Annotated in this window: 48 protein-coding genes and 1 pseudogene (2 of these 49 cut by a window edge); 11 read left to right on the top strand and 38 right to left on the bottom strand. The window is 43.7% G+C overall.

Features of this window, described 5'->3' with window-relative positions; translation table 11 throughout:
- The 7 genes from K4I03_RS08940 to K4I03_RS08910 form a co-directional block, all read right to left on the bottom strand.
- Nucleotides 1-698: the 5' portion of an AI-2E family transporter gene (locus tag K4I03_RS08940; protein WP_227964803.1), read on the bottom strand. 481 nt of this gene lie to the left of the window's left edge; 698 of the gene's 1,179 nt are visible here — the first part of the coding sequence; the start codon lies at nt 696-698; its stop codon lies off the left edge, out of view.
- 176 nt (nt 699-874) lie between these two features.
- Entirely contained in the window at nt 875-2,242 is a 1,368-nt protein-coding gene (locus K4I03_RS08935; protein WP_227964801.1) for a HAMP domain-containing sensor histidine kinase, read from the bottom strand.
- The gene (locus K4I03_RS08930) at nt 2,239-2,895 is read right to left on the bottom strand and encodes a response regulator transcription factor (protein ID WP_002897805.1); all 657 of its coding nucleotides are present in this window, start codon (nt 2,893-2,895) and stop codon (nt 2,239-2,241) included. Before K4I03_RS08930 ends, K4I03_RS08935 begins: the two co-directional genes overlap by 4 nt.
- A 21-nt stretch (nt 2,896-2,916) precedes the next feature.
- A complete protein-coding gene (locus K4I03_RS08925; protein ID WP_408643076.1) occupies nt 2,917-4,071 on the bottom strand; it encodes an ABC transporter permease in 1,155 nt (384 codons plus the stop codon).
- 75 nt (nt 4,072-4,146) lie between these two features.
- Entirely contained in the window at nt 4,147-4,821 is a 675-nt protein-coding gene (locus tag K4I03_RS08920; protein ID WP_002895848.1) for an ABC transporter ATP-binding protein, read from the bottom strand.
- Complete coding sequence (locus K4I03_RS08915) at nt 4,808-6,073, bottom strand: efflux RND transporter periplasmic adaptor subunit (RefSeq protein WP_227964795.1); 1,266 nt, start codon at nt 6,071-6,073, stop codon at nt 4,808-4,810. The genes K4I03_RS08920 and K4I03_RS08915 overlap by 14 nt, the downstream gene beginning before the upstream one ends.
- Nucleotides 6,074-6,101: 28 nt before the next feature.
- Nucleotides 6,102-6,374 carry a YgdI/YgdR family lipoprotein gene (locus K4I03_RS08910; RefSeq protein ID WP_002895853.1) on the bottom strand — a complete coding sequence of 91 codons (273 nt, stop codon included), beginning with the start codon at nt 6,372-6,374 and terminating at the stop codon, nt 6,102-6,104.
- A gap of 243 nt (nt 6,375-6,617) precedes the next feature.
- Here K4I03_RS08910 and K4I03_RS08905 point away from each other — a divergent pair, with 243 nt between their 5' ends.
- On the top strand, nt 6,618-7,628 hold the full coding sequence (locus tag K4I03_RS08905) for a lactonase family protein (protein WP_227964792.1): 1,011 nt from the start codon (nt 6,618-6,620) through the stop codon (nt 7,626-7,628).
- A 68-nt stretch (nt 7,629-7,696) separates the two neighbouring features.
- The gene (locus K4I03_RS08900) at nt 7,697-7,888 is read left to right on the top strand and encodes a hypothetical protein (RefSeq protein ID WP_223314544.1); all 192 of its coding nucleotides are present in this window, start codon (nt 7,697-7,699) and stop codon (nt 7,886-7,888) included.
- Nucleotides 7,889-7,937: 49 nt separating this feature from the next.
- Here K4I03_RS08900 and mgtE read toward each other — a convergent pair whose 3' ends face one another.
- The 5 genes and pseudogenes from mgtE to eno form a co-directional block, all read right to left on the bottom strand.
- The gene (mgtE, locus tag K4I03_RS08895) at nt 7,938-9,278 is read right to left on the bottom strand and encodes a magnesium transporter (RefSeq protein WP_227964790.1); all 1,341 of its coding nucleotides are present in this window, start codon (nt 9,276-9,278) and stop codon (nt 7,938-7,940) included.
- Nucleotides 9,279-9,723: 445 nt separating this feature from the next.
- A pseudogene (gene tnpA / locus K4I03_RS08890) lies at nt 9,724-10,185 on the bottom strand (IS200/IS605 family transposase).
- A 262-nt stretch (nt 10,186-10,447) separates the two neighbouring features.
- Nucleotides 10,448-10,852: a PaaI family thioesterase gene (locus tag K4I03_RS08885; RefSeq protein WP_002904243.1), complete on the bottom strand. Its 405-nt coding sequence runs from the start codon at nt 10,850-10,852 to the stop codon at nt 10,448-10,450.
- 97 nt (nt 10,853-10,949) lie between these two features.
- Nucleotides 10,950-11,540 (bottom strand): hypothetical protein, encoded by a 591-nt coding sequence (locus tag K4I03_RS08880; RefSeq protein WP_227964787.1) that lies wholly within the window; start codon nt 11,538-11,540, stop codon nt 10,950-10,952.
- An 80-nt stretch (nt 11,541-11,620) separates the two neighbouring features.
- Nucleotides 11,621-12,925 carry a surface-displayed alpha-enolase gene (eno, locus tag K4I03_RS08875; RefSeq protein ID WP_002897814.1) on the bottom strand — a complete coding sequence of 435 codons (1,305 nt, stop codon included), beginning with the start codon at nt 12,923-12,925 and terminating at the stop codon, nt 11,621-11,623.
- A gap of 208 nt (nt 12,926-13,133) precedes the next feature.
- Here eno and K4I03_RS08870 point away from each other — a divergent pair, with 208 nt between their 5' ends.
- Entirely contained in the window at nt 13,134-13,583 is a 450-nt protein-coding gene (locus K4I03_RS08870; protein WP_002917423.1) for a YueI family protein, read from the top strand.
- A gap of 1 nt (nt 13,584) precedes the next feature.
- The gene (locus tag K4I03_RS08865) at nt 13,585-13,923 is read left to right on the top strand and encodes a nuclear transport factor 2 family protein (RefSeq protein ID WP_227964784.1); all 339 of its coding nucleotides are present in this window, start codon (nt 13,585-13,587) and stop codon (nt 13,921-13,923) included.
- Here the strand turns inward: K4I03_RS08865 and K4I03_RS08860 are convergent.
- The 9 genes from K4I03_RS08860 to K4I03_RS08820 form a co-directional block, all read right to left on the bottom strand.
- Nucleotides 13,920-15,038: a glycerate kinase gene (locus tag K4I03_RS08860; RefSeq protein ID WP_227964782.1), complete on the bottom strand. Its 1,119-nt coding sequence runs from the start codon at nt 15,036-15,038 to the stop codon at nt 13,920-13,922. The two genes, K4I03_RS08865 and K4I03_RS08860, sit on opposite strands and share 4 nt — an antisense overlap.
- 9 nt (nt 15,039-15,047) lie before the next feature.
- Nucleotides 15,048-15,695 (bottom strand): phosphoserine phosphatase SerB, encoded by a 648-nt coding sequence (serB, locus tag K4I03_RS08855; protein ID WP_227964779.1) that lies wholly within the window; start codon nt 15,693-15,695, stop codon nt 15,048-15,050.
- Nucleotides 15,696-15,845: 150 nt separating this feature from the next.
- Nucleotides 15,846-17,570 carry a septation ring formation regulator EzrA gene (ezrA, locus tag K4I03_RS08850; protein ID WP_227964778.1) on the bottom strand — a complete coding sequence of 575 codons (1,725 nt, stop codon included), beginning with the start codon at nt 17,568-17,570 and terminating at the stop codon, nt 15,846-15,848.
- 86 nt (nt 17,571-17,656) lie between these two features.
- On the bottom strand, nt 17,657-19,606 hold the full coding sequence (gyrB, locus tag K4I03_RS08845) for a DNA topoisomerase (ATP-hydrolyzing) subunit B (protein WP_002895870.1): 1,950 nt from the start codon (nt 19,604-19,606) through the stop codon (nt 17,657-17,659).
- 12 nt (nt 19,607-19,618) lie between these two features.
- The gene (locus K4I03_RS08840; protein WP_321573166.1) at nt 19,619-20,185 is read right to left on the bottom strand and encodes an HAD-IA family hydrolase; all 567 of its coding nucleotides are present in this window, start codon (nt 20,183-20,185) and stop codon (nt 19,619-19,621) included.
- Nucleotides 20,186-20,420: 235 nt separating this feature from the next.
- Nucleotides 20,421-20,969, bottom strand: a complete 549-nt coding sequence (locus tag K4I03_RS08835; protein WP_227964773.1) for a DJ-1 family glyoxalase III — start codon at nt 20,967-20,969, stop codon at nt 20,421-20,423.
- A gap of 72 nt (nt 20,970-21,041) precedes the next feature.
- Nucleotides 21,042-22,274 (bottom strand): FtsW/RodA/SpoVE family cell cycle protein, encoded by a 1,233-nt coding sequence (locus K4I03_RS08830; protein WP_002895877.1) that lies wholly within the window; start codon nt 22,272-22,274, stop codon nt 21,042-21,044.
- A gap of 12 nt (nt 22,275-22,286) precedes the next feature.
- Nucleotides 22,287-23,267: a YeiH family protein gene (locus K4I03_RS08825; RefSeq protein ID WP_227964770.1), complete on the bottom strand. Its 981-nt coding sequence runs from the start codon at nt 23,265-23,267 to the stop codon at nt 22,287-22,289.
- A 99-nt stretch (nt 23,268-23,366) separates the two neighbouring features.
- Nucleotides 23,367-25,811 (bottom strand): bifunctional DnaQ family exonuclease/ATP-dependent helicase, encoded by a 2,445-nt coding sequence (locus tag K4I03_RS08820; RefSeq protein ID WP_227964768.1) that lies wholly within the window; start codon nt 25,809-25,811, stop codon nt 23,367-23,369.
- A 135-nt stretch (nt 25,812-25,946) separates the two neighbouring features.
- On the opposite strand from K4I03_RS08820, the gene K4I03_RS08815 reads away from it, so the two are divergent.
- The gene (locus tag K4I03_RS08815; RefSeq protein ID WP_011836765.1) at nt 25,947-26,585 is read left to right on the top strand and encodes an MBL fold metallo-hydrolase; all 639 of its coding nucleotides are present in this window, start codon (nt 25,947-25,949) and stop codon (nt 26,583-26,585) included.
- Nucleotides 26,586-26,654: 69 nt separating this feature from the next.
- On the opposite strand, the gene ftsX is transcribed toward K4I03_RS08815, so the two are convergent.
- From ftsX to prfB, 3 genes are all read right to left on the bottom strand, one after another.
- Entirely contained in the window at nt 26,655-27,581 is a 927-nt protein-coding gene (ftsX, locus tag K4I03_RS08810) for a permease-like cell division protein FtsX (protein ID WP_002895888.1), read from the bottom strand.
- The gene (gene ftsE, locus K4I03_RS08805) at nt 27,574-28,266 is read right to left on the bottom strand and encodes a cell division ATP-binding protein FtsE (protein ID WP_002895890.1); all 693 of its coding nucleotides are present in this window, start codon (nt 28,264-28,266) and stop codon (nt 27,574-27,576) included. Before ftsE ends, ftsX begins: the two co-directional genes overlap by 8 nt.
- Nucleotides 28,267-28,310: 44 nt before the next feature.
- A protein-coding gene (gene prfB, locus K4I03_RS08800; RefSeq protein ID WP_227964765.1) for a peptide chain release factor 2 occupies nt 28,311-29,406 on the bottom strand; the annotation gives its coding sequence in 2 pieces (ribosomal slippage) (nt 28,311-29,333 and nt 29,335-29,406; 1,095 coding nt in all).
- 310 nt (nt 29,407-29,716) lie between these two features.
- Between prfB and K4I03_RS08795 the strand changes: the two genes are divergently transcribed.
- Nucleotides 29,717-30,577 (top strand): metallophosphoesterase, encoded by an 861-nt coding sequence (locus K4I03_RS08795; protein WP_227964762.1) that lies wholly within the window; start codon nt 29,717-29,719, stop codon nt 30,575-30,577.
- A gap of 153 nt (nt 30,578-30,730) precedes the next feature.
- On the opposite strand, the gene K4I03_RS08790 is transcribed toward K4I03_RS08795, so the two are convergent.
- Both K4I03_RS08790 and K4I03_RS08785 read right to left on the bottom strand, forming a co-directional pair.
- Entirely contained in the window at nt 30,731-33,427 is a 2,697-nt protein-coding gene (locus K4I03_RS08790; protein ID WP_227964753.1) for a cation-translocating P-type ATPase, read from the bottom strand.
- 284 nt (nt 33,428-33,711) lie between these two features.
- Nucleotides 33,712-34,098, bottom strand: a complete 387-nt coding sequence (locus K4I03_RS08785) for a YwiB family protein (RefSeq protein ID WP_227964752.1) — start codon at nt 34,096-34,098, stop codon at nt 33,712-33,714.
- 115 nt (nt 34,099-34,213) lie between these two features.
- On the opposite strand from K4I03_RS08785, the gene K4I03_RS08780 reads away from it, so the two are divergent.
- Genes K4I03_RS08780 through K4I03_RS08765 form a run of 4 tightly spaced genes read left to right on the top strand, consistent with a single transcriptional unit; the run spans nt 34,214 to nt 38,790 of the window.
- Nucleotides 34,214-35,515: an HD domain-containing protein gene (locus tag K4I03_RS08780; RefSeq protein WP_227964751.1), complete on the top strand. Its 1,302-nt coding sequence runs from the start codon at nt 34,214-34,216 to the stop codon at nt 35,513-35,515.
- A gap of 1 nt (nt 35,516) precedes the next feature.
- Nucleotides 35,517-36,326: a sugar-phosphatase gene (gene yidA, locus K4I03_RS08775; protein ID WP_227964749.1), complete on the top strand. Its 810-nt coding sequence runs from the start codon at nt 35,517-35,519 to the stop codon at nt 36,324-36,326.
- Entirely contained in the window at nt 36,326-37,540 is a 1,215-nt protein-coding gene (locus K4I03_RS08770) for an aminoacyltransferase (protein WP_227964747.1), read from the top strand. Before yidA ends, K4I03_RS08770 begins: the two co-directional genes overlap by 1 nt.
- A gap of 14 nt (nt 37,541-37,554) precedes the next feature.
- On the top strand, nt 37,555-38,790 hold the full coding sequence (locus tag K4I03_RS08765) for an aminoacyltransferase (protein ID WP_227964745.1): 1,236 nt from the start codon (nt 37,555-37,557) through the stop codon (nt 38,788-38,790).
- Between the two features lie 34 nt (nt 38,791-38,824).
- Here K4I03_RS08765 and K4I03_RS08760 read toward each other — a convergent pair whose 3' ends face one another.
- The 7 genes from K4I03_RS08760 to pcrA all read right to left on the bottom strand — a co-directional run bounded on the left by K4I03_RS08760 (nt 38,825) and on the right by pcrA (nt 50,124).
- The gene (locus K4I03_RS08760) at nt 38,825-43,006 is read right to left on the bottom strand and encodes a GBS Bsp-like repeat-containing protein (RefSeq protein WP_227964742.1); all 4,182 of its coding nucleotides are present in this window, start codon (nt 43,004-43,006) and stop codon (nt 38,825-38,827) included.
- A gap of 64 nt (nt 43,007-43,070) precedes the next feature.
- On the bottom strand, nt 43,071-43,829 hold the full coding sequence (gene tpiA, locus K4I03_RS08755) for a triose-phosphate isomerase (protein WP_002900651.1): 759 nt from the start codon (nt 43,827-43,829) through the stop codon (nt 43,071-43,073).
- 280 nt (nt 43,830-44,109) lie between these two features.
- The gene (gene rfbD, locus K4I03_RS08750; protein ID WP_061602709.1) at nt 44,110-44,964 is read right to left on the bottom strand and encodes a dTDP-4-dehydrorhamnose reductase; all 855 of its coding nucleotides are present in this window, start codon (nt 44,962-44,964) and stop codon (nt 44,110-44,112) included.
- A 72-nt stretch (nt 44,965-45,036) separates the two neighbouring features.
- On the bottom strand, nt 45,037-45,963 hold the full coding sequence (locus tag K4I03_RS08745; RefSeq protein ID WP_227964739.1) for a glycosyltransferase family 2 protein: 927 nt from the start codon (nt 45,961-45,963) through the stop codon (nt 45,037-45,039).
- Between the two features lie 98 nt (nt 45,964-46,061).
- Nucleotides 46,062-47,342, bottom strand: a complete 1,281-nt coding sequence (locus K4I03_RS08740; protein ID WP_227964737.1) for an O-acetylhomoserine aminocarboxypropyltransferase/cysteine synthase family protein — start codon at nt 47,340-47,342, stop codon at nt 46,062-46,064.
- A gap of 98 nt (nt 47,343-47,440) precedes the next feature.
- Entirely contained in the window at nt 47,441-47,839 is a 399-nt protein-coding gene (locus K4I03_RS08735; protein ID WP_227964735.1) for an NUDIX hydrolase, read from the bottom strand.
- A complete protein-coding gene (pcrA, locus tag K4I03_RS08730; RefSeq protein WP_227964733.1) occupies nt 47,836-50,124 on the bottom strand; it encodes a DNA helicase PcrA in 2,289 nt (762 codons plus the stop codon). Before pcrA ends, K4I03_RS08735 begins: the two co-directional genes overlap by 4 nt.
- Before the next feature lie 259 nt (nt 50,125-50,383).
- On the opposite strand from pcrA, the gene K4I03_RS08725 reads away from it, so the two are divergent.
- Nucleotides 50,384-51,580 (top strand): cation diffusion facilitator family transporter, encoded by a 1,197-nt coding sequence (locus K4I03_RS08725; protein ID WP_227964731.1) that lies wholly within the window; start codon nt 50,384-50,386, stop codon nt 51,578-51,580.
- Nucleotides 51,581-51,612: 32 nt separating this feature from the next.
- Here K4I03_RS08725 and K4I03_RS08720 read toward each other — a convergent pair whose 3' ends face one another.
- From K4I03_RS08720 to K4I03_RS08700, 5 genes are all read right to left on the bottom strand, one after another.
- Entirely contained in the window at nt 51,613-52,350 is a 738-nt protein-coding gene (locus K4I03_RS08720; RefSeq protein ID WP_227964727.1) for a hydrolase, read from the bottom strand.
- Between the two features lie 145 nt (nt 52,351-52,495).
- On the bottom strand, nt 52,496-53,053 hold the full coding sequence (gene lepB, locus K4I03_RS08715; RefSeq protein WP_227964725.1) for a signal peptidase I: 558 nt from the start codon (nt 53,051-53,053) through the stop codon (nt 52,496-52,498).
- A gap of 180 nt (nt 53,054-53,233) precedes the next feature.
- Nucleotides 53,234-54,739: a pyruvate kinase gene (gene pyk / locus K4I03_RS08710; protein WP_227964723.1), complete on the bottom strand. Its 1,506-nt coding sequence runs from the start codon at nt 54,737-54,739 to the stop codon at nt 53,234-53,236.
- Nucleotides 54,740-54,795: 56 nt separating this feature from the next.
- A complete protein-coding gene (gene pfkA / locus K4I03_RS08705; RefSeq protein WP_227964721.1) occupies nt 54,796-55,806 on the bottom strand; it encodes a 6-phosphofructokinase in 1,011 nt (336 codons plus the stop codon).
- An 84-nt stretch (nt 55,807-55,890) separates the two neighbouring features.
- Nucleotides 55,891-57,671, bottom strand: the 3' portion of a protein-coding gene (locus K4I03_RS08700; protein WP_321573165.1) for a DNA polymerase III subunit alpha. Its footprint extends 1,330 nt past the window's final position; 1,781 of the gene's 3,111 nt are visible here — the last part of the coding sequence; the start codon falls outside the window, past its right edge; its stop codon occupies nt 55,891-55,893.

Below are 57,671 nucleotides of genomic sequence, written 5' to 3'. Positions count from 1 at the left end.
GCCAGCTGGCTGTTGATATCCGTCATCACTTGACCAAAGGATTCGCGGAATTTAGTCGGCAGAAACTGGGTCACATAGCCTTTCAGATTTTTTCCGTCTCTCAGCAGGTAAAAAAGGATAAACGGCATGATGATAATAGCCACGATAATCTGCGAAGTTGTACTGATTAAGTTCCCCGCCCAATTGACTGCCCTAGATGAAAAATTGCTGGCCCAATCGGTAATCTGGCTAGATAGATTGCTAGTGTATTCTTCAATCTGCGGCTTGAAATCTGCCGAAATATACTTGGTCACAACATCGTCGATGAACTTGTCAGCCTGCTTCAGATAAGCCGGAACATTTCTGACAAAGGCCATGACCTGATGCTGCAAGCTAGGAATAGCAACAGCTAAGCCCCAGATAATCAAAAAAGCAATTAAAACAAAGACAACGGTAATAGCAACCAGTCGATTAATCTTATGCTTTTCCATCCAGTCGACGATAGGATTTAACAGATAATAAAGCAGGCCAGCTAAAATAACCGGCAGCATAATCACTCCCAAAAATTCAATGACTGGACTAAAAATAAAACTGATTTTACTCAGTATAAAAATATTCAGCCCCATCAAAAGGGTTACTAAAAATACTGTAATGGCCTTGTTATCTAAAAACCATTTAAAAAACCAGGATAGGCTAAAATCTTTCTCTTTGTGCTCCATATTCTCCTCCTTTAACTCGTCATTTCATTGTAACATTTTTCGGAGAAAAATTCTCTGCTCAGCTATAGGGAAAAGCAAAAAAAGAGAGGAGTCAGAAGACTTGTATTTTTCGCAAAATACAGCTTCTGACTTCTCTCTTCTGCTCCTGCACAGCCAGCTAGAACGCAAGGCTATTTCTAGACAGCGGGCAGAGAAATGCTAAAGCGCATCTTCTGCCCATCAAGGGCTTCAAACTGATATCGCAGACCATGCTTGTCCAAAATTTGCTGAACGATAAAGAGTCCCAGACCAGTTCCGCCATCCTTGCGATTGCGACTGTAGTCTGGCCGGTAGAAAGGCTGAAAAATCTGCTGAATTTGCTCTTTGTTTAAGACTCGTTCCGCTTCATTTTCGATGACTAGCTTATGCTCTTCCAGCCTAAGTAGAATCTGTCCACCTTCTACTGTATAATGAAAGGCATTGTCCAGAAGATTTTTGATAGCCTTGAGCAGATAGGTGCGGTTCCCCTTGACCTTCGCTTCAGCCAGCTCAACTTGAAAATGGTAGTGTCTGACATCTGCTAAAACTCGATAGGTGCTCAGATTTTCCTCCAAGACCTGCTTGAGTGAAAAGACTTCCTGTTCGGTTTCAGTCTTCATCTCCAGTTTAGAAATGGCTAAGATAGACTGGACTAACTCCGACTGCTCCTCTAGGATTTCTCGGCACTTCTGCAAGTACTTGTCTCGATCCTTGAACTCTCCTACTCCATAAATCATACCATCGACCATCCCCATCATGCTGGTAATGGGCGTCTTGAGCTCATGCGATGTCATCCGCAAAAACTCAGCTTTCTCACGCTCGCTTTCTGCTACTTTTTCATTTTCTAGGCGCAAGGCCTCGATACTGGTCAGCAGATTAGCATAGAGATGATTGATATCTTGGGCCAGTTCGGCAATCTCATCACGCCCCTTGACCTGACAGGTCACATCTGGAGCCAGACTCGTCATTTGACGGGTGCTCTTAGAGATGGCTTTGATACGTTGACTGGAAGTCCGGCTGTAGAGATAGGCAGCCAGACCACCCAGACTCAGAGATACAAGCAAGACAAATGGATAGAGATTAAGCAAAATCCGACTAGCATCAGAAACCGGTTGTAAGGAATATTCCCCTCTCAGGACAACTTCTTTACCATCTGAAGTTCGAAAGCTTTCTGATAAACTCTTGCTCTCATAGTCGCTGTTGGCAATTGTTGGAACGATGGTCAGCTGCAGAGAACTTTCATCGCCAGCTTCGAGTGAAGGATAGAGAATCGTATTGTCTTTCGCCAGCAAGGTAAACCAAATCAGATTGCTCTTTTTACTATAATCACTCAACAGCTCGCCGATTTGCTGACTGGACTTTCCCTTAACCTGCTTGGAAACTTGGTCAAATTCCCGCTGAGCTTCTCCACTCTTAACCTGCTGATAATACACAGGCATGGCAAAGTAAAGACTGGCTAGAACGATAGTCACCACCACGAAAATGATGGACGAGGTCAAGAGAAAGTTCTTTTTGACAATTTTCACTTGTCTTCTCCTCCAAGCTGATAACCCATACCCGTAATGGTTTTCAGCGGCACACCAGGAATCTTTTTGCGGATATTCTTGATATGATTATCCAGTACCCGACTATCCAGCTCGCTGTAGCCCCAAATGGTATTCATCAGCTGATCTCGGGTCACCAAGTGACCCTTCCTCTTAGCCAGAGTCTGCAAGATTTCATATTCTTTCTTGGTCAGAGGCATTTTCTCACCCTGCCAGTAAACCGTGCAGTCATCAATAGAAACCGTCAGGTCGCCAACAGCAATCTCTGAAGCAACCGTATTTCTGCGCAGAATATTCTCAATCCGTTTGACCAAGATTAGCGGTGAAAAAGGCTTGGTTACATAATCACTGATGAGGTGATTAAAGCTGACCAGCTGGGTATACTCGTCATCCAGAGCTGTCAAAATCATGACCGGAATCTGAGAGGTCTTGCGGATTTCCTTCAGTACTTCCAGACCGCTCTTGGTCGGCAGCATCATATCTAAGATGACTAGATCGAAGGGTTCTTCTTCAAAAGCCTGCAAGGCATCGCCTCCGTCAAAGACTGGTCTCACCTCATACTGACTTTCCTTTAAAAACTCGCAAATCACTTGATTAATCGTCGTATCATCTTCCACCACTAGAATCTTGTGCATACTTAGATTTTTCTCCTTTACCTATTCAAATCGCAGGGCTTCGATTGGATCCAGCTTAGATGCTTTTACAGCTGGCAGGAGCCCAAATACTACTCCTATTATACAACAAAAGAGCAAACTTACAAAGACAGAAAAGAGGGATAAAATATATGGATAGGCTAGAGACTGGGTGATGGCAAAGCCAGAGGCGATACCAGCCACCACGCCAATAATTCCTCCCATCAGAGTCAGGATAACTGCTTCAATCAGGAATTGCTTGAGAATAATCTTCCGCCGAGCTCCCAGAGCCTTTTTAATCCCGATTTCACGAGTCCGCTCTGTCACTGAAACCAGCATGATATTCATAACACCGATACCTCCGACTAGAAGGGAGATGCTGGCAATACCTGCTAGCAAGACGAAGTTAGATTTGTTGAGATTATCCAGCTGCCGTTCAAATTCCTGCAGGTTGAGCACACCAAACATATAGTCTGACGGTGGTATTTGCTGATTGAGATAATCACTGACCTTCTTGGCAACCTTCTTCAAATCATCGGCCTTGTGGGTTTGGACAGTCACTTCTGGACTGACATTAATGGTATCAAAAATCCGATGCCACTGCTGCAGGGGAATATAGGCCACCTTTTCCGCACCAGCTGTTAAGCCACTCTGCTCAGTCGACTCAAACACACCAATGACCTTAAAGGGATTTCCCAAGACTTCCACATACTTGCCGATACCATCTCCCTTTGGAAATAGACTGTCATAAAGGGACTTTTCCAGATAGGTCACCTGCTCTTGATTTTTAAAAGCTTCTGAGTCAAACCCTTCACCTTCTAGCAGACGTTGCTGCTTGATGTCAGCGGCTGTCTGCGAAACAGCCTGAATCTTCCCAGATGACTTTTGGCTCAGGTAGTAAATCTTCTCATCTGTACCATAGGTCAGCAGAGCATTCTTGACCCCAGAGATTTCCTTAATCTTGCTCAACACATCCTCTCCCATAAAGGGAATATAAGAAGGTTTCTGAGCTTGAGATTTCTCTGGAATGGTTGGATCGATGGCGCTTTTCTTGTCATAAACGACCTTGATTGTGTTATTGTTGCCACCGATGAGCTGACGCTTGGTATTTTCCGTATTTCCCTCAATGATAGAAAAGATAGCGATGATAGCGCCTATCCCGATGATAATCCCCAACATGGTCAGCATAGAGCGCATTTTATGCGACAAGATTGAATTTAGAGCTACAAAAATATCTTCCATACAGCTTCCTTTCTATCCTATCGCTTTGCTCTCTATATTGCCGTCCCGCAGGATAACCGTCTGCTTGCAGAGTTGGGCTACTTCCGGCTCATGGGTAATGATGACAATAGTCTTGCCCTCATCATTAAACTGCTTGAAAAGATCCATAATCTGCACACTGGTCTTGGTATCCAGGGCTCCCGTTGGTTCGTCACCAAGGATGAAACTGGGATTGGTTACCAAGGCTCGCGCAATGGCTACCCGCTGCTTCTGACCACCGGACAGCTCCATAGGCTTGAAATCACTTCTTTCTTCCAGTCCAACCAACCGCAACATTTCCAGAGCTCGCTCCCGTCTCTCTTTTTTAGGAATTTTCATGTAAGTCAGAGGCAGTTCCACATTTTGGCAGGCCGTCAGCTTGGGCATGAGGTTAAAATTTTGAAAAACGAAGCCAATCTTCTGATTGCGCAGATCGGACAGCTGATTGTCGGACAGCTCAGACACATCGGTCCCTTCAATATGATAAGTCCCTGAACTTGCCTTATCCAGACAGCCGATAATGTTCATCAGAGTGGACTTACCGGATCCAGACGGTCCCATGATAGCTAGAAAATCCCCCTCTTTCACATGCAGATCAATTCCTTTTAAAATTGGAAATTCCTGACTGCCCTGCTGATAAGATTTGTGGATATCCTTAAGCTTTAACATGCTGTCCTACCTCCATCCCTTCTTCCATACCTGCTCTTGGCGTTGAAATGGTATCCTGCATAGTCAGACCTTCTGTAATCTCTACCAAACGGTCAGAAACTTTCTTGGTCTTAACTTCCTGCAATTTCAGAGTCTTGCCTTCTACCTTCCAGACATAGGTCTTGCCATTTTTATTGAAAGTATAAGCCTTATTGACAACTACCTTTCCTGCCTCGGGAGCATTCTCCACGATGTTGACATAGGAATGGGAACCCACCAACGGCATTTCACCACCTTGATCCAGCTCTACGGTATAAGGATACTTACCTTGGTTGGGATTTTCCTGTTGCTTATTCCCACCATTATTATTGGAAGTATTTTCTGCTGTCAGGCTGCCGACCTGAGTTACCGTACCACTCCAGCGTTTCTTAGGATCTTTGCGATCCACCACTTCCACTTTCTGACCGACACTCAGCTTTTCACGGTCAAATTCACTGACAGTACCTTTGACCAGAGTTTTGGACTTGTCCATAATCTCTATAAAGTTTTCTTCTTCTTTTTTGGCCTTGGACTGATTAGGCAAATCTTCATTCATAGAGGTAATTGTTCCTGCTGTATCGGCAGTCACAGTATCATACTTCATCCGGTCTGATTCTGTCTGGGCTGTCACCTGAGCCTTTTCAGCCTCAATCTGAGCTGTCGTTACTTCGCTATCCGCAGTCTTGGCATCGCTCAAAGCTTGAGCCAGCTCGTCTTCAGCAGACTTAATCTGCTCCAGCAGTGACTCATCCTGACTGGAATTGTATTTGTCCTTGAGTGAGTTTAAGCTGGCCAACTTGCGATTATAGGTTTCCCATTTAATGGCAGCGCTGTTTTGAGCAGCTGTAATGCCATTTGCCTTGGACTGGGCATCATATTGAGCCGACTGGGCTGTCAATTGCTGCTCTGTCGCATAGGAAAAGAGTGGCTGTCCTTGTGTAACGGTATCACCATTTTTGACAAATACTTCCTTGACTTCCCCTTTAGAAGGGTCAATCTTGACCTTACTGCTATTGTTGGCAACTACTTCCCCAGATAAAATCAGGCTTGTTTTTTTGCTGTTATTGACAGCTTCTTGGACTGTCAGCGAATCAATCGTCTTATCTGCCATCTTCATGGCTTGTTGTTGATTGATCTGTCTAAAATACAGATAGCCTCCCAGCCCAGCACAAGCAAGAATGACCGTGCTGCCCAATAGAATGGTCTTACGATTCATTTTTTTTCTTCGAAACATATTGCCTCCAACCTACGTGTTTTAATCTTTATTCAGCTTCTGAGCTAGATCCTGATCCATCTTCTGGAATTTCCTCACCATCTGCTGGGATTTGGATAACATTTCCATCCGGCATTGTGTATTCTGTGACTTCTTTGCCATCGACTGTCTTGGTCTTCTTGTCAACAGCATCCTTCTGGAAGTCCACTTGTTTTCCATCCTTAATTTCTGAGTTATCTGCTTCTTTATTTCCGCATGCGGCTAAAAAGAATCCTGACATTCCGATAAGAGCAACTAGCATAGCAATTTTTTTAACGTTCATTTGATTTCTCCTTTGTTTTAGCAAGCAGGAACTTTGTTGTTTCCTGACAGTAATTGTTTTTTTGAACAATTCTATTCTAACAAAGCCATCTATCCCCTTCCTACCCACTATCTGTTTTTTATCTGTTTTTTCAAAACCAATACTATTCTTTTAAAAATCAGGCAAATCCTCGGCTCTAAGCCCTATCTTCTGCTTTTATGATATAATAGTAGCAAGCAATCTAAATATATACGAGGTAATGTCATGACACAAACAGTTTACTTTGGAACCTATACTCGCAGAGATTCCAAGGGAATTTACAAAGCAGATTTTAATTCTAACAAAGGAACTTTAGAAAACTTGACCTTGCTTGCTGAAGAGCCCAGTCCAACCTACCTAGCCTTTGATAAGGCTGGGCATCTCTATTCTGTTGGAGCAAAGGACGGACAGGGGGGGATTGCAGCCTTTGACCAGGCAGGTCAGCTCCTCAACCATGTCGTTGAAGAAGGAGCTCCGCTCTGCTATGTGGCAGTTGACGAAGAACGCGACTTGGTTTACGGTGCCAATTATCATAAGGGACAAGTCTTGGTCTACAGACGCCTAGCTAATGGCAAACTGGAACTGGCTGACTCAGCAAGCCATCAAGGTCAAGGACCACATGCTAACCAAGCGTCTGCTCATGTCCACTATGCTGACCTTACACCAGATCAATACCTGATTACCTGCGACTTGGGAACTGATGAAGTCACCACTTATGATGTTACTGAAGATGGAAAGATCGCTCCTCTGGATACCTACAAGTGTGCCGCTGGAGCTGGTGCCCGCCATATCGTTTTCCACCATCATTATAAAATCGCCTATTTAATCTGTGAGCTTAATTCTACTATTGAAGTCCTGATTTACGATGGAGTCGGCCATTTTGAACACCTGCAAACCGTCTCCACCTTGCCAGAGGACTTTGAAGGTGCAAACGGAACAGCTGCTATCCGTCTGTCTGCTGACGGCAAGTTCCTCTACGGTTCCAACCGTGGTCATGACTCTCTTGCCGTTTACAAAATCTTAGCTGACGGCAGCTTGGAGTTAATCCAGATTGTACCTACCAATGGTCAAAATCCGCGGGATTTCAACATCACACCAGATCAAAACCATATCATCGCCGTCCATCAAGACTCTGATAATGCAACTATTTTCAAACGCGATGCAGAGAGTGGAAAATTAACAGAAATCTCCCACGATTTCTACGTTCCCGAAGCTGTTTGTGTGACCTTTAAATAAGCAGAATTCTTGTCTTTCTATTAGAAATTTGATTAAATAGTATAAAAAATTACCAAGGAGCAACAACCATGAATCCAGTAGATTTATTTAACCAAGTAAAAGAAATGATTGAAAAGAAAGACTTTGATGGCGCTAAAAAGTTTATCGAAGAAAACAAAGACAAACTCGGTGAATACCTTGATCAAGCTAAAAAATTAGTAGCTGGAAATGAAATAGCCAGCGGTGCTATTGATAAAGTTAAAGGTTTGTTCGACAATTAAGAAAACAAAAAAACGCTTGAAAAATCAAGCGTTTTTTGTGTATCATTTTTTATATAATCAATGGTAAGAAAATTTGTGCTAAGCCTAGAAAAGCTAGATAACCTAACACATCTGTTGCTGTGGTAATGAAAATGGTCGAGGCTAGAGCCGGATCCTGATGCAGGGTCTTGATAATCAACGGTACAAAGTAACCAAATAGAGCACCACATGCTAGATTGATCATCATAGCCAATACCACAATAACAGACAGATAGAAATTTTGATAGAAGATAAACATGACAATAGCTGCAATCAAGCCAGTAAAGAAACCATTAACCAAAGCTAGCACGATTTCTTTGAATACTAAATTCCGATCTTCTTTCAGATCCAGTTTCCCCAAGGCAATTCCCTGGATAACTAAAGCAAGTGTCTGAGAGGCAGAATTTCCGCCCATTCCTGTGATAATAGGACTAATCGCTGCTAATGCTACAACTTTTGAAATCGTATCATCAAAAAGTGCCACTGTCGCAGAAGCTAGAAAGGCTGTCACTAGGTTAATCATCAACCAAGGTAAGCGTTTCTTGAGTGATTCTTTGAAAGGTCCTCCAATTTCTTCACTTTCTTGGACACCACCCATCCGCAAGATATCTTCTTGATACTCTTCTTGCAAAACATCGACGATATCGTCAATAGTGATGATTCCTAACAATACCTGCCGATGATTGACGACCGGTACGACAGATAAATTATATTTGGCAGAAAGCTGCGCCACTTCCTCTTGGTCAACCTCTGGCGTTACACTCACTATCTGAGTATTCATAAATTCACTGAGTTTCATCTCCGCACCATGAATAAACAAATCACGGATATCAATCCAGCCAACTAGCGAATGATGCACATTTCTAATAAATAAGGTATCAATAACTTCCGTATTGGGCGAAATCTCCCTCAATTTATTGAGAGTTGCTGAGACGGTCAGATTTTCATTTAAGGTAATGAATTCTGTCGTCATCAGACCACCAGCTGTCTGAGGATCGTAAGCCAACATAGCTTTCAAATTCTCTTGACTGGTATTTTTCATCATACTTAAGTATTGCTTACGCAAGTCCACACTCAAGTAACCCAAAATATCTACCACATCATCATCTGGCATAAGATGAAAAAGAGTGCTGGTACGTTTGAAAGAAATCGATTGGATAATCTTTCGTTGCAACTCCGGCTCGGCTTCTTTTAAAATCTCTACCAATTGATCATCACTAGCCATTTCCGTAAAGGTTTTGAGAAGATTCCCTTCCTCATCCTCCAAGGCTTCCAAAGAAAGAGCAATATCAATGGGATAGTAATCATCAAATATCTGATTGAAAACTTCACTATCCTGTGATAGTAAGACCTGATTTAATAATTCTTCCATTGTACTCCTCCTTCCACTTTGCTAGTATACCATAAAAGACTGATTTTGATACAAGAAAGCTATAAAATCTTCAATAAATCACTCACTTTTTCAAGCAACTAGTCACAAGGAAACACAGGGAACTCTTAATTTTATTTTCCGAAATAAAAACCGTCATCTTGTCCTCAAATTTTTCAAGGGAAAGAGTATGACCAGCCCCACACAGTACTTCTAGGCAATTTTCTAGGAAAAGATGATAAAGCTCCCTCTCATCAACTAGGGTGGTTCCTAAATCAAAAAATATCCATTGTTATATCTTTACACATCATAACCACCCGTCTAACGGGTGGTTTGTTCCAGGGCTATAAGCCCACATTACCAGCCAGCGCCTAAAGACGCTGGCTTTCACTTTGTTCAAGCCTCATTGCTCTTGACTCGTCACAATTCTCTCAAAGAGGTGTTTGCATTACTTACCACTATCCCTAAAGGGATCCTCATATTCTTTTACACTCAATTTATCCAACGCTATATCATGTTTTTCCTGCTCTTGAATATATTTCTTAATTGTGGCTTCATTAAGTCCAACTGTAATCACGTAATAACCTTCCGCTCAGAAATGTCGGTTCCCAAACTTATACTTGAGATTAGCGTGTTTGTCAAACATCATGAGTGCACTTTTCCCTTTTAAATACCCCATGAAACTAGAAACACTTATCCTTGGTGGAATACTTACTAACATATGTACATGATCCGGCATCAAGTGACCCTCGATAATTTCAACACCTTTATAACTACATAATGGGTGAAATATTTCACCCAAACTGTTTCGATATGATTATAGATAAGATTCACCTATACTTAGGTGTAAACACAATGTGATAGAACACATCCACTTTGTGTGTGATGGACTATGTGCCTTTTGCGCCATATTTTTCTCCTTTCGCTTCACAATTGGCTTGAACACCTTTATTGTATCGCGTTTGGAGTTTTTTTGGTATAACCTTCGATGCGCACCCGCATAGCGGGTGGTTTATTTGTCTCGCACCTAACGGAGCGAGACAGACTGAAAGTCACAAACATAAAAAGCATCCTCTTTGAGCGATGCTTTTTATGTGCACGATTTCAGATACTGGTTATCATATTTTAAAAACTTAAAACTCCGTTTCCAGTTAGAAATCAGGCCTTTTAAACTAAATATTAATTTTGCTAGCTTCTTTTCTCTGACCAGTTACAAACATGGTAAATGTTGCCTTGCATACATTTTCTTTATCTTGATTCGTAATAGTAACATCTACAACTCGTGTTTTACGCCCTGGGTGGACACAGTTTCCTGAAATGATTAATTTATCACCCAGATGTCCCGCTCGCATATAGTTGATAGAAGACTGAAGCGTCACCCCATCTAAATCTTGAGAAATCAAGACTAAACCAGAAATCTGATCACAGAGAGTAAACAGATAACCTCCGTGAGCGTTACCATAATAGTTCAAAGAAGACTGAACGACTTCTGTCGTGACAATAACCTGACCGTCCTTCATCTTTTCAATCTCATAGTTTTCAAATGCTGAAATCGCATCAAAGTGAAAGTCTTTCATTTCTTTCTCCTCATAATCTGTGTCTTATCATACTACTTTTTATCGATTCGGGCAAGGAAAATTCCCAATAGGTCTATCAAAACAACTTCTTGGTAAACTACGGTTCTTGACGCTCCCTCTCCTTAATAAAACCTTTTAACTCCTCTAATCGTTTGCTTGTTAGGGGTTGATCAAGAAAAGCATCTAAGTTAACATCTTTCTCTTTATAAAACTTATTCATAGGGACATTATCATACCGTTTTACCTTTGATGATGTAAGCTGCCCATCTACATAAGTTGTAATCTCTATATTACTATCGCCAAAATAAGCTCCATAATAGTCTTCTCGAACCACTACCGTCTGTCCTTTCTCCTCTAGATAGGCATAATGGCTTACTGGAACATAAACTGTAAAAAGATAGCCAATTATAGGAGAAACTGCCAACAGCAACAAGCCTAAAGCAAGAGCAGGATAAAGAACCCATTTGTATCTTTTAATCAATAAATAGAAAGCGAGGAATAAAAAGAGAAAAGCAAGCCACGGACTCAACTGAGGTCGCCACAATATACTGGTGGCCAAAAAGAATACAAGGACTGCCAAAAGTGCCAAACACCACGACTTCAACCAATAAGATATAAGCAATCCAACAGCTAAGAGAATAAGAGCTGGCCATTCCCTACTTAGAATATATAGAAAAAAATAAAACATCTCCCGAATCTCCCTTTACTTTATTGAAAAATCCCTCAAGTCAAGCTTGAGGGATTTTTACTTCATTCAATCTGAATGAATTATTTTTTCAAGTTATAGAAAGCTTGAAGACCTTTGTATTGAGCAACTTCACCAAGTTGATCTTCGATACGAAGCAATTGGTTGTATTTAGCAATACGGTCTGTACGTGAAAGTGAACCAGTCTTGATTTGACCTGCATTAGTTGCAACTGCGATGTCAGCGATTGTTGAATCTTCAGTTTCACCTGAACGGTGTGATACAACTGCAGTGTAACCAGCTTCTTTAGCCATTTCAATCGCTTCAAAAGTTTCTGTAAGAGTACCGATTTGGTTAACTTTGATAAGAATTGAGTTAGCAGCACCTTCTTTGATACCACGTGCAAGGTAGTCAGTGTTTGTTACGAAGAAGTCGTCACCAACAAGTTGTACTTTCTTACCAAGACGTTCAGTAAGAGCTTTCCAACCATCCCAGTCATTTTCATCCATACCATCTTCGATAGTGATGATTGGGTATTTGTTAACCAACTCTTCAAGGTAGTCGATTTGTTCTGCAGATGTACGAACAGCAGCGCCTTCACCTTCAAATTTAGTGTAGTCGTATACTTTACGTTCTTTATCGTAGAATTCTGATGATGCACAGTCAAATCCGATAAATACATCTTTACCTGGAACATAACCAGCAGCTTCGATAGCAGCGATGATAGTTTCTACACCATCTTCAGTTCCTTCAAAGCGAGGAGCGAATCCACCTTCGTCACCAACGGCAGTTTCCAAACCACGAGATTTAAGGATTTTCTTAAGAGCGTGGAAGATTTCAGCACCGTAACGAAGAGCTTCTTTGAATGTTGGAGCACCAACTGGCAAGATCATGAACTCTTGGAATGCGATTGGAGCATCTGAGTGAGATCCACCGTTGATGATGTTCATCATTGGAGTTGGAAGAACTTTAGTGTTGAATCCGCCAAGGTAGCTGTAAAGTGGCACTTCAAGGTAGTCAGCAGCAGCACGCGCTACAGCAATAGACACACCAAGGATTGCGTTCGCACCCAATTTACCTTTGTTAGGAGTACCGTCCAAAGCGATCATTGCACGGTCGATAGCTTGTTGGTCACGAACATCGTAACCGATAATAGCTTCAGCGATAACGTTGTTTACATTATCAACTGCTTTTTGTGTACCAAGACCACCGTAACGAGATTTGTCGCCATCACGAAGTTCAACTGCTTCGTGTTCACCTGTAGAAGCTCCTGAAGGAACCATACCACGTCCGAAAGCACCTGATTCAGTATAAACTTCTACTTCAAGTGTTGGGTTACCGCGTGAGTCTAGGACTTCGCGAGCGTAAACATCAGTAATAATTGACATTTCTTACTCTCCTTATTATTTAAAATTATTTACTAGTCTATGATACCTCAAAAACGCTTTTTTTTCAAGGAAAAATAGAGAATCTAAGCAAATTTGAGAAATTTTGCACAAGAAAACGATTCCAAATTTACTATATAAATGCTTTTCCAGCAAATCAGAACAGACATTCGAGCTTTTAGAATTCCTCCTTTTATGGTACAATTTTAGTATGACTGATATTAATAAAGTAATCATGGAAAAAGCTCAGGGCGGAGTCAAGCTCAATCCTGATGAACAGCGTAGATTTTTAGGGACTTTTGAGGAGCGAGTGCTGGCCTCCTGCTCTATTGAGCAAGCCAATGAGACCCTCATTCGCAGTCATTTCAAGGAAATGCTCAGCAGCATCATGAAAAACTATCAACCGGCAATTGTCAAAATTTCCCCAGAAGTCGAGTCAGGCAATCAAATCTTTTATCTAAAAACCTCTAAGGAGCTGGGCTGCGAGGCCACTATCGTCTCAAGCGATTACCAGTCTTCTCCTTTTGGCCTGATTGTCCATAGCGACCATCTTGTCCAAGTAGGTGACAAGGACATGTTCCAACAGTTTGCTGGGCTCCTTCAGCCAGCAGAAATCCCTGCAAAAGAAAAGCGCTCCCTCTGGAAAAAATGGTTTGGATAGGATGACAAATTTAGAAAAACTTTTTGCCTTCTTTAAAGCAGAAAATCAACGTGATTGGCAAACCTATCAGACCTTTCTTTCTGATTATGTTAGTTGGGAATTAGAGGGTGACACAATCGAAATTATCAAAGGTAAAGCTGACTACCTGACTAAAATTCAAAAAGTCTACCATAACAACCCCGTCCAGTTTCGTTGCACTTATTATCAGCTTAGTCCCGACCAGAATCGGATTGTGACCATTTTAGAAAATGACTTTGGTGACCTGTCTTGTGACATCTTCTTCTTTGAAAAGGGCATGATTGTCAAAGAAATTGAATATCTACTAAAAAAAGCGGACTAACCGCTTTTTTTCATTTTTAGTACATTGCCAATATTTCTGGCTGTGCGAATCAAATTTTGCTCCGCCTGCTCTAGCATCCTATCCAAACTATCTGCTCGTGCAATAATCGGAAAAGCTGCCTGGATATTCTCAACTGGGAAATCCGGTAAATCATCTGCCAGACTGCCGCAAATCGCCAGTACAGGGATGCCTTCTGGTGTTCGTCTTGCGACCCCGATTGGTGCCTTACCCGCCAAAGACTGACGGTCCATCCGTCCTTCGCCAACGACGACCAAGTCCGCTTTTTTAACTCTGTCATCAAAATCCAGTAAATCTAAACAGGTTTCGATACCCGAAACGATTTTTCCTCCAGCAAAAGCGACCAGTCCTGCAGCCATTCCGCCTCCGGCTCCAGTTCCATCCATATCAATCACCTGAGGATCGACCAGCTGATAGAAATCAGCCATAGCTTGATCCACTTGAGAAAATAATAAGGGAGATAGACCTTTCTGACCTCCGAAAACAGTTGTCGCACCGCGCTCTCCGCAGAGAGGATTGTCAACATCCGTCAAAATCTCAATCTCAACTTCTTTCAAGAAAGCAGGAACCTGCTCTGCTGATATTCGAGCGACCTTTCCCAAAGACGATCCAATTGGGCGCAGTCTATGATTATCCGCATCGAAAAATTCATATCCTAGGCCCGCTGCAAGTCCAATTCCACCGTCATTGCTGGCCGAACCTCCAACACCAACTAAAATCTTTCTGACACCGTCTTCAGCCAGGCGCAAAATTAATTCTCCCAATCCTTTGGTCTCTATGGCCAAGGGATTTCGTTTTTCCTGAGGAATAGAGGCAAGTCCGACCAAATCAGCCATTTCAAAAAGCGCTTGCTGACCATTTCTAGCGTAAGGCATTTTTACCGGCTGGCCAAAGGGTCCGGTCACAGTGTGATGAAATACAGCCCAGCCCAAGGCTGCTGTCAGCGCAGCCATTGTCCCCTCGCCCCCGTCACCAACCGGCAGCAAGTCAAAACTGGCATCTGGCAAGACCTGAGAAAATCCTGTCTGCAGAGCTTGAGCAACCTGAGCCGCTGACAAACTTTTCTTGAAAGAATCCGGTGCAATTAGAATATGCATATTACTCTCCTATGCTTTTCTATTGTCTAAAAGATCAATGACCCGATAGAGATTGCATTCTTGAATCTGGTAAGGAGCCTGCTCTCGCACGATCGGCTTGGCCATAAAGGCAATTCCTATTCCTGCTGCCTGAATCATAGGCAGATCATTGGCGCCGTCTCCCATAGCAATCGTTTGATTTAATTCCAACTTATTTTCAGCCGCCCATGCTTTTAGCATAGCGAGCTTGGTATCCTTAGTGACAATCTCTCCTAAGACTTGGCCTGTCAAAAGGCACTGCTGGATTTCCAAACGATTTGCCTTGACATAGTCAATTCCAAGCTGCTCAGCCAGTCTGTCTACCGTCTCATGAAAACCACCTGACACCAAGCCTACTTTATAACCACGTTTATGCAGCTCATCGACCAGTTCCTCGGCTCCCGGAGTGAAGTGGATCCTTTCAGCAATTCGAGTAAAAATGTCCTCTGGCAGACCTTTTAAAAGTGCAACACGCTCACGTAAAGCAGCTTCAAAGTCCAACTCTCCTCGCATGGCGCGCTCTGTAATAGCCGCAACTTGAGCTCCTACACCCGCCTCCTCTCCTAGCAGGTCAATCCCCTCTTCCATGATTAAGGTGCTGTCTACATCCATGACTAACAAGCCTTTGACTGTTTTCATTGTCTGACCTCATTCTTTCTATTTTTTTGTATTATACAGGAAATTCTATTTCAAAACAAGCTGGGAAAAATTGAAGTCTCAGAATCCTTGTTACTGACTGTTCTCTAGCGTTCTCTTTGTAAAAGAAAAAAGTTCCCGAAGGAACTTCTTTTAAAAACGAATATTCTCGCGTGTTTTTTCGTAGGATGTCACAAAACGCTCTGTCACGCCTGGCTCGACAAGATCCAAAGCTTTTGAAATGATTTCCAAAGATTGAGCATAGTCGTAGTCATGTTCAAAGACATACAAGGACTTGTTGAAGGCCGCCTGTACATTATCATCAAAGGAACGATAGCGGTTTGAATACTGCAGCAGCTGCTCAGTCAAGGTAGCATCTTGGACGATACGATAGGTTTCTTCTTCCAATTGCTCCATATCATTCCCTAGAATTTCCAGCCAACGGTTAACTGATTCGATATTGACTCGTGTAGCTTCCAATTCCTTTACCAACTCTTCAATATTGTTGCTGGTTGAGAAGAAAATTTCTAAGAAAGAGTCTGGAATCCCTGGCAAATTGCGTTTTTCCATATATCTCTTAATGGTATGCAATTTGTTAGCATAGATATTGACCTTCTGGCGAGCGTTGGCATCATCTTTTTCAATCTCTGCAAGTGCTTCACCAAGAGAAATCTGCTCATCTTCGATTTCTTTCAAACGCTCTTGGATAGCTTCCAACTCTTCCTGAACCACTGAATAAGCTTGCTTGGTTTCAGAAGAATCTTCTACCGCGCTAAGAACCACATCTTCCTGGGCAGAAAGTTCAGCCTGCAACTCCTTGACATGAGAAGTCTCTGTATCAGAGATAAGGAAGGTTTGAGATAAACGTTCTATCTCTTTTTGGAGTTGCTGGTTGTTTTCCTTTGTATGAGCCAGATAGCTAGGCAAGTTTTTAATCAGCTTCTCCACTACTTTGTGGGCTTCAATTTCCCGCGTAAAAATTTCATAGAGAGCGTTAATCTCTTCTTGCGCCTGCTCATTTTCATACTCAGCATTATCCAGCTCTAGGGCTGAAATGTTGGCTTCATTGCGTTTGAGGCTTGCATGAAGCTGCTGGAAGCGAGACTCTATATCTGTTTCGATAAAGTGATAACCAGATTCCAAGAGCTTACGGTGACCAGATTCTAAGTCTTCCAACTGATCTGGCAATTTCACAGTCAACTCTTCGACAATGGCAGGAACTTTCTCAACGATATGTATCAAAGCAAGAATATGATCCTCAGCCTTGTCCAAGATTTCAGCTGCTTCAACCGGGTCACCTGAAGAATTAAGGGTCACAAATTGAGAAAACTCTGACTGGATATTTTCCAGCTGTTTTTCAATCTCAGCTAGGGCTTGCCCATACGAGTCTGCATTCTCCGCCACCTGGGTTTGCAGTTTTTCAAACAAATCCAAGGCATGAAGCACACGGCCGCTGTTCTTAGACTCTTGCTCTTTAAGATCTTCCAAGGCTACACGAATCATCTTGATATCTTCGTCAATCAAATCAATCTGACTCTCAATATTGCCGATGGCATGCTTGGCTTTTATGAAACGGAAAGAATTATTGTAACCTTCTGCTTCAAATAGATTATTTTCGATATCAGCAAATGAATTTAAGGACAGGTCTACCCATTTTTGATTCCACTCACGGAAGGCTACCTGACTCTGCCCAATCAAATGCATATTTTTTACTTCTTCAACTTCATCATTTACAGGGAGATTATAGAGTGCTTCTTTTCTCTCCTCCAAATTTTGAAGTAAAGCTTCATTTCTCTTTCTCATCAAAACTGCAGTACCATAGCCGACAACCAAAAGCAGAGCTACCACAGCAACGAGAATAACTAGTCCAATAGACATATAGAACTCCTTCACATTGTTACTATAAAGCAAACATAATGATTATATCATATTTTTGCCCATAATGGTTGATTTTTCTGATTTTTTTAGACGTCGAGCGTACTGTATACAGCATTTTCTTCGATAAATTCACGACGAGGTTCAACGCGATCCCCCATCAGCATGTCAAAAATCTTGTCAGCTTCCGCTGCATCATCCACTGAAACCCGAGCCATCAAGCGATGTTCAGGATTCATAGTTGTCTCCCACAGCTGATGGTCATCCATCTCTCCGAGCCCCTTGTAGCGTTGAATGGTTGGCTTGGAGCGACCTTCACTGTAACGAGCCAAAGCAGCCTGAAGCTCTTCTTCCTGATTAGCACCTGGCTGGATATATTCTTTGACTTCACTTCCGACCTTGACACCATAGATTGGCGGCTGAGCGATATAAACAAATCCAGCTTCAAGAACCGGCTTCATATAGCGATAAATCAAGGTTAAGAGCAAGGTTCGAATGTGAGCGCCGTCTACATCGGCATCGGTCATGATGACTAATTTTTGATAGCGGGCCTTGCTGACATCAAAGTCAGCTCCAAAGCCAGTTCCCATAGCAGTAAAGAGACTGCGGATTTCTTCATTGGCCAATATCTTGTCCATGCTGGCTTTTTCAACGTTGAGAATCTTACCACGAATTGGCAGAATGGCCTGAAATTCACGGTTACGGCCGGACTTAGCTGAACCACCCGCTGAATCCCCCTCCACGATGAAGAGTTCAGTTTCCTGCGGGTCGTTGGACGAGCAATCAGCCAATTTACCTGGCAGATTGGAGATTTCCAAGCCAGACTTCTTACGGGTTACTTCCCGAGCTCGCTTGGCAGCAATTCTAGCCTTAGAAGCCAAAATTCCTTTTTCAACGATTTTTCGAGCCACCGCAGGATTTTCCAAAAGAAAATCTGAGAAAGCTTCGCTAAAAAGTCGATTGGTAATCTTGACTACTTCACTATTTCCCAGCTTGGTCTTGGTCTGACCTTCAAACTGAGGGTTAGGATGCTTGACAGAGATGACCGCTGTCAGTCCCTCACGCACATCTTCTCCAGTCAGATTGTCCTCGTTTTCTTTGAGAAGCTTGTTTTTCTTGGCATAGTCATTGATAACCCGTGTCAGGGCTGTCCGGAAGCCTTGTTCATGTGTTCCACCCTCGTGGGTATGGATGTTATTGGCAAAGCTCATGACTGTTTCGTGGTAGCCAGTCGTATACTGCATAGCCACTTCAACCGTAATGTCGTCCATTTCGCCGTCGGTATAAATCGGCGTTTCAAAGATTACATCCTTGTTTTCATTGATGTATTGGACATAGCTGGCAATCCCACCCTCATAGTGGTAGTCCTTGACCTGCTCCATTCCGTCTCGCTTATCGGTGATGGAAATTCTGAGACCACGATTGAGGAAGGCCAGTTCTTGTACCCGCTTATTGAGCTTTTCAAAGTCAAATTCTACTGTTTCAGTGAAAATCTCTGGATCCGGCGTAAAGTGAACTGTCGTACCAGTACGGTCTGTCTCACCGATGATTTCTAGGTCCGCGACTACATGACCGCGACGGTATTCTTGGTAATGAATCTGGCCGTTTTTATAAACGCGGACATCCAGTTGAGTGGACAGGGCATTTACAACGGAAGAGCCCACACCATGCAGACCTCCTGATACCTTGTATCCGCCACCACCGAATTTTCCTCCGGCATGGAGGACGGTAAAGACAGTTTCCACGGCCGGACGGCCTGTTTTCTCCTGAATATCAACGGGAATTCCCCGACCGTTATCGACTACAGTGATGGAATTGTCTTTTTCGATAAAGACTTGAATGTGACTGGCAAAACCAGCCAGCGCCTCATCAATTGAGTTGTCAACAATTTCCCATACTAAATGGTGAAGACCTTCCTTGGAGGTCGAACCGATATACATCCCTGGACGCATACGAACGGCTTCTAAGCCTTCTAAGACCTGAATCTGACTGGCATCATATTCCTGGGCCTGTATATCTTGCTGCTTTTCTTCTGTCATAGTGTTCCTTTTCTAATCAATATCTATAAATTCTTCAAGATGCTGCATATTATCAAAGAGATAGGTATCAAAACCAGCTGCCTGCCCTGCTTCAATATCCAGTGGACGGTCACCAATGACCAAGCCAGAGGCAATCTGATACTTGTCTTTTAGATAGAGCATGGAATCTGGTAAAGGTTTCCTCGGAAAGCCATTCGCCGATGTCACCACTTCTGTAAATGCTGATGCAATGGCCGTTTTCTCCAAGATTTCCAGTACTTGGTTGTCCCGGTGGGAGACCAGAAAGTTCCGACCCCCCTTGGCCACAATCCGCCTAAGCAAGTCTGCCGCGCCGTCAAATAAGACAGGGTGAGTCAACTCTTCTGCTTCATTGGCCTTATAAAACTTTAAAAAGTCTTTTTCTTGGGGAGCAAACTGCTGGACTGCATAGTCCGTAGACACCTTGAGGGCCTTATAAACTTCGTCGTGACCAGCTTGCAGACCAAACTCTTTCAAGGTTTGAACAAAAGCTGCTGTCGAAGTTTCATAATTATTCAAGAGTGTTCCACCTAAATCCCAGATGTAATCTTGATAATTCATACCTTTCATTATACCATAATTTTCATGAAAAAGGGGCTAATATTTGCCCGAATCCAGCACTTTTCCGACTTTTTTCAAGCCTTTTTCTAAACAAAATATCTCAAAGAATCCAAAATTTAAAAATGGCTGCTGGTTTCGTCCTTTTCAACAGCTCTAAACTCGTTCCATATAGAGGACGGCAAAGAGTCATAAGGGTTCAAAAAAGCTGGGAAACATTATGAATCCCAGCCTATTTTTAATTTCCAAATACATCTGTATAAAGCATAGCATCAGCCAACTGGTCAGCGTCTCCGCCCAGCTGACGAACCAGCTCATAGGCAAAAGCCAAGGCAGTTGATGGACCACGGCTAGTAATCAGCTTCCCATCAACAAGAACTGTTTCTTTACGGTAAGTTCCATTTTTAATATTGTCTTGCGCACCATCATAGCAAGTGAAATATTTACCAGTCAAGATACCTGCGCGGTCAAGAGCAATGGGAGCGGCACAAATGGCCGCGATGAATTTGTCCTCCTGCTGAAAGTCCTGCAAAAGCCGCATCAGGCGGTCATCATCACGAAGATTGGCCGATCCTGGCATCCCACCTGGCAAAATGACCATATCGTAGTCATCCAGTCGCCCCTTCCAGACCTGATCCGCCTGAACAGTGATGGCGTGAGAGCCAGTCACTGATTCATCAAAACCAATCATATGACAGACAAGACCTGCACGGCGCAAGACATCCACAACTGTCAAGGCCTCGATTTCTTCAAAGCCGGGAGCTAAGAGTAAAGCTGCTTTTTTCATGAAAATATCCTTTCTGAGATGAGCCAGTCACAAAATAGCATCTGATTTGTGAGTCAAAAACTTGCTTTATTTTTATTTTAATTTCTTCAGTACGACTTTTTTACGGACAGCAGGAATTCGCTCCTTCTTTTCATCCGTCAGGCTGTTCTGATAGGAAACGGACAGCAGGAGACCGACTCCAATAAGATTACTGATGATAGAAGAGCCACCCTGTGAGATAAAGGGCAGCGGAATCCCTGTCAAAGGTAAAATTCCCGTCACCGCTCCAATATTTTCAAAGATATGGAAGAGCAGCATCATGATAAAGCCAGTTGAGATATAGGTATAAAACTGGTTGTTGGATTTAATCGTAATCTTGAGCATGCGGTAAATCAGCAGTAAATAGAGCATGATAACCAAGGTTGAACCTAAGAAACCAAAATCTTCTGCAATAACGGTGAAAATCATATCACTTTCCCGAACAGGCACCAAGAGATTCGAAACATTAAAGCCTTGACCAGTCAGACCGCCGCTTCCGACAGCGATTTGTCCCTGTGCTTGCTGGAAGGTGGTCGTCTGAGCGTAGTCAAAGGGATGAAGCCAAGCCAAAATCCGATTGATTTGGTAGGTTGGCATGCCTAGATTATGCAGAAAAGCACGGCCGCCATCGGAAATAAAGATAAAGAGAAATCCTCCCAACAGCAGGACTCCCGTCAGAAAGACCGGCAGAATAATCTTCCAAGAAACACCTGACAGTAGAACGATGCCACCGTATATAGCAACAAAAACCAGAGCCGTCCCCAAATCACTCTGAAGGGTTAACAGAACCAGAACAGGCACTGTGTAGAGCCCAAGCTTCAGGATCAGAAAAAAGTCTAAAGCCAGGGTTCGCTCATCCTGCTTGTGCTGCTGGAGAAAATGAACCACCAGCCGCGACAGCATGAGAATATATGAAATCTTCATAAACTCCGAGGGCTGAAAGAGGGTCACACCACGAATAGCAATCCAGTTTTTGGCACCAGTGGAGGCTACCAGCGATTCACTGTAAAAAATCAGAGGCAAGACCATGAGGCCAAGACCAAAAACATAGAGATAAGGCGTAATTTTCCAGAGAAACTTGGTGTTAAAAAACATGAGGATAAAGCTGAGCAAGAAGCCCACCGCAATCCAGGCAATCTGCTGACCAACCATGGGCCAGGCATTGTCAGGATAATCATGACTAACAGCAATGTAAATAGCCACAACACCGATTGAGAGCAACATCAAAACGGGCAAAATTAAACTATAATCAATCCGAGACTCAAACGTCCGTCTTTGATAGGGCATAGTCCCTCCTTTTTAGAAAAAATACTGGATAATCAAGCTAGAAACAGCGACGCAAAACCAAGCGAAAGCACCAGTCAGCAAAGGCGCTGCTCCTGCTTGCTTAAACTGCTTAAAGGAAACCTTTGCGCCAATAGCTGCCAAGGCCATAGCCATCAGCCACTGAGAAATGAATTTTGTATAGGGGATGACAGCAGCCGGCAGAAATCCAAGACTGCTGATAAGTGAAGCTAAGACAAACCAAGCTATAAACCAAGGAAAAATCTGTTTCAAGTTTGTCTTTTGTGACGACTTCTTAGACTTGATATAGCGATAAGCTGCGAAGATCAAGCAGGCCGGTACAATCATCAGAGCCCGACTAAGCTTGACAATAGTCGCCAAGTCCCCAGCTGACGGGCTATATGTATAGCCTGCTGCCACTACTGACGAAGTATCATTGATGGCTGTTCCAGCCCAAGTCCCGAAAAAGGTATCCGACATCTGCAGCAAATGCCCTGAAAAAGGGAAAATGAATACTGCTAAAATATTGAAAAAGAAAATAGTGGAGATGGACAGGGCAATTTCCTCTTCATCAGCGTCTAAGATTGGTGAAGCAGCCGCAATGGCAGAGCCTCCGCAGATGGCTGTTCCAAAACCGATTAAAATAGTCAAGACACGGTTCATCTTAAAGAAACGGCCAGCCAGATAAGCCGCCAGAAAGGCTATCAGAATGGTGATAAGACTGATACGAAGAGAAGAAATCCCTGTCTCAGAAACCTGACCAATGGACATGGAAAATCCCAAAAAGATGATGGAATACTGCAGCAACTTCTTCCCCGAATAGCTGAGTCCTCCCTGAAAAGCAGCCGGCAGCTTCATGCTGTTGTTCAAAACAATCCCCAAGACAATAGCCAAAACACTAGAGCCTATCAAGGGAAGCAAACTGCCTAAAAAGATAGAAACAGCCGCTATGCCAAAGGATAACAGAATTCCTGGTAAATATTTTTTCACGAGCACTCCTTCTTTCTTATGCCTCTCATTATAACAAATTCTTTCCCAAAAATCTGAATGGAACTAAAAAATCAGCCAATAAAACTCAGCTGATTTCAGATAGTTTCAGTCAAAAAATTCTTGTAATTCCTGCATAATGGCTGCCTCTGGCAGAATATCTAAAGAAGCTAATTGTGACAGATGATGCTGAATCTGCTTTCCATAGCGTTTACTAGAAATGCGATTGTCCAAAAGAATGACAGCTGACTTCTGATGCTCATTGCGCCGGGTCCGGCCAATAGCCTGCTTAAGCCGTAAGATGGCAAGAGGCAGTTGATAATCATAAAAGGCATTCTTCCCTTCCGCTTTCAGGCGGCTGTTGATCTTCTGCACAAAGAAATCCTTGGGATTGTCAAATGGAATCCGAGTGATTAGCTGAATAATCTGATCTTGCTCAGCAAAATCCGCCCCCTCCCAGAAGCTGCCAGAGCCCAAAAGGATACCTGCCTCTCCTCTATCAAAACGCCGCTTGATATTGCCAGCATCGCCATTTTTATATTGGGCCAAATGAGGCAGAGCCAGCAAGTCCGAAACAGTCAAAAGCAAGTCTTTAGAGGTGAAGAGGACGACGATAGGCAGACCAAGTTCTGCCACTTCTTGCAGGCAAGCAACAATCTCTTGCGCAAAATCCTCAGTTGACAAATCCACTACTGCTGGAAAATTTTCATCCAAAAAGAGCTTCTGCAGTGGCTTCTTCTTGCTTTTCAGCTTATAAAAGTGATAACATTCAAAGCCTAGCAACTGTGCCAGATTAACCTTAGAGCTGATTTCCAGAGTAGACGAAACCAAGATAACCTTGGCACTTTCAGGCAAAAAGTCTGTGAAATGCAGCAATTCTGAACGACCAGCATGCAGAGTCATCAAGCGATGATCTGCCAAAACTTCATCAACCAACCAATAATACTGGTATTTGCCACTGAACAAGTGCTGCAGTTCAGGCAATGCACTAGTTTTTAACTCGGACACATCCTGAAGCAGTCGGGCAATCTTTTCCGGACTTAGCTCAGATGCTTTCCTGCGATGCTTCTCCGCAGCATCAGCCAGCTCAAACTGAATGCTTTGCAAGAGCCTCTGCTGCAGAAGCTCCCCTTCTTCCTGAAGGAGATGATTTATCTGCTGCAGCGTTTTAGTTAGATTTATACTGGCTTGAGAGAAACTTTCCAAGGCAAAAAACATCTTCTGAGCTTCATCAACTACCAGAACACGATTGTCCAGCAAAGACTGGTCATCCTCTAAACGCGTCAGTAGATAAGCATGATTGGTAATCACGACTCGACTGGTAGCTGACTTGACCTGTCCCAACCGCCAAAAATCTTCCTCATAAAAAAGAGAATGTTTGCTTAGCTTGCCATCATGACGGATTTCATTGAAGTAGCTTGAGAAGCGATGAGCTTGCCCGATTTCGTTCAAATCACCTGTTTTAGTTTCTGTCAGCCAAACCAAGAGTTGCAGCTTGCAGCGATTAACCAAACGGTTGTCATATTCCCTGTCCAGTGTCTGATAGAAATGGTCCAGCTTGATATAATTCTCCGGACTCTTGAGACTGTGAAAAGAAATACCAAAGACTTCCTCCAACAATCTCCCTTCCTTTTGCAACAGCTGGTCCTGCAGAATCTTAGTCGGAACCGTCACTAGTACTTTTTCTTGAACTCTAGATAGAATAGGCAGCAAGTAGCCAAAGGTCTTACCTAAGCCTGTCTGCGCCTCTAAAAAACTAGGCTCCTGCTGGTCCAGAGCTTCCTCCATAAAATGAGCAAATTTGAGCTGTTCTGGCCGCTCTTCTAAGCCCAGCAAGTATAGATTAGTCAGGAAATCCTGCGACAGTTTCTTTTCCGAAGTCAGCTTTTGGGGAAGTCGCAGGAAAATACCATGGCAGGATTGCAGTTCCTTATCTTGCTGATCCGGCATCGTCTGATAAACTTCCTCGATAGCCAGACGCGACTCATAGATAATGCTATCCGCCAAAGTTAGCATTTTCCCAAGCAAGGCCTTGGGCAGGCTCTTGATTTTGTCTTGTATTTTTAAAAATAGCTGAGCCGTTGCTTGAGCATCTGCCAGCGCAGTATGGGCGTTTTCTAAAGAAATATCCAGCAAATTGCAAAGATTGCCCAAGGAGTATTTATCAAAAGTCGGGTAGAAGACCTGAGCCAACTCTACCGTGTCCACACGCGGTGTCAGCAAGTCAAACCCTTCCCAGAAAAGGGCCTCCGCTAGTAGATTGGCATCAAACTTGACATTATGAGCAACAAAAATCGCATCCTGAATCAGCTCATATACCTCCGCTGCTACCTGAGAAAACTCCGGGGCTCGGCCAAGCCGCTCATCATCCAAACCTGTCAGCTCTTTGATATGCTCATCCAGTTCCTCATGAGGATTGACATCTGTTTCATAAGTCTTAGTAATGATTCCATTTTCAATCAGAACAATGCCAATCTGGATAATCTTTGCACTGCTGCCCGTTCCTGTAGCCTCCAAGTCCACAACGGCATACTTATAATCATTTTGTGTCATACTGCTATGATTATATCATAAAAGCCATTCTGAAACATCTGAAAATTTTCAGTCCTAGCCTAGAAAGCAATTCTGTGCAAAAAATTCTCTTTTCTGTTACACTCAATAGCAGAATACATTTTCCGAGGAAATCAAATGAAGATTCATAAAATTACCAACCTTGTTGCATTTGAAAACACCTATATCTTAGAGAACGATCAAGGCCTCCTAGTCGTCGATCCTGGCAGTGACTGGAAAAAGATTGAGCGCAAGCTGGAGGAACTCGCCAAGCCTGTGATTGCTGTACTCTTGACCCATACCCATTATGACCACATTATGAGTTTAGAAAAGGTCCGGGAGCACTATGCTGCCCCACCTGTCTATGTGGCTGAGAGTGAAAGCAGCTGGCTCTACACACCGACAGATAACCTATCTGGTCTGGCACGCCATGCTGATCTGGATGATATTATCTGTCGACCAGCAGAGGAGTTTTTCTCCTACGAGACAGACTACAACCTTGGAGGCTTTCATTTCTATGTGCTTGCAACACCTGGTCACTCCATCGGAGGTGTCTCTCTAGTCTTTCCTAATGACTGCCTTGTTTTGACGGGCGATGCCCTCTTTCGGGAAAGCATCGGACGAACGGATCTTCCTACAGGAAACATGGAGCAATTGCTGACATCCATTCGTGAGAAACTTCTGGTATTGCCTAAAGACTATGCTGCTTATCCTGGTCATGGTCATGATACCACTATTTCACATGAAAAAATCTTTAATCCATTTTTAGCTCAGTAGCCATTTAAGCAATTAACTATAACAAAAACAGAGTTTGAAGAATTTCAAACTCTGTTTTTTTATGATTTGTTAAATCTTCAAGAAGCGTCTCATAGAGATGATAGACCCCAATGATCCGATAAGAATTCCCAACACAAAGAGTGCTGCTATCATAATCGGACTAAAGAGTTTTGGATCAATCATAGAAAGTCCTTGACCTACCAAGCTCTTATTCATAGTCTGGTAGGCTATACCATATGTCAAATACACTACAAGTGACGGAACTGTTGCTCCTAACAAGCCAATCCATGCTCCTTCAAACAGGAATGGTCCGCGGATATAGCTATTCTTAGCACCAACCAAGCGCATGATTTGAATCTCGCGACTGCGTGAAATAATGGTAATCCGAATAGTATTGGAAATGAGAAGGATAGCAATGAAAATCAGAAGCGCTGTCCCAATCAATCCCCATGTTTGGATGAAATTAGAAAACGCAAAGAGATTTTTGGTATTGGTACCCCCATTTTGAACCTCTGATACACCATCAATCTTACGAGCATCTTTTGTAACAGATTCTACATACTTAGGTGCCTTGGTCTCAACAATATAAGCATCGTAAAGAGGATTATTTTCTTCATCAAAAACATCCCACTCACTACCCATGGTCTCTGTTAGCTTATTATACTGCTCTTGCTTGCTAGAAAAAGTAACCTTCTCTACATTTTTCATAGAAGTCAGAGCATCATAAACCTTGTGGTAGTCTTCATTCTGAACTGTTTGACCTTCTTTTACAATCGTTTCGCTATTATCGAAAACATCCTTACGCATGTATACCATGACGCGGACATTATTGGAAATATCATTTGCCAACTTGGCTGTATTTAAAATTACTGAAGCAAAAACAGCCACTAAGCTCAAGGTAATCATAACCGAGCTGACAGCCGCTACAGTCATCCAACCATTCCGCGTAAGACTCTTAAGCGACTCAATCAAATGACGAAAAAATCTTCTAATCATCGTATCCGTATTCTCCTTCCGCTTCATCACGTACCACACGGCCATTTTCAATAGCAATAACGCGGTGACGCAGAGTATTTACAATCTGGCTGTTGTGGGTTGCCATCAGGACAGTTGTTCCCTGAAGGTTAATCCGCTCCAGCAGGTTCATAATCTCCCAAGAATTATCTGGGTCCAAGTTTCCTGTCGGCTCATCCGCAATCAGGACTTTAGGGTTGTTAGCAATAGCACGCGCAATAGCAATCCGTTGCTGCTCACCACCGGAAAGCTCATTAGGGAATGAGCGGACCTTATGCTTAAGACCAACCAGATCCAGCACTTCCATAACCCGCTTTTTAATATTACGGCGGCGCTCACCGATAACTTCCATGGCATAAGCAATATTCTCATACACTGTCTTTTTAGGAAGAAGTTTATAGTCTTGAAAGACGACTCCAACCTGACGGCGCAGCATTGGAACATCACGCTTCTTAATCTTAGCTAAGTCAAAATCAGCTACTTTCAGACTTCCCTTATCCAGCTTTATCTCCCGGTAAAGCAAACGAATAAAGGTTGACTTTCCTGCTCCTGAAGGGCCTACAATATAGGCAAACTCCCCAGGTTCTACGTTAATAGACACACTACGCAGGGCAGTGGTCCCGTTGCCATACTTCTTGACAACATCTTTCATTTCAATTATTGACATCTATTGAAATTTCCTTTCAATCTAATTCTAATCTCTTGCATTTCCTAGTTCAAACGCCATTTCAAATAAGCGTCGATGAAACCATCCAAATCTCCATCCATCACCTTGTCCACCTGAGCTACTTCGTAACTAGTTCGATGGTCTTTGACCATGGTATAAGGTGTAAAGACATAGGAGCGGATTTGGCTGCCCCAGGAAATTTCCTTCTTATCTCCCTTGAGTGAATCGACTTCGGCTGCTTGTTTCTCTTGCTCTAGCTGATAAAGCTTAGCCTGCAGCATCTTCATCGCCCGATCACGATTTCCATACTGGGTCCGGTCAACGGTAGACTGCACCACGATTCCTGTAGGAATATGCGTCAGTCGCACACCAGTCGAAACTTTATTGACGTTCTGCCCGCCGGCTCCTCCCGAGCGGAAAGTGTCCATCTTAATATCGTCATCGCGAATTTCCACCTCAATGGTGTCATCCAGCTCTGGCATGACCTCTACTGAGGTAAAAGAAGTATGGCGACGCTTGGCTGAGTCAAATGGCGAAATCCGAACTAAACGGTGGACTCCCATTTCTGACTTAAGCAGACCATAAGCGTGCGGCCCTTCAAATGAAAGAGTCACTGACTTGATGCCTGCTTCATCACCAGCTTGATAGTCCAAGACCTCTACTTTGAAGCCCTTGGCATTGCCAAAGCGTGTATACATACGCAGCAGCATATCTCCCCAATCCTGGGCCTCTGTACCACCAGATCCCGGGTGAATTTCAAGGATAGCATTATTATTATCATAAGGCTCAGATAGGAGCAGGGTCATTTCATAGCTGGCCATCATTTTCTCGAGTTCAGCCAGCTTTTCTTCCAACTCACCCTGAACTGACTCATCCTCGGCCAGAAAATCAAGCAAGATTTCCGATTCATCAAAAAGCTCAGTCATCTGATGGAAATTTTCATAGGTTTGCTTGAGTTCATTCAGCTCTTGAGATGTCTTCTGGGCTGCAATGTTGTCATCCCAAAAGTCGGGTTCTGTCATCTTATTTTCTAAGATGGCAATTTCTTCTTCCAGACCTTCTAAGTCAAAGAGACCCCCTGAAAGAAGCTAATTTTTCACGATTTGCGTCAATCTTTTGACGAATTTCTGAAATGTCCATAAATACCTCTTTTCACATATCGTTTAATTATAACATAAATTAAACAGTTTGCCTAATCTCACATTCAGCAGCTTACATTTTATCGGATTTTCCCTAGCTAGGCAAGGCAAGCGACTCCTTGTCACCTAATTGTTAGAAAAGTAATATAATGACATGGGTTTGGAAGAATTATTTCAAGACTTCCTAGACTTCGTCTATGAATAAACGAAATACAAGGTTACGATAATTTATGAGGTATTCAGATAAAAGGGAGACTCTCCATGGGTGCTTAAGCATTTCCAAGTTTTGAAAAATATGCTAGACTAAAACCATGACAAGAATCGGATTTATGAGCGACCTCCATCTGGACTCCAATCAGTTTGGGGATTTTGAGCACCAAGCTCTTCTCCAGCTTTTAAAAGAGGAAGGGATTGACCACCTACACATTGCTGGGGACCTGTCCAACGACCTGACCAAGATTAGTTTGCCCTTTATTGAAACTTTGAAGCAAGAGATTCCCCTTTCTTATAATTTGGGAAATCACGATATGCTGGGACTTTCTGAGCGAGAAATTTCAAACTATGATTTTCAGGTCCAGCAGTTCGGCCGGACCAAGCTCGTCAGCTTTTCTGGCTGGTATGACTACAGCTTTGTTCCAGAAAAAAGCAAGGAAGAGCATTTGAGAACCAAGATTAATTTCTGGTTTGACCGCAGATTGGAGCGTCAACTCGACGATCCTAGCATTACAGCTCAGACACTGCAAAAGTTAGAAAAACTGCTGGCTACCTTAGATGGCCCCATTATCGTTGCTCTGCATTTTGTACCACATCAAGATTTCCTTTATGACCACCCCTATTTCCATCGCTTCAACGCCTTCCTAGGAAGCCAAGCTTTTCATCGGCTCTTTGTCAAATACAAGGTGAAAGAGGTTGTTTTCGGCCATCTTCATCACCGACACCAAAGCCGTGTCATCGAAGGTGTCCGCTACCATATGCGTCCTCTGGGCTACATTCGTGAATGGGAACTGACTCGGAACTTTTTTAATGATTTTCCCCAGTATAAGATTCCCCAGATGTACCGCCTGCACAAGCGTTATAACGCTGTTAAAGATTTAGCCGAATTTCGAGACTATAAGAAAAAACACCTGGCAGCTGAACTGCGAGATGCTTTAACGGTGATTGAAGTTCAGTAACGGAAATGTTGAATAGCAGTTCTCAGCTCATCTGAGAGCTGTTTTTTGCTGTCCAACTCCACATAAACTTCTAATAAACAGGAACGAAAATTGGAAAAAGCAATGAAATCTTGGTTGCTATAAAAAAAGCCATCCGCAGATGACTTTTTGCTGTTAAATAGCATTCTTATCCATACCTAATTTACGTTGGATGAACTTAACAATCTCAACAATAACAATCATGGCAAAGCTACCAATCAGAACAACTGTCCATTGTGACAAGTCCAGCTTGGTCACATGGAAAATCTTTTCCAGTGGATCAATTACAATAGTCGAAATCAATAGAATGAAAGAAACCAGGATAGACCAGTTAAAGGTCTTAGACTTGAATGGTCCAACTGTAAAGATAGATTGGTAAACAGATTTCACATTATAAGCATGGAAGAGCTGGATGAGGCCAAGCGTTGCAAAGGCCATTGTCAAAGCGTCCGCATGGATAGCCTTGATATCACCGGCATGGACGGGATTAGAGATAGCATAACCATAAACCGCCAGAACCAAAGCCCCTTGCAAGACACCCTGATAGATGATAGAGCTCATCACTCCACCTGAGAAGAAGCTAGACTTACGGCCACGAGGCTTATGACTCATGACACCTGGCTCAGCAGGCTCAACTCCCAAAGCAATTGCTGGGAAGGTATCCGTTACTAGGTTAATCCAAAGCAGATGAACTGGCTGCAACACATCCCAGCCAAAGAGGGTTGCCAAGAAAATAGTCAGTACCTCAGCTGTATTAGCTGAAAGGAGATACTGGATAGTCTTTTGAATATTAGAGAAGACCTTACGTCCTTCTTCCACGGCTACAATGATGGTCGCAAAGTTATCATCTGCCAGAATCATGTCAGAGGCACCCTTAGATACTTCTGTACCGGTAATTCCCATACCGATACCGATATCAGCTGTCTTCAGAGCTGGTGCGTCATTGACACCATCACCTGTCATGGCTACGACCTTACCTTGGTTTTGCCAAGCTTTGACAATCCGTACCTTATGCTCAGGAGAAACCCGTGCATAGACAGAGTATTGGCCAACAACCTTTTCGAATTCTGCATCAGAAAGCTCATTGAGCTCTGCACCAGTCAGGACATGGTCTTCAGTATCTCCTTCTTCGATGATACCCAAACGCTTAGCGATAGCTTCAGCTGTATCCTGATGGTCACCAGTAATCATAATCGGACGAATACCAGCTTCTTTAGCGACGCGAACAGCTTCTGCTGCTTCTGCACGTTCTGGGTCAATCATACCGATTAAACCAGTAAAGATTAAGTCATTTTCTAGATTTTCAGATGTCAAGTCAGTCGGAACAGCATCGATAATCTTGTAGGCACCAGCCAGCACGCGCAGAGCTTGGTGAGCCATCTCTGAGTTGTTCGACTTAATCAGCTGTGAAGTAGCATCATCAATCGCTGCAACATCTCCAGCCTTATCACGGGCAACACAACGTTTCAAGAGTTGATCTGGTGCACCCTTGACTGCCACTAAGAATTTCCCATCTGGCAATGGATGGACAGTAGACATGAGCTTACGATCTGAATCAAAGGGCAACTCAGCTACACGAGGATATTTCTCTAAAAAGGCCTTCACATCATAGCCCTTGTCCAAAGCATACTGGATAAAGGCTGTTTCCGTTGGGTCACCAATCAGCTTCCCTTCCTGGTCGATCTTAGTATCATTGGCTAAGACAACCGAACGTAAGAGCGGCAGCTCCAGTCCAAGTTCAATATCTTGTCCAGCTTCATTCAGGACCCCGTCATAAAAGACTTTTTCGACCGTCATCTTATTCATGGTCAGGGTACCAGTCTTATCTGAAGCAATAATCTCAGTTGAACCCAAAGTCTCAACAGCTGGAAGCTTACGGACAATCGAATTCCGCTTAGCCAGAACCTGAGTTCCCAAAGCCAGCACAATGGTAACGATAGCTGGCAGACCTTCAGGGATAGCCGCAACTGCCAAGGCTACAGAGGTCATCAGCTCATCCAGTGGATTTTTCCCTTGAATGAAGACACCGACTACAAAGGTCACTGCAGCAATCACCAAGATAGCATAGGTCAGAACCTTAGACAGGCTATTAAGATTTTGCTTGAGCGGTGTGTCCGTTTCATCCGCATCCTGCAACATACCTGCGATGTGACCGACTTCCGTATACATCCCTGTATTGACAACCAATCCAACCCCTCGACCATAGGTCACATTTGAGTTTTGGAAGGCCATATTGACCCGGTCGCCAATACCAGCATCTGCAGCTACCTCAACAGTCAAATCTTTCTCAACCGGCACAGACTCACCTGTCAGAGCCGCTTCTTCGATTTTCAGTGAATTAGCTTCCAAAAGCCGCATATCCGCTGGGACAACATCGCCGGCTTCCAGTCTAACGATATCACCAGGCACCAACTCCTTAGAATCTACTTCTGTGACATGGCCATCACGCAGGACACGCGCAGCTGGGCTAGACATAGACTTGAGAGCTGCAATTGCTTCTTCAGCCTTGCCTTCCTGATAGACACCGAAGATGGCATTGATGATTACGACCGCTAAGATGATCAAAGCATCTGCGATGTCTTCACCACCTGATGTGACAACAGACAAGACTGCTGCTACCAACAAGATGATAATCATCAAATCCTTGAACTGCTCCAAAAACTTCATTAAGAGAGATTTTTTCTCCCCTTCATCCAGTTCATTGCGGCCATAATCAGCTAAACGCTTGGCTGCTTCTTGACTGGACAAACCTTGCTCTGAAGCGTCCAAAGTTTTGAAAATTTCCTCAGGACTCTGGGTGTAAAAAGCTTGGCGCTTTTGTTCTTTTGACAATGTATTCCTCCTCTTGGCCTCTTTTATTTCTGAAATTTTCTGACCACTAGGACTCATCATCTCAAGTCGCACCAGCCATATCCAAAAGTCAGAAACAAAAAAGAGACCTGTTTATTAACAAGTCTCGCTATTTCATACAAGGCCGGAAATTTCTTTCGTATTGACGACCTTGTAACGGTTATTCCGTTAGCTACTCCCTTGAGTTAGAAACTATTATACCAAATTTTCAAGCTTTTGCAAGGGGAAACATCATGATTTTCAAGAGTTTTCTTGGAGAATAGCAATTAACCCCAGCTAATCTCCATTTCATAGCTGGCAAAAATCTGCTCTCCATCAAAAGTTTTCAGCTGATAATGAAGTTGCAGAATTTGCTTGGTAAAATCAACCTTGTAGAAAGGAGTATCGGTCACAAACTGCTGCAAGCCCGCAGGTGTATGGATGCCAACCAGCGCCTGCCCTTGACTGATGAAGCGCATGATGGACTTAGGCTCAGAAAAGCGGGTCATAAGCAACTCTTTATCATGAAACTTCAGAACTACTTTCTCTCCTTCTTCATTCTTATATAGCAGATAATGATAGTCTCCTTTTTGCGTCCAGTCCGTATCGTAGACCTGATCGATGAGCTCGGTATGCCCGTCCAGCTGGATTTGATTTTTTATTCTGATTTGCATCTTCATCTCATTTCTGTTTTTCTTTCCCTATTTTATCAAAAAAAGGACAAAATTGCTCTTCTTTCAGTTATAGCTTTAATTTTTTTCCTACTATGATTTATGGTATAATGGTAGCATGATTGAAAAAGTATTTCGGGATCCGGTTCATAATTATGTTCATGTGGACCATCAGGTTATCTATGATTTAATCAATACCAAAGAATTTCAACGGCTGCGCCGCATCAAACAGCTGGGTACTTCCGGCTATACTTTCCACGGCGGGGAGCACAGCCGTTTTTCGCATTGTCTGGGAGCTTATGAGATTGCTCGGCGCATCACCAAGATTTTCAATGAAAAATACCAATCCAACTGGGACAGCCATGAAAGCCTACTGACCATGACAGCCGCTCTCCTGCATGACTTGGGACACGGAGCTTATTCACACACTTTCGAGCGCCTATTTGATACCAATCACGAGGACATTACGCGGCAAATCATCACCAGCCCTGAAACAGAGATTCATCAGGTACTGGTGCAGGTTTCGCCAGATTTCCCAGAAAAGGTGGCTAGTGTCATCAACCATACCTATCCCAATAAGCAGGTGGTCCAGCTGATTTCCAGCCAGATTGATGTGGACCGTATGGATTATCTCTTACGCGATTCCTTCTTTACTGGCGCTTCCTATGGGCAATTTGACTTAACTAGAATTTTACGAGTGATTTGTCCAGTAGAAAACGGCATAGCCTTCAAGCGCAATGGCATGCATGCGGTAGAAGACTATGTAGTCAGCCGCTACCAGATGTACATGCAGGTTTATTTCCACCCGGCCAGCCGAGCTATGGAGGTCTTACTGCAAAATCTGCTCAAGCGGGCCAAGTTTCTCTATCCGGCTCAGAAAGATTATTTTGCGCTGTCATCGCCCAATCTCATTCCATTCTTTGAAAACAGAGTGACACTGCAGGATTATCTGGCATTGGATGATGGTGTTATGAATACCTATTTCCAAGTTTGGATGGCTAGTCCAGACAAGATTTTATCTGACTTGGCTCAGCGTTTTATCAACCGCAAGGTCTTTAAGTCTATCGTCTTCTCTCAGGAAAACGAAGCGCATTTGGATATCATGCGAGACCTAGTTGGACAGGTTGGTTTTGACCCTGATTACTATACTGCTATCCATCGTAATTTTGATTTACCTTACGATTTCTACCGGCCTGACGTTGAAAAACCCCGGACTCAGATAGAAATTCTGCAAAAAGATGGTAGCTTAGCAGAACTGTCCAGCCTGTCTCCTATCGTTCATTCGCTAGCCGGGACCAGACAGGGTGATAATCGCTTTTACTTCCCTAAGGAAATGCTGGCTGAGACCGGACTTTTCAGCGAAAAAAACCAGACCTTTATGCACTATATCAAAAACGACCAATTTACCTACGGAGAATAAAATGTCTATCAAATTAGTTGCCGTTGACATTGACGGTACCCTCTTAAACAACCAAAAAGAAATCACTCCTGAAGTCTTCAGCGCTGTTCAGGATGCCAAGGCTGCTGGTGTAAAAATTGTCATTGCAACTGGCCGTCCTATTGCAGGCGTAAAAAAACTCCTCGAGGAGCTAGAGCTTAATCAGCCAGACAACTATGTCGTTACTTTCAACGGCGGACTGGTGCAGGATACTGTTACAGGTCAAGAATTAATCAAAGAAACACTGACCTATGACGACTATCTGGATATCGAACTGCTCGGGCGAAAATTAGGTGTTCACATGCATGCCATCACCAAGGACGGCATTTATACAGCCAATCGCAACATCGGCAAGTACACTGTTTACGAGTCCAATCTCGTCAGCATGCCAATCTTCTACCGCACACCTGAAGAAATGGCCAATAAAGAAATCGTCAAGTGCATGTATATTGATGAACCAGAAATTCTGGATGCGGCCATTGCTAAGCTGCCACCGGAATTAGCCGAAAAGTATACACTGGTTAAATCAGCTCCTTTCTATCTGGAAATTGTCAAAAAGATTGTCAATAAAGGGGCTGCTATCCTTCATCTGGCTGAAAAGCTTGGCTTAAGCAAGGAGCAGACTATGGCTATCGGTGATGAAGAAAACGACCGCGCCATGCTGGAAGCCGTTGGCTCTCCTGTTGTCATGGAAAATGGCAAGGAAGAACTCAAGAAAATCGCCAAATATATCACCAAATCAAACGACGAATCCGGCGTAGCACACGCTATTAGAGAGTGGGTTTTAAAATAATGTTTAGTTACAAAATTGGAATTTCAGCTCGGGAACACGACGATTTTGTCACGGCTCATCCGCAGGCCAATCTTCTGCAGAGCTCAGCCTGGGCTCAGATTAAGGATAACTGGGCCAATGAGCGCTTGGGCTTCTATAAAGACGACCACTTGGTTGCTGCAGCCAGTGTCCTGATTAAACCACTGCCCTTGGGGATGACCATGCTTTATATTCCGCGCGGTCCCATAATGGACTATGGTGACAAGGAGCTGCTGAACTTTGTTTTGGCGTCGCTCAAGAAATTTGCCAAGGAGAAAAAAGCGCTCTTTATCAAGTTTGACCCTAGCCTCTTTCTGGCAGAAAGCAAGATGGGTGCTGAATTGCAAGACAATACAGAGACTGTTGAGCTGATTCAAGATCTGCAGCAAGCTGGAGCTGTCTGGGTCGGACGGACTGAGTCTCTGGACGAAACCATCCAGCCTCGCTTGCAGGCCAATATCCATAAAGAAGATTTCAGCGAGGATCTGCTTTCTAAGAGTACTCGGCAGGCTATTCGCACAGCCCGTAACAAAGGCATCCAAATCCAATTTGGCGGAGCAGAATTACTGGATGACTTTTCAGCCTTGATGAAAAAGACAGAAAACAGAAAAAACATCCACCTACGCGGCAAAGACTATTACCAAAAACTCTTGGATACTTATCCTGAGCACTCCTATGTCACCTTGTCCACTATTGATCTAAAGGCACGATTGGAAGACTTGCAGGCTCAGCTGACTAAGACACTCAAGGAAGCAGAGAAATTTACCGAGAAAACCAAGCCTGGCAAGATTGAGAATAACCAGCAAGAACAGAAACGACTCCAAGAAGAGATTGACTTTCTGCAGGGCAAAATCAGCCAAGGTGCTACTGTCGTTCCCCTTTCTGGCACACTGGTCTTGGAATACGGCAAGACCTCTGAAAATATCTATGCCGGAATGGACGAGGAATACCGTCGTTACCAGCCAGCCATTATCACTTGGTATGAAACGGCCAAACATGCTTTTGAGCGCGGAGCAGATTGGCAAAATATGGGCGGAATCGAAAACGACCTAAAGGGCGGTCTCTACAGTTTTAAATCCAAGTTCAATCCGACCATTGAGGAATTTGCTGGTGAGTTCAACCTACCAACCAATCCTCTTTACCACCTCTCCAATCTGGCCTACACTCTCAGAAAGAAACTGCGCAGCAAGCATTAAAAGAAAGGAAGCCTATGACCTTTAAACTTCTCAACCAAGAAGAATTCATCCAGCATACCTCAGCTAGCTCCCAACGCTCTTTTATGCAGACCGTGGAAATGGCAGAGCTGCTGAGCAAGAGGGACTTCAGTACCCAGTATGTCGGCTACACCGACCCGCAGGGACAGGTCGTAGTGTCAGCTGTCCTCTACAGTATGCCTATGACTGGCGGCCTCCATATGGAAATCAACTGCGGCCCTGTCTCTACTGATGCTCAATACCTGACTCCTTTCTACCAAGCTTTGCAGGCTTACGCTAAAAAAGAAGGCGCTCTAGAGCTCATCATCAAGCCCTACGAGACTTATCAGACCTTTGACAGCAATGGCCAGCCCACACCTGATGAAAAAGTCGAGCTTATCCAGCAACTGACTGACTTAGGCTTTGCCTTTGACGGCCTACAGACAGGCTATCCAGGCGGGGAGCCTGATTGGCATTATGTCAAAGACTTAGCCGGTCTGACAGAGAAAGACTTGCTCAAATCCTTCAGTAAAAACGGCAAGGCGACCGTCAAAAAAGCTAACACCTTTGGTATTAAGCTAAAAAGGCTGGAACGTGACCAACTCAGCATTTTTAAAGACATCACAGCTGCCACTTCTGACCGGCGGGAATATGATGACAAGCCACTAGACTACTATCAAGATTTTTATGATAGCTTTGGTCAGCAGGCGGACTTTATGACTGCTAGTCTCAACTTCAAGGACTATCTTCAGAACTTACAAAAGGATCAAGAGAAACTGGGCCAAAAAATCCAGAAACTGCAGGCGGACTTGGAAAAGAATCCTCAATCTGAAAAGAAACAAAATCAGCTACGAGAGCTTTCCAGCCAGTTTGACAGCTTTGAAACCCGCAAAGCTGAAGCCCAAGAGCTGATTGACAAGTATGGCGACCAAGACCAAATTCTGGCTGCCAGCCTCTTTATCTACACCCCCCAGGAAGCAACCTATCTCTTCAGCGGCTCCTATCCTGAGTTTAACAAATTCTACGCCCCTGCCCTGCTGCAGGAATACGTTATGACTGAAAGCATCAAGAGAGGCATTCCATTTTATAATTTCCTCGGCATCATGGGAATTTTCGACGGTTCTGACGGTGTTCTGCGCTTCAAACAGAACTTCAACGGCTTCATCGTTCGAAAAATGGGAACTTTCCGCTACTACCCTAACCCTCTCAAGTTTAAGCTGCTTCAGCTCATAAAGAAAATTCTAAGACGTTAAAAAACCAAGGTTTCCCTTGGTTTTTTTTGTATGTTTATCTATAACGCGGTGTCGCAAAACCACGGATATTTCCATGACCGATGCGGTAAGTATTGCGTTTAACTACGTTATTGCTGTTGCCTTCAATCGTGTGAATGATGCCATTTTCAACTTTTTCGACAATACCGATATGATCAGCCCAGCCATCGTTTTGCTGGGTATCTTTGTCCCAGTTAAAGGTGATGATATCGCCTGCGCTAGGAGTCGAATTACCATCTTCATTCCAGATACCTAGTCTTTGGAAAATATGAATATGGCGCTCTACACCACACTCACGGCCGATAAGATCACTCAAGCCCTCTCTTTGGAAAATAACCGTCGTGAAAATGTCGCACCAGTCATCTGTGTTTTTCACAGCATAACCAACTGGCAGCGGTCTGACACTATTATAATCGTTGACCAAGCGCTGATGCTCAGCACTGCCTCCCCTGACACCTACCATAGCAGCTGCCGCCGCAAGAACACGGTCTCGCTGACTAGCTGCCTGAGGGCGGTTTACAGAGATAGAGGTCTTTTCTCCGCCAGCTCCTTGCAGCTGATTTTGATTATTTAAGTAATACAAGTGAACATTGTATTCGCCTGCATTATTCTTATGGTCACGCGCATATACATGCTTACGATAAGTGCCATCAGCCTGACGATCCGCTGTGTACCATTGGATATCATCTTGACCATTCGCTTCTGACCAAGTCGGCAGGTAAACTGTCTTGAGACCTTCTGGTGCCACAATGCCTGATACTACAATGTCAAACTCTCCAGTATCATTATTTTTATTTTGAATACTGATTTTACCCTGCGGCTTACTGATAGAAACGTTGGTCTTGATGCCGCCTGCTCCTACCAACCTGCCATCATTTTGCACATAGTAGAGATGGACATTATATTCGCCCTGAACGTTGTTATGGTCGCTCGCACGAACTCGCTTACGATAGGTACCATCCGGCTGACGCTCAGCGTTGTACCATTTGATATCATCCTGACCGTTGGCCTCTGACCAGGTTGGCAGGGAAACAGTCTTGAGACCGCCTGGCGATACAATATCTGAAACCACAATATCAAAATCGCCATTTTCGCTGTTACGATTTTGGATACTGATTTTGCCCTGTGGTTTAACTGCTGACACATTGGTTGTAGTACCGCCAACACCGACTAACTGCCCGTCGTTACGGACATAGTAAAGATGGATATGATACTTACCAACTGAGTCTTTATGTTTACTAGATTCAACAGTAACTTTATAGGTACCATTAGCCTGCTGAGTAGCTGTATACCAGATAATATCGTCTTGACCGTTAGCTTCAGACCAAACCGGAACACTGACAGCAGACACTTCATAAGGGGCAGAAACGTTTGAAATCACAACATCAAAACTGCCGTTGACATTATTCTTATTTTGAATACTGATGTTGCCCTTTGGCTTACCTAGAGAAACATTAGTTTTTATGCCACCAGCACCAACCAGATTGCCATCATTTTGCACATAGTAGAGATGAATATTGTACTCGCCCTCAACATTTTTGTGATCACTCACACGGACGCGCTTACGATAGGTACCATCCGGCTGACGTTCTGCGTTGTACCACTTGATATCATCTTGACCGTTGGCCTCTGACCAGGTTGGCAAGGAAACATTCTTAAGACCGCCTGGAGATACGATACCTGAAACTACAATATCAAAATCGCCGGTTTCGCTGTTGCGATTCTGGATGCTGATTTTGCCCTGCGGCTTGCTGATAGAAACGTTGGTCTTGATACCGCCTGCTCCCACTAACTTACCATCATTCTGCACATAGTAGAGATGCACATTATATTCGCCTTGGACATTGTTATGATCGCTCAGTCGAACTCGTTTCCGATAAGTACCGTCAGCCTGACGTTCTGCATTGTACCACTTGATATCATCTTGGCCATTGGCCTCTGACCAAGTTGGTAGGGAAACATTCTTGAGACCGCCTGGCGATACGATATCTGAAACCACAATATCAAAATCGCCAGTTTCGCTGTTGCGATTCTGAATACTGATTTTACCTTGAACTTTTGGTTTTTCTATAGAAATAGTCGTTTTAGTGCCATTTACACCTACCAAGCTGCCATCATTTTGCACATAGTAGAGATGCACATTGTACTCACCCTCAACATTTTTGTGATCGCTCAGACGGACACGCTTACGATAGGTGCCATCAGCTTGACGCTCAGCGTTGTACCACTTGATATCATCTTGGCCGTTAGCCTCAGACCAAGTTGGCAGGGAAACTTCCTTCAGACCGCCCGGAGATGAAATACCTGAAACCACAATATCAAAATCGCCGGTTTCTTTATTTCGATTTTGAATACTGATGGTGCCTTTAGGTTTTCCAAGAGAAACGGTCGTTTTAGTGCCGCTTACACCAACCAAGCGGCCGTCATTTTGGACATAATAGAGATGGACGTTGTACTCGCCCTGCACATTATTGTGGTCGCTTATGCGTACTCGCTTACGATAAGTGCCGTCAGCCTGACGTTCAGCAGTATACCATTTGATATCATCTTGACCATTAGCTTCTGACCAAGTTGGCAGAGAGACAGTCTTAAGACCTCCTGGAGATGAAATACCTGAAACAACAATATCGAAATCACCAGTTTCGCTGTTGCGATTCTGAATGCTGATTTTGCCCTGTGGCTTGATGACAGATACATTAGTCGTAGTACCGCCGACACCGACTAATTGGCCGTCGTTGCGGACATAGTAGAGATGGACATTGTACTTGCCAACTGAATCCTTATGTCTGCTAGAATCAACAGAAACTTTATAAGTACCATTGGCCTGCTGAGTCGCTGTGTACCAGATAATATCGTCTTGACCATTAGCTTCAGACCAAACCGGAACACTAACAACAGACACTCCATAAGGAGCAGAAACGTTTGAAATCACAACATCAAAGCTGCCGTTGACATTATTCTTATTCTGAATACTGATATTACCCTTTAAAGGCTGCTTAGCAAGAGCAGACTGCTGGGTAAATCTTCTGGAATAGTCAACGCTATGGTCAAATACATGTTTGCCAGCTAAAAGCTGAGCCTGAGCTGTAAACTGCCATGCTCCAGCGCCACTGTTGTATTTGAGAGATTTAGCTCCATCAAGATTTAAATTAGAAGACGGATACTGGGCCACCCAGAAGTTGCTATAGCCAAATTGCGATGTATTAACCGGTCCCTTGCTACGAAGATTATTTTGATCCAGCCAGCTGGCACTGGTATAATACATCAGGTTAGAATAACCCAGTCTGCGCATCTCATCCGCCCAAGCCTGGGTATGCTGGTTAATCCCATTTTGCATTTTGGGATCTTCCATATCATTGACCATGACTGTGTTTTTAGGCAGGCCTAGTCTATTAGCAAAGGCAGCGTAATAACGAGCTTCGGCTCTCGCTTCTTCATCACTGGTATAGTGTGAGAAGGCATAGGTAGATACTTGTAAACCAGCTCCCTGTGCATTTCTCACTTGAGACTCAGCAAATGGATTTGTGTAATGGGTTCCTTCAGTCAGTTTGACAACGACACCGCCAACCCCTTGCTGGGCTAATTTACGATAGTCGTCTACGCTGATATGGCCATTGTGGCTGCTGACATCTACAAAGGAAGTACCTTTAATCTCCGCTTGGGAATTCTCGCGGGCTGCCTGAGCCTTTGACCCCGCATTATAAAATACAGTTTTTCCAGCATTACTAGCTTTTGGTGCTGATGCTACTGCAGGACTGGCCTTGGGTTCTGAAGCAGTGGCAGAATCTGCAACAGAAGAGCTTGCTTTTGCTGACTGATCAGCTGCAGTTTCGTTCTGATTAGAAGCATTTGCATCTGGCTGACTTTGCCCTTCTGGCTTAGCAGGGGCCACCTGAGTTTCTACAGGAACTGATTGAGCTGCTCCTCCAGACTCAACAGCTGTTCCTGTAGCGTTCGTTGCTTCCTCCTCTTGCTTAACAGCTTGAACTGACTGTTCTGCAGATGATACTGCTACAGTCGGCTGATTAGACGTTTGTGATGCGGCCGCATTCACTGTCTGATTCTGGGAACTAACAGACCTTTCTGTTTTTAAAACTTCTGACTCAGCGATAGTATGTTCCTCGGCTTTTGCAACATTGGCAGTCGCTGCCAACAAAATAGCCGTACTCGCTAAATAAACTAATTCTTTCGATTTCAACTTTTCTCTCCAACTTTTAAAAAACTTGTCACCTTTGGGAGGACAAGTCTTTTTTCAACATTTTTTATTTTACAAAATCAAGCAATGCCAAGAAGCTTTCAGCTTCAAGTGATGCACCACCAACAAGAGCACCGTCAACATCTGGACAAGCCATGTAAGACGCAACATTTTCAGGTTTTACAGAACCGCCGTACTGAACGCGAACCTTGTCCGCTACTTCTTGACCAAAGTCAGCTGCTACAACGTCACGAACTGCTTTACACATCTTTTGAGCGTCGTCTTGAGTTGCTGACTTACCAGTACCGATAGCCCAGATTGGCTCATAAGCGATAACCAATGATGCAACTTGCTCAGCTGTCAAGTCTTTCAAAGCAGCTGATACTTGAGCACCAACGAAATCTACAGCTTTACCAGCTTCGTAAGTTTCAAGCGACTCACCACAGCAGATGATTGGCACCAAACCATTACGGAAGATAGCGTGCGCTTTTTTATTGATGTCTTGGTCTGTTTCATGGAAATAATCGCGGCGTTCTGAGTGACCGATAACAATGTAGTCAACTCCAACTTCTGCAAGAACTTTAGGGCTGTTTTCACCAGTGAAGGCACCTGCATCTTCAAAGTAAGCGTTTTGCGCTGCAACCTTAAGATTGCTTCCTTTAGCTGCTGCCAAAACAGTCGTCAAATCAAGTGCTGGAGCAGCGATACCAGCTTCTACCAAATCTGAAGAAGGTAGCTTAGCAGCAACCGCTTCAACAAAAGCCTTTGCTTCTTCAGGATTTTTGTTCATTTTCCAGTTACCAGCAATAAATGGTTTACGTGACATATTCACACACCTCTTCTATTTTATTTATAGTAACATTGTAACACAGTTGAATGAAATAATAAAGGTTATCCACAGAATTTCATCAAATTGAAACATCTTTATTTTAAGGGGATAACATCTGTGGAAAATTCTTCTCATTATCATTTCCCACCCGCATCTTCAAGCCAGCTCTTTCTCCACCAGAGCACGCACCTGAAACCACTTCCCCAACTAGCTAGAAGAAAAAAACAGAACCTAGTCTGAGACTAAGTTCTGTCGCTGTTATTAACTTCAAAGAAAATCACTGTTTCTTCTCTTGCTTGTAAAACTCTTTTAAGGCATCCTGCCAAGTCGGAATGATAAAGCCTGTAGCCTTGGCCTTGGTCAGGCTCATAGTTGAGTTGAAAGGTCGCTTAGCCTTAGCCGGGAATTTGCTGGAATCAACAGGCTGGACTTCCACATCTGTATCTTTGAGAATTTCCACTGCAAAGTCATACCAAGTGGTGTCCTCAGCCGCATCATTAGACAGATGGTAATAACCAAATTCCTTTTGGTTTTCAGCTAGATGAGTCATAAACTCAGCCAGCGTACGAGTCCAAGTCGGACGGCCATGCTGGTCATTAACTACAGTCAGAGTTTTGTGTGTCTTAGCAAGATTTTGCATGGTAAAGACAAAGTTTTTACCGTAGTTACCAAAGACCCAGGCAGTACGGATAATGTAGAAACGGCTAGAATATTTCTCAACCAGCTCCTCGCCCATACGCTTGGTACGACCATACTCAGTCTGCGGATCCGGCCGATCATCTACTTCCCACTCCTCACCGACAGGCTTTTGTCCGTCAAAGACATAGTCTGTTGAGATGTAGACCAAGGTCGCTCCGTGTGCTTCTGCTGCTTTTGCAACATTTTCGGTCCCGGTCACATTGATGGCATAGTCCAGCTCTTTTCCTTCGTCCTCAGCCGCATCAACTGCAGTATAAGCTGCGCAGTGATAGACCAAGCTTGGCTTGACTTCCGCAAAGACCTTGTCCACCATTTGGGCATTGGTAATATCCATTTCTGCCACATCAACAGCCACATACTCCTCATTGCGCTCATCCAAAAGATAGCGAAGCTCTGTACCCAGCTGTCCATTCGCACCTGTAATTAAAATCATTTGTCTTTCCTTTCACATCATAAACATTCAATGAGTTTATTATAACAAAAAAAGCAGAAAAAATCTGCTATATTACTTACTCTTCTCTTTAATCACATAGATTGGGCGATTCTTAGTTTCCATGAAGATTTTGCCAATGTATTTACCCAGTATACCGATGGTCAGCAGCTGGAAGCCTCCGATAAGGAGAATGACAGTCATAAGGGACGGCCAACCCGATGTCGGGTCACCAAAAACCAAGGTGCGAATAATAATCACTGCCATCAGGATAAAGGCTAAAATCCAAGACAGGATACCTCCTAAAAAGGCGATGTTGAGCGGCGCATCAGAGAAATTGACGATGCCTTCTAAAGAATAATTAAATAGAGACCAGAAATTCCAAGAGGTCTTGCCAGCCACTCGTTCGACATTTTTGTATTCCAAGTACTCGGTATTGAAGCCCACCCAGGCAAAAATTCCCTTGGAGAAGCGATTGTACTCTGAAACTTCCAGAATAGCTTCTACCATCTGGCGGCGCATCAGTCGGAAGTCACGCGCACCATCTACCATCTCTACCTGACTAATTTTGTTAATCAGCTTATAAAACAAATTGGCAAAAAAGCTTCGGATTGGCGGCTCGCCCTCTCGAGTAGTGCGACGGGTTCCTACACAGTCCAGCTCAGGATTCGAGTCCAGCAAAGCCTTCATCTCAATCAGGAGCTCGGGCGGATCCTGCAAGTCCACATCCATAACCGTCACAAATTCCCCACTCGCCTCTTGCAAACCAGCATATAGGGCTGCTTCTTTTCCGAAATTACGAGAAAAGGACAGATAGTGTACATTTGGACAGCGACTGCTAAGCTCTCGCAAAACAGCCAAGGTTTGGTCTGTCGATCCGTCATTGACAAAAATATATTCGAACTGGTCACGGATTTGATATTTCACCGCTTCCATGGCTTCATGAAACAGAGGAATAGACTCTTCTTCATTGAAGCACGGAACAATCACTGAAATTGTCATTTTGATTACCTGCTATTTTTTAATATCTCTCATTATAACAAAAAACTAGGCGAAAACCTAGTTTTAATCTTATTTGCTCTGTCTAGAGGCCCTGAAAATTAGATAGATTCCAAGGCGATTCTCAAATCCTCTATCAAGTCTTCCACATTTTCCAGACCGATAGAGAGACGGATTTGATTTGGTGTAATGCCTGCTGCCAGCTGAGCCTCTGACGACATCTGACCGTGAGTTGTTGTAGCTGGATGGACGACCAGCGACTTAGCATCTGCTACATTGGCCAAGTCAGAGAAAATCTCTAGGTTGTCAATAACCTTACGAGCTTCTTTCTCTCCGCCTTTGACATTAAATGTGAAGATAGAGCCCACGCCTTTAGGGAAATATTTTTCTGCCAAAGCATGATATGGACTCTCAGCAAGCTTGGGATAATTGACCTGCTCGACCTTAGGATGCACTGCTAAGAATTCCACAATCTTCTCAGCATTGGACACATGGCGCTCTACACGCAAAGAGAGAGTTTCCAGTCCCTGTAGGAAGAGAAAGGCATTGAAGGGAGACATAGCTGCGCCCGTATCACGCAAGAGCTGGGTCCGGACAGCGGTAACAAAGGCTGCCGCTCCGACATCGCGCGTATAACTGATATCATGATAGCTCGGGTCCGGATCAACAAACTGCGGAAACTTGCCAGAAGCTCCCCAGTCGAAACGACCGCTGTCCACAATCACACCACCGATGCTGGTTCCATGACCGCCGATAAACTTGGTCGCAGAATGTACTACGATGTCCACTCCATGAGAAAAAACATTGATCAGATAAGGTGTTGCAAAGGTATTGTCGGAAATCAGCGGAATTTTATGAGCATGAACCAGCTCTGCCAAAGCATCAAAGTCAGGAATATTAATCAGTGGATTACCCAAGCTTTCAATCAGAACCAGCTTGGTATTGTCCTGAATAGCCGCTTCTACTTCAGCCAGATTTTCAATATCCACAAAAGTCGTGCTAATGCCATAGCGAGGCAGGGTTTCCTTGAGCAGATTAAAGGTGCCACCGTAGATGGTAGAGGCTGCTACTACATGGTCGCCAGCATGCGCCAAGGCTAGAACAGTATAGGTAAGGGCTGCCATACCAGAAGCTGTCGCTAGAGCTCCAACTCCACCCTCCAAAGCCGCAATCCGCTCTTCAAAAGCAGACAGAGTCGGATTGGTAATCCGAGTGTAGATATTGCCCGGCTTGCGTAGGGCAAAAAGATCTTCTCCCTCCTGAGTATCGTCAAACACATAGGAAGTTGTCTGGTAAATAGGCAGAGCCCGCGACTTGGTTGTCGGGTCTACTGTCTGTCCGGCATGAAGCTGCAGGGTTTCAAATTTAAATTCACGTGTCATAAGGTCACCTCACTATAGTTATGTGATAAGTCTACCACTAAACTCCCCGCTTGACTAATAGAATTTCCTTATCAAAAGAAATAAAGAGAAGCTATATCTTATAGCTTCTCAGATATAATCTCAAAAGTCGCCTGATTGCTGGGCCAGTACAACTGCGACGAAACTTTGTCTAAAGCTACCCACTGAGCTCCCACATGCTCATCAGAAACCTGGATGTCCTTCTGCTCTGTCAGAACTAGAAAGAGATCTTTGTGGATGGTCAGATTTTCATCAATCTTTACCATAAAATCTCCAAGACTAGTCAGATTTGAATAAGCTAAGAGCAAGCCGGTCTCTTCTTTTATTTCACGAAGACAAGCCTCTTCTGGGCTCTCGCCACTCTCAATCCCACCAGTAATGGGCTGCCAAAAGGAAACTTTCTCATTCTCCACTTTCAAGAGCAAGATTTCCCTATCCTCTGGATGATAGATCCAGGCTTCAATCGACTGTTTCATCATGATTTTTTCTCAATCGGTGCTATGCTGGCTAGCACTTTCTTCAGACCCACTTCTGGGAAATTAATCTTAAGCTCTTGATTATTTCCACTGCCAGAGACTGCCAGAACTGTCCCATCGCCCCATTTCTTATGGTGGGCAATATCTCCGATAGCCCAAGCAACTTCTGGCTTAGATGGCTGGCTCTGACTGCTCTTTCCAAAAGGCAGACTGCCTGTAGAAATCGAACTTGGTGCCGCCTGACGCTTCCGCTCTTGTAGAGCCTGTGCTAGACTCATGCCTTGACCGAATTGACTGGTATCACTATTGGTATAACTGACCTTAAAGGAGCTATTTGCCGGTCGAGCCAGGCCTTGATAGTCTAGCAAGTCTGAGCTGATTTCTCTCAAGAAACGAGTAGGGTGATTATAGTTGGTTTTACCATAAAGCATACGGGAATTGGCATTGGTCAGATAAAGGATCTTCTCTGCTCGGGTGATGCCAACGTAAGCTAGACGCCGTTCCTCTTCCAACTCATCCTCATCTTCAGACGCCCGACTTAGAGGGAAGACATTTTCCTCCATACCAACCAGAAAGACGACCGGAAATTCCAATCCCTTGGCTGCGTGGAGGGTCATTAGAGTCACTTCGGAACTCTCCGTATCCCCATCATCTGTGTCTGCGATCAAGGCTAAGTCATTGAGAAAACGGCTGAGCTTATCAAGACCAGACTCATCAGTAGGATTGTCTGGACTTTCGTCAAAATTCTTGGTTACAGACAGGAATTCTTCAATATTTTCAATCCGAGCTTGGCTCTCCAAGGTTGCCTGCGCAGCTAAGGCCGCAGCATAACCTGTCTTTTCCAGTACGGCTTCTACCAACTCCGTCACTGTAAAGTCGTCCAAGCGCTCCCTCAAATCCAGAAGCATATTAGCAAAATCATAGACCGCCTGAGCCGCCTTGCCCTTGACTGGAGACAGCAGGATATTGGCCGACGCATCTAGCAAGGAGATTTCCTGACTGGACGCAAAATCCCGAATTTTCTCCACCGTTCCTGGTCCGACACCACGCTTAGGCTCATTGACCACGCGCTCATAGCTGATATTATCGCTAGGATTGGCGATGAGATTGAGATAAGAAATAACATCGCGGATTTCCTTGCGGCTGTAGAACTTGGTGCCACCGACCATAGTATAGGGAATATTGGACTTTAGCAGGGCTTCCTCCACTGTCCGTGACTGGGCATTAGTCCGGTAAAGAACTGCAAAATCCTTATGACTGTATCCTTCTCGGCTCAGCTGATCAATAGTTCGGGCGACAAAAAGAGCTTCATCCTGCTCGTCATTAGCCCGATAGTAGACAATTTCCTCACCGTCTTCGTTTTGAGTCCAGAGATTTTTAGGACGGCGGTTGCGGTTGTTTCGGATGACTTCATTAGCTGCCTGAAGAATGGTCTTGGTGGAACGATAGTTTTCCTCTAGCAGAACTACCTTAGCTTCTGGATAATCCTTTTCAAAGTCCAGGATATTCTGCATATCGGCTCCCCGCCAGCCATAGATAGACTGGTCAGCATCTCCGACTACGCAAATATTCTTAAAGCGGGAAGCCAAGAGCTTGACCAGCTGATACTGAGCATGATTGGTATCCTGATACTCGTCCACATGGATGTACTGGTAGCGTTGCTGGTAGTAGGTCAAAACGTCAGGATTTTGATCAAAGAGTCGCAGGGTCAGCATGATTAAGTCGTCAAAGTCCATAGCCTCAGACTGGCGCAATTCCTTTTGATAGGCCGTGTAGCACTTAGCTACAATCTCTGTATACATATCACCAGCTAGATTTGCATAGGCTACCTCATCAATCAGGTCGTTCTTAGCATTGGAAATAGTTCCCAGAATGGCACGCTCATTCCACTTTTTAGGGTCCAGATTGAGATTTTTGAGAATTCGCTTCATCAGAGTCCGCTGTTCGCCAGGATCAACGATCGTAAAGTTGCGGTTGTAGCCAATATGATCTGCTTCTCGTTTCAGAATACGCACACACATGGAGTGGAAGGTAGCGATTAAGCAATCTTGAGCTTCCGTTTTAAGTTTTTCAGCCCTTTCTCTCATCTCCCGCGCCGCCTTATTGGTAAAGGTAATGGCAAGGATATTCCAAGGATTGACCATTTTTTCATCAATCAAATAGGCAATACGGTGGGTCAGGACACGGGTCTTACCCGAACCAGCTCCCGCCATAATCAGCAAAGGCCCTTCTGTTGTTTGAACCGCCTCAGCCTGACGGTCATTCATACCGTTTAATAAAGGATGCATTTTTCTTCCTCTTTCAAAGTCAATGCTACTATTATAACAAAAATCCTGATGAAGCTAAACCAGAAAGAAGAGGAATTTCTGATTTTAAATTGGATTTTCGCCAAGCCATTTAAGGCACCCCAAGCCCAACTCAAATTGAAAATCAATCCTATTTTTGCTATAATATGCCCATATGAGACTTAGAGCAACTGTTCAGAGATGACATTTTTTCGCAAGTCTCTTTTCCATTCTGCTGCCCCGCATAGAAAGAAAGGCTGTCATGAAAAATCCTAGTAACAATCTGAAGCTAGCGGAGAGAGGAGCCATCCTTTCCATCGCTACCTATCTGATTCTCTCCGCGGTCAAGATTATCGCAGGCTCGACCCTCCAGTCCTCCAGTCTGACGGCCGACGGCTTTAACAACGTCTCTGATATCGTGGCTAATATCGCTGTTTTAATTGGCCTTCGTATGGCCAGAAAACCAGCCGACCGTGACCATCGCTTTGGCCACTGGAAGATAGAAGATCTGGCCAGTCTCATCACATCTTTTATCATGTTTTTCGTTGGATTTGATGTCCTGATTGAGACCATTCAGAAAATAATCTCCAACCAAGAAACCAAGCTTGACCCTATTGGTGCTGTGGTCGGAATCCTCTCGGCTATCATTATGTTGGGTGTTTATTTTTACAATAAAACACTGGCTAAAAAAGCTCACTCTAAGGCTCTGGATGCTGCAGCCAAGGATAACTTGTCAGACGCTGTGACTTCAATCGGCACTTCAGTTGCTATCATTGCCAGCGCCTTTAACTTTCCAATCGTTGATAAGCTGGCAGCCATTATCATTACCTTCTTCATCCTCAAGACAGCCTATGATATCTTTATGGAATCTTCCTTCAGCCTGTCCGACGGATTTGATGAAAGCCTGCTCCAAGACTATAAGCAAGCTATCCTGGAAATTCCTAAAATCACTCAGGTCAAGTCACAGCGCGGCCGGACCTATGGCAGTAATATCTATCTGGATATTATCTTGGAAATGAACCCAGATTTATCTGTTTTTGAAAGCCATGAGATTGCGGACCAAGTTGAGGATATGCTTATGGAGCGCTTCGGAGTTTTTGATATTGACATTCATATTGAGCCTGCTCCCATTCCCGAAGATGAGAGATTGGAAAATCTTTACCCAAACCTGCTCATGCGTGAGAAGCTCGTGGAGCAAGGCAGCCAACTGGATACGCTTCTATCCGCTGAATTTCTCTATATTTCCCAAGATGGCCGACAGCTAAACAAGGCTGAGTTTCAGGCAGAAAGAGCCTCAAAAACACCTATCAAAAACTTTAAACTCCTCTCTGTCAGCCAGAAAACCAAGCTCATCCGCTATGAAATGGACGGTGTCATCCATACCAGCCTTTGGCGCCGCCACGAAGTATGGCAAAACATCTTTCACCAAGAGACACGAAAAAACCAGTCTGATGATTAAGTCAGTCTGGCTTTTTCTTTGTAACACATCCTTCATTTCCCCGTATAATAAATAACAGTAATGCTATCTAGACTTTGCAAATTTGTTGGATTCTCTTTAGCTTTCAGGCCGTCTTTTTCAGGATTGTCAGACAAATAATAGTTGTGATAGCTATCATCTAGGTCGGTATAAATCTTTATCTTATCATTAACAAGTAAAGCAGCATATCTTGCCTGTCCAAAAGGCTTTCTTGAAATCTTTGTAAATTCAATTTTTTCAACATTTTCATAGTGATTCAGTAAAAATAAAGCCAGCCCCTCTTCCTGATTGCGTACCTTTACTTTTTCCTCTGTCGTCAGCCAAGCATTTTCTCCAGAGTAAATAACATCCGTCTCACCCGTATCTTTAAAATTTGTGACCTTCTCTTTCTTTTTCAGACGAAAAGTCAATTCTGTCGAATCAGTGTGAGAACTATCATTTATATTATAGTTTTCATCTTTTGAGTCCAAAGAAACATGTGGGATATAACTGGTGTCATTTACTATGAGACTAACGGAATCCCCTTTCCATAAATTTCCCTTGGAAAATTCATCAAATTCAATTTTTTGAATATCTTCATAATGATTAATGATATAAAGTGCAAGCTTTTGCTCTTTCTTATGAAGCTCAGTCATTTCTGTATCTGACATCCATATTTTTTCACCATCTCTATTTATTATGCTGCTACATGCAGTCAGAAAAATCAGTGCAAGTATAGCCAAAAATAATAATTTTTTCTTTCTTGACTTCAAGAGCAGTCTCCTTTAACAGTCTTTTGATATTAGTATACCACATCAGAACAAGTATCTTTATGTTTACTTGTAACTTTAAAGTTGATTTTCAAAGAAATATTAAAAACCAAGGCTTGCCCTGCCTTGGTTGAAAATAGACTTCAATTTATTTATTCTTAATAAAACCAAATTCATTAAGCGGTGAGAGCCGGAACTCCACCACTCCCTTGATTTGACTGGCTTTGATGAGCCCAAATTCTCGGCTATCCTTGGTATTTTCACGTCGGTCGTTAAGGATCAGATAAGAATCTTTAGTAATTTTATCAGACTTTGAGTCTTTTAAATCCATAACAGAGAAATCATGAGTATAATAACCTGAACTTCCTGCTGAAGCTAGATATTTCTCGCGCATTTTCTCAATGTATTCTTCCGACATGACCTGACCGTTCAGGTAAAGAAGATCATCCATATAGGTTACCTGATCCTTTTCCTGGGCAATGACCCGGCCGACATAGTCTTTGCCGTCCACTTCATAGAGGACAAAATCCCCACGCTTGATGTCTTGCTTTCTCGTCGCCAAGACCAAGTCATTCTTTGCCAAATAAGCATTGCTGTCTTGCTCAGTCACCCGATAAGGCGTATAAATAAAAACTCTCAGCCCTATAATGATCGCTGCTAGAACTGAAAAAATAATGACATTTCTTAATAAATCTCTCTTTAACATCTGTCTCTCCCATCTCTTTTATACCATTATATCATTTTTAGACAAAATAGACAAAGGGACAATCTTATTTCAAAAATCAAAACGCTGACGTGTCCTCCTTCTCAAGCAAGATAATGGTCATCACTTTGACAAGAAAAAACCGATGATTTTTCAATCAACGGTTCTTTTTATTGTCTTAGATTAACGTACTGTACGGATACGCATTGTGTTGGTACGAACTGCTTCACCAAGCGGCACACCAGCAACGATAACGATATCATCACCAGATTCAACCAAGCCTTGCTCAACCGCAATCTTTTCAGCGATGTCAAACATATCATCTGTGTTAGATGGAGTGTTTGTAGTCACTGGAATTACACCCCAGTTCAGCATAAGACCGCGTTGAGTCAATTCGTCAAAAGTGATAGCCAAGATATCAGCATTTGGACGGTATTTAGAAATCAAGCGAGCTGTGTGACCAGTCTTAGTAAGGGTAACTACCAACTTAATATCCATTGAGTTTGTAGCATCTTTAACTGCTGAAGCCATAACTTCAGTCTTAGAGTTACGCTCAAAGTTATCAGTTGTCAAGCGACCATATTCGTTAAGAAGGGTTTGAGCATTCTTATCGATAGTAGCCATTGTTGTTACTGACTCAAGTGGGTATTTACCATTTGCAGACTCGCCTGAAAGCATAGTTGCATCAGTTCCGTCGATAACAGCGTTAAATACGTCTGATACTTCTGAACGAGTTGCACGTGGTTTTTCTGTCATGGTTTCAAGCATGTTAGTTGCTGTGATAACCACTTTACCAGCTGCATTTACCTTCGTGATGATCATCTTTTGGTAAACTGGAACCATTTCGAATGGTACTTCGATACCCATGTCACCACGGGCAATCATGATACCATCAGCAGCTTCAATGATTTCGTCCAAGTTATCAATACCTTGTTGGTTTTCGATTTTTGCAAACAATTGAACATGGCCATTACCAGTTTCTTCACAGATTGCACGAACTTCGTTGACGTCTTTTGCAGTACGTACAAATGAAATCGCGATGAAGTTGATTCCTTGCTCAAGACCAAAGCGGATATCGTCATTGTCACGCTCAGCAAGCGCTGGGAAAGGAATCTTAGTGTTAGGGATGTTCACACCTTTTTGCTTAGCAATGATGCCGTCGTTTTCAACTTCTACTTCAAATTCACGACTAGCATCGTCTTTAGCGATAACACGAAGACCAAGTTTACCATCATCAACCAATACTTGACGGCCAACTTCAACATCATCGTAGATGTCCAATCCACCAGCAACGTTCAAAGCAATTACTTCACGAGTAGATTTGATACCTTGCTTAGTAGCAACACGGATTTTTTCACCAGTCTTGTATGAATACTCTTTTGCATCGCCTTCGAACAATTCTGTACGAATTTCTGGTCCTTTTGTATCAAGAAGGAAACCAACTTTTTGGCCGGCAATTTCTTCTGCACGCTTAACAGTTGCCATGCGTTCTCCTTGCTCAGCATGGTCACCGTGTGAGAAGTTGAAACGGAATGTGTTTGCGCCAGCTTCAATCAGCTTAGCAATGTTTTGAGCTGATGCTTCAACATCCAGCTTTTCTCCCCAATATCCGTCATCACCGAATTTTTTACCACCGCGGATTTCTACCGCAGGACCTAATGTTGCAACGATTTTTACACGTTTATTCATGATTGTATGAAACTCCTTCTTCTATTTGGCCTCTTGGCCTGAATAACAAATAATAATTAAATATTGATGCTGCGGTTCAAATCAGCCAAGCCCAGATCAGCCTTGTGCGGGTTATTGACGACAATCTTGCCCTCAGCAGTCAAGCTAAAGAGTGCTCCTTCTTCAGCAGTTCCCAGGATTGGGCTTTCAACCATCTGCTCATTGCGGATTCCAACAGCAACTCCGCCGATACCTTCTTTAAGCAGTTTAACAGCATGCGCTCCCATACGAGATGCAAGAACACGGTCACGCGCAGTCGGTGAGCCTCCACGCTGGATATGTCCGAGCTCTGTGACACGCAAATCACTCATATCTCCAGCTTCTTTCAGCTTTTCAGCAAATTCATCCGCTGACATGACACCCTCAGCCAAGACGATGATGTTGTGCTTCTTACCCTTGGCATAGCCACTCTTAATGCTTTCAACAACTTCTTCCATCTTGAAACCTTCTTCAGGAACGATGATTTCATCCGCACCAGATGCAATACCTGCCCAGAGAGCAATATCACCAGCATTACGTCCCATTACTTCGATAACGAAAGTACGGCGGTGACTGGATGAGGTATCCCGAATCTTATCAATCGCATCCATAGCTGTAGTAACAGCTGTATCAAAACCGATAGTGAAGTCTGTTCCGACGATATCATTGTCAATGGTTCCTGGAACACCGACAGCTGGGAAGCCGTGCTCTGTCAAGCGCATAGCACCGTGGTAAGATCCATCTCCACCGATAACAACGACACCTTCAATGCCATGTTTTTTAAGCTGCTCAATCCCTTTCAGCTGCCCTTCAACTTGGGCAAATTCAGGATAACGAGCAGAGTGAAGGAAGGTTCCGCCGCGAGAAATAATGTCACCAACTGATGTCGCATCAAGTGGGTAAATCTCGCCAGCTACCATTCCAGCGTAACCATCATAAATCCCGTAAACTTCCATTCCTTCGGAAATTGCTTTACGAACAACTGCACGGATGGCAGCATTCATTCCAGGGGCATCACCACCACTAGTCAAAACAGCAATACGTTTCATTTCGCTTTTTGCTCCTTTTTCTTTTTAACATTCTTATAGATTATACCACAATCGTCATGAAAATTCTCTTATTTTCCATATTTTTTAACGAAAAATCGTTTTCATAGTATAATTCTTCAATTCCTCTTGCAGCTGCTCCGATTTCTCCACTCGGAAATGAGGTGCAGATATGGTTCGCTTCTCATCTTCGTAGCGCAGGACAACCGGAATATTGCCGGGGTATTTCTGCAAAATCTGAGATATTTCCTGATCATGTTCATGGCCCGCAAGTTTTATCCAGAAGCGTTCAGTAGTGGCTTCTTCTATATCTGACAAGACCAACTGTAAGCGTCCATCCCGCTCCTGTACCTTGCCGCTCAAGTAGTAAATCCCCTTCTCCTTAATACGTTCGGCCAACTGACGATAGGTATCAGGAAAAAGGGTAACATCCAGTTTTTTCTTCGTATCTGAAACCTGCAAGAAAGCCATATTCTCGCCCTTTTTGGTCCGGATAGTCTTAATAGACTGGACTTCAGCCAGAATCCTAGCTCTGCTATTTTCCGTCAAATCACTAATCCAGCTAAAGGGCTGGTCCGCTTCTTTGGCCAGTTTAACCAAGGGGTGATCGCTAAGCCCCACACCGATAATGCTCTGTTCCAGCTCAAACTTTTCAGCATCGCTGAAATCCTGAGCCTCTGTCCAAGAATAAGTCGTATCGGCAAAGAGGCTGCCCAGCTCATCCGCAAATACAAATAAATTAGGCAGATTGGCTAGAATTTTTTGGCGATTTTTCTCAAAACTGTCAAAGAGCCCCAGCTGAATCAGAGGAGTCAGCAGCGGAATCTTATGGTAATTCTGAGGCAGGCGCAGAATAAAGTCTTCCACCCCAGTAAAGGCAGCATTTTGTCGCTCTTCGATAATCCAGTAAGCCAAATCCCTAGGCAGGCCTTTGATATTTTTCAGACCCAAAAAAATCTTCTTATCCTGAAACTTATCATGGTAGGGAATATTATTGATGCTGAGGGGTGCTGTTTCAAAGTCAAAACTCAGGGCATCGTTGATATAGTCACTGCTAGAATAATTGAGCATGACATCAAAGAAAACATCTGGATAGTGAGCCTTGAAGTAAGCAAGCTGAAAAGCCAGAGCTGAGTAGGCATAGGCGTGGCTGCGGTTAAAGCCATAACCAGCAAACTTCTCCATAATAGCAAAGACTTCCTTGGCTTTGGATTCCGAATGCCCTAGCTTGAGAGCACCTGCAACAAAGTCCTCCTGCATGCGATGCATTTCAGCAGCATTTTTCTTACCCATTGCTCTTCGTAAAATATCGGCTTTCCCCAGACTAAAGCCACCAAAACGCTGGGCTACCTGCATAACCTGCTCTTGGTAGAGCATGATACCGTAAGTCGGAGCTAGAATATCAGCCAAACTATCATCAATCAGCGCCACCTGCTCCAGTCCATGCTTTCTCTTGACAAAATTGTCAATATAATCGCTGGCTCCAGGACGGTTGAGAGAGGTTGTGGCCACTACTTCCTCAAAGCAAACCGGCTGAATCCGCTTGAGCAGGCTGATAGCACCCGGCTGCTCAAACTGGAAAATCCCCTTGGTCTGACCAGCCGCAAAGAGTTTCAGAGTGTCTGCATCCGCCAAGTCAATCTCTGCAATCTTAATATCTACCTCATATTTTTTCAGGGTTGCTTCTTTCATCCGCTGGACAAAGGTCAGATTACGCAAGCCCAGAAAGTCCATCTTGAGCAGACCGTTGCTCTCCACACCGTGGGCATCATATTGGGTGATATACATGTCCTCACCGTATTTGAGCGGTATCTGGTCTGTCAGGTCATTGTCACTCATCACAACGCCGGCTGCGTGGATAGAAGTCT

This window comes from Streptococcus sanguinis (genome assembly GCF_020729725.1).
Taxonomy (GTDB): Bacteria; Bacillota; Bacilli; order Lactobacillales; family Streptococcaceae; genus Streptococcus; species Streptococcus sanguinis_V.
The sequence above is the reverse complement of the archived record's forward strand: the minus strand, read 5'-3'. Positions and strand labels throughout refer to the sequence as shown.

Coding starts and splice junctions, on each gene's coding strand:
- K4I03_RS08930 (WP_002897805.1), bottom strand. CDS start 2,895: ATGCACAAGATTCTAGTGGTGGAAGATGATACGACGATTAATCAAGTG.
- K4I03_RS08925 (WP_408643076.1), bottom strand. CDS start 4,071: ATGTTGGGGATTATCATCGGGATAGGCGCTATCATCGCTATCTTTTCT.
- K4I03_RS08920 (WP_002895848.1), bottom strand. CDS start 4,821: ATGTTAAAGCTTAAGGATATCCACAAATCTTATCAGCAGGGCAGTCAG.
- K4I03_RS08915 (WP_227964795.1), bottom strand. CDS start 6,073: ATGTTTCGAAGAAAAAAAATGAATCGTAAGACCATTCTATTGGGCAGC.
- K4I03_RS08910 (WP_002895853.1), bottom strand. CDS start 6,374: ATGAACGTTAAAAAAATTGCTATGCTAGTTGCTCTTATCGGAATGTCA.
- K4I03_RS08905 (WP_227964792.1), top strand. CDS start 6,618: ATGACACAAACAGTTTACTTTGGAACCTATACTCGCAGAGATTCCAAG.
- K4I03_RS08900 (WP_223314544.1), top strand. CDS start 7,697: ATGAATCCAGTAGATTTATTTAACCAAGTAAAAGAAATGATTGAAAAG.
- mgtE (WP_227964790.1), bottom strand. CDS start 9,278: ATGGAAGAATTATTAAATCAGGTCTTACTATCACAGGATAGTGAAGTT.
- K4I03_RS08885 (WP_002904243.1), bottom strand. CDS start 10,852: ATGAAAGACTTTCACTTTGATGCGATTTCAGCATTTGAAAACTATGAG.
- K4I03_RS08880 (WP_227964787.1), bottom strand. CDS start 11,540: ATGTTTTATTTTTTTCTATATATTCTAAGTAGGGAATGGCCAGCTCTT.
- eno (WP_002897814.1), bottom strand. CDS start 12,925: ATGTCAATTATTACTGATGTTTACGCTCGCGAAGTCCTAGACTCACGC.
- K4I03_RS08870 (WP_002917423.1), top strand. CDS start 13,134: ATGACTGATATTAATAAAGTAATCATGGAAAAAGCTCAGGGCGGAGTC.
- K4I03_RS08865 (WP_227964784.1), top strand. CDS start 13,585: ATGACAAATTTAGAAAAACTTTTTGCCTTCTTTAAAGCAGAAAATCAA.
- K4I03_RS08860 (WP_227964782.1), bottom strand. CDS start 15,038: ATGCATATTCTAATTGCACCGGATTCTTTCAAGAAAAGTTTGTCAGCG.
- serB (WP_227964779.1), bottom strand. CDS start 15,695: ATGAAAACAGTCAAAGGCTTGTTAGTCATGGATGTAGACAGCACCTTA.
- ezrA (WP_227964778.1), bottom strand. CDS start 17,570: ATGTCTATTGGACTAGTTATTCTCGTTGCTGTGGTAGCTCTGCTTTTG.
- gyrB (WP_002895870.1), bottom strand. CDS start 19,606: ATGACAGAAGAAAAGCAGCAAGATATACAGGCCCAGGAATATGATGCC.
- K4I03_RS08840 (WP_321573166.1), bottom strand. CDS start 20,185: ATGAATTATCAAGATTACATCTGGGATTTAGGTGGAACACTCTTGAAT.
- K4I03_RS08835 (WP_227964773.1), bottom strand. CDS start 20,969: ATGAAAAAAGCAGCTTTACTCTTAGCTCCCGGCTTTGAAGAAATCGAG.
- K4I03_RS08830 (WP_002895877.1), bottom strand. CDS start 22,274: ATGCCCTATCAAAGACGGACGTTTGAGTCTCGGATTGATTATAGTTTA.
- K4I03_RS08820 (WP_227964768.1), bottom strand. CDS start 25,811: ATGACACAAAATGATTATAAGTATGCCGTTGTGGACTTGGAGGCTACA.
- K4I03_RS08815 (WP_011836765.1), top strand. CDS start 25,947: ATGAAGATTCATAAAATTACCAACCTTGTTGCATTTGAAAACACCTAT.
- ftsX (WP_002895888.1), bottom strand. CDS start 27,581: ATGATTAGAAGATTTTTTCGTCATTTGATTGAGTCGCTTAAGAGTCTT.
- ftsE (WP_002895890.1), bottom strand. CDS start 28,266: ATGTCAATAATTGAAATGAAAGATGTTGTCAAGAAGTATGGCAACGGG.
- K4I03_RS08795 (WP_227964762.1), top strand. CDS start 29,717: ATGACAAGAATCGGATTTATGAGCGACCTCCATCTGGACTCCAATCAG.
- K4I03_RS08785 (WP_227964752.1), bottom strand. CDS start 34,098: ATGCAAATCAGAATAAAAAATCAAATCCAGCTGGACGGGCATACCGAG.
- K4I03_RS08780 (WP_227964751.1), top strand. CDS start 34,214: ATGATTGAAAAAGTATTTCGGGATCCGGTTCATAATTATGTTCATGTG.
- yidA (WP_227964749.1), top strand. CDS start 35,517: ATGTCTATCAAATTAGTTGCCGTTGACATTGACGGTACCCTCTTAAAC.
- K4I03_RS08770 (WP_227964747.1), top strand. CDS start 36,326: ATGTTTAGTTACAAAATTGGAATTTCAGCTCGGGAACACGACGATTTT.
- K4I03_RS08765 (WP_227964745.1), top strand. CDS start 37,555: ATGACCTTTAAACTTCTCAACCAAGAAGAATTCATCCAGCATACCTCA.
- tpiA (WP_002900651.1), bottom strand. CDS start 43,829: ATGTCACGTAAACCATTTATTGCTGGTAACTGGAAAATGAACAAAAAT.
- rfbD (WP_061602709.1), bottom strand. CDS start 44,964: ATGATTTTAATTACAGGTGCGAATGGACAGCTGGGTACAGAGCTTCGC.
- K4I03_RS08745 (WP_227964739.1), bottom strand. CDS start 45,963: ATGACAATTTCAGTGATTGTTCCGTGCTTCAATGAAGAAGAGTCTATT.
- K4I03_RS08740 (WP_227964737.1), bottom strand. CDS start 47,342: ATGACACGTGAATTTAAATTTGAAACCCTGCAGCTTCATGCCGGACAG.
- K4I03_RS08735 (WP_227964735.1), bottom strand. CDS start 47,839: ATGATGAAACAGTCGATTGAAGCCTGGATCTATCATCCAGAGGATAGG.
- pcrA (WP_227964733.1), bottom strand. CDS start 50,124: ATGCATCCTTTATTAAACGGTATGAATGACCGTCAGGCTGAGGCGGTT.
- K4I03_RS08725 (WP_227964731.1), top strand. CDS start 50,384: ATGAAAAATCCTAGTAACAATCTGAAGCTAGCGGAGAGAGGAGCCATC.
- lepB (WP_227964725.1), bottom strand. CDS start 53,053: ATGTTAAAGAGAGATTTATTAAGAAATGTCATTATTTTTTCAGTTCTA.
- pyk (WP_227964723.1), bottom strand. CDS start 54,739: ATGAATAAACGTGTAAAAATCGTTGCAACATTAGGTCCTGCGGTAGAA.
- pfkA (WP_227964721.1), bottom strand. CDS start 55,806: ATGAAACGTATTGCTGTTTTGACTAGTGGTGGTGATGCCCCTGGAATG.